52 protein-coding genes (1 of these 52 only partly in view) are annotated in these 56,103 nt (G+C 65.1%); 24 read left to right on the forward strand and 28 right to left on the reverse strand.

Translation table 11 applies throughout. The features are described 5' to 3' along the window. Positions 1-61: 61 nt before the first annotated feature. The 3 genes from DPM33_RS31890 to DPM33_RS31905 form a co-directional block, all read right to left on the reverse strand. Positions 62-487, reverse strand: coding sequence for a globin family protein (locus DPM33_RS31890; RefSeq protein ID WP_112101341.1), 426 nt, complete (start codon positions 485-487; stop codon positions 62-64). A gap of 293 nt (positions 488-780) precedes the next feature. After that, positions 781-1,644, reverse strand: a complete 864-nt coding sequence (locus DPM33_RS31900; RefSeq protein ID WP_245442576.1) for a BA14K family protein — start codon at positions 1,642-1,644, stop codon at positions 781-783. A 430-nt stretch (positions 1,645-2,074) separates the two neighbouring features. Then, positions 2,075-3,181: a KamA family radical SAM protein gene (locus tag DPM33_RS31905; RefSeq protein WP_112101343.1), complete on the reverse strand. Its 1,107-nt coding sequence runs from the start codon at positions 3,179-3,181 to the stop codon at positions 2,075-2,077. Between the two features lie 146 nt (positions 3,182-3,327). On the opposite strand from DPM33_RS31905, the gene DPM33_RS31910 reads away from it, so the two are divergent. Beyond that, a complete protein-coding gene (locus DPM33_RS31910; protein WP_112101344.1) occupies positions 3,328-4,263 on the forward strand; it encodes a hypothetical protein in 936 nt (311 codons plus the stop codon). A 13-nt stretch (positions 4,264-4,276) separates the two neighbouring features. On the opposite strand, the gene DPM33_RS31915 is transcribed toward DPM33_RS31910, so the two are convergent. Beyond that, positions 4,277-5,830 (reverse strand): serine hydrolase, encoded by a 1,554-nt coding sequence (locus DPM33_RS31915; RefSeq protein WP_112101345.1) that lies wholly within the window; start codon positions 5,828-5,830, stop codon positions 4,277-4,279. Positions 5,831-5,999: 169 nt separating this feature from the next. Between DPM33_RS31915 and DPM33_RS31920 the strand changes: the two genes are divergently transcribed. Next, positions 6,000-7,655 carry an acyl-CoA synthetase gene (locus tag DPM33_RS31920; RefSeq protein WP_112101346.1) on the forward strand — a complete coding sequence of 552 codons (1,656 nt, stop codon included), beginning with the start codon at positions 6,000-6,002 and terminating at the stop codon, positions 7,653-7,655. A 440-nt stretch (positions 7,656-8,095) separates the two neighbouring features. Next, entirely contained in the window at positions 8,096-8,974 is an 879-nt protein-coding gene (locus DPM33_RS31925; protein WP_245442578.1) for a hypothetical protein, read from the forward strand. Positions 8,975-9,013: 39 nt separating this feature from the next. Here DPM33_RS31925 and DPM33_RS31930 read toward each other — a convergent pair whose 3' ends face one another. After that, positions 9,014-10,435 (reverse strand): coiled-coil domain-containing protein, encoded by a 1,422-nt coding sequence (locus tag DPM33_RS31930; RefSeq protein WP_112101348.1) that lies wholly within the window; start codon positions 10,433-10,435, stop codon positions 9,014-9,016. Positions 10,436-10,972: 537 nt separating this feature from the next. Here DPM33_RS31930 and htpG point away from each other — a divergent pair. The 4 genes from htpG to DPM33_RS31950 all read left to right on the forward strand — a co-directional run bounded on the left by htpG (position 10,973) and on the right by DPM33_RS31950 (position 16,101). Continuing rightward, the gene (gene htpG / locus DPM33_RS31935) at positions 10,973-12,859 is read left to right on the forward strand and encodes a molecular chaperone HtpG (protein ID WP_112101349.1); all 1,887 of its coding nucleotides are present in this window, start codon (positions 10,973-10,975) and stop codon (positions 12,857-12,859) included. A gap of 119 nt (positions 12,860-12,978) precedes the next feature. Further along, entirely contained in the window at positions 12,979-13,659 is a 681-nt protein-coding gene (locus DPM33_RS31940) for a type 1 glutamine amidotransferase (RefSeq protein WP_112101350.1), read from the forward strand. Between the two features lie 24 nt (positions 13,660-13,683). Next, the gene (locus DPM33_RS31945; protein WP_112101351.1) at positions 13,684-14,811 is read left to right on the forward strand and encodes a serine hydrolase domain-containing protein; all 1,128 of its coding nucleotides are present in this window, start codon (positions 13,684-13,686) and stop codon (positions 14,809-14,811) included. A gap of 171 nt (positions 14,812-14,982) precedes the next feature. Continuing rightward, the gene (locus DPM33_RS31950) at positions 14,983-16,101 is read left to right on the forward strand and encodes a tetratricopeptide repeat protein (protein ID WP_112101352.1); all 1,119 of its coding nucleotides are present in this window, start codon (positions 14,983-14,985) and stop codon (positions 16,099-16,101) included. 16 nt (positions 16,102-16,117) lie between these two features. On the opposite strand, the gene DPM33_RS31955 is transcribed toward DPM33_RS31950, so the two are convergent. Next, the gene (locus DPM33_RS31955) at positions 16,118-17,740 is read right to left on the reverse strand and encodes an ABC-F family ATP-binding cassette domain-containing protein (RefSeq protein WP_112101353.1); all 1,623 of its coding nucleotides are present in this window, start codon (positions 17,738-17,740) and stop codon (positions 16,118-16,120) included. A 295-nt stretch (positions 17,741-18,035) separates the two neighbouring features. Between DPM33_RS31955 and DPM33_RS31965 the strand changes: the two genes are divergently transcribed. The 3 genes from DPM33_RS31965 (at position 18,036) to DPM33_RS31975 (ending at position 21,778) form a co-directional block, all read left to right on the forward strand. Next, complete coding sequence (locus DPM33_RS31965; RefSeq protein WP_112101355.1) at positions 18,036-18,521, forward strand: Csu type fimbrial protein; 486 nt, start codon at positions 18,036-18,038, stop codon at positions 18,519-18,521. Positions 18,522-18,671: 150 nt separating this feature from the next. Continuing rightward, a complete protein-coding gene (locus tag DPM33_RS31970; protein WP_245442582.1) occupies positions 18,672-19,403 on the forward strand; it encodes a fimbrial biogenesis chaperone in 732 nt (243 codons plus the stop codon). A gap of 71 nt (positions 19,404-19,474) precedes the next feature. After that, positions 19,475-21,778, forward strand: a complete 2,304-nt coding sequence (locus DPM33_RS31975) for a fimbria/pilus outer membrane usher protein (protein ID WP_112101356.1) — start codon at positions 19,475-19,477, stop codon at positions 21,776-21,778. Between the two features lie 12 nt (positions 21,779-21,790). On the opposite strand, the gene DPM33_RS31980 is transcribed toward DPM33_RS31975, so the two are convergent. The 4 genes from DPM33_RS31980 to DPM33_RS31995 all read right to left on the reverse strand — a co-directional run bounded on the left by DPM33_RS31980 (position 21,791) and on the right by DPM33_RS31995 (position 24,730). Further along, positions 21,791-22,732 (reverse strand): Csu type fimbrial protein, encoded by a 942-nt coding sequence (locus DPM33_RS31980; protein WP_167449285.1) that lies wholly within the window; start codon positions 22,730-22,732, stop codon positions 21,791-21,793. Positions 22,733-22,952: 220 nt separating this feature from the next. Then, on the reverse strand, positions 22,953-23,696 hold the full coding sequence (locus tag DPM33_RS31985) for a 2OG-Fe(II) oxygenase (protein WP_112101358.1): 744 nt from the start codon (positions 23,694-23,696) through the stop codon (positions 22,953-22,955). An 81-nt stretch (positions 23,697-23,777) separates the two neighbouring features. Beyond that, positions 23,778-24,302 carry a carboxymuconolactone decarboxylase family protein gene (locus tag DPM33_RS31990; protein WP_112101410.1) on the reverse strand — a complete coding sequence of 175 codons (525 nt, stop codon included), beginning with the start codon at positions 24,300-24,302 and terminating at the stop codon, positions 23,778-23,780. 5 nt (positions 24,303-24,307) lie between these two features. After that, positions 24,308-24,730, reverse strand: coding sequence for an OsmC family protein (locus DPM33_RS31995; protein ID WP_112101359.1), 423 nt, complete (start codon positions 24,728-24,730; stop codon positions 24,308-24,310). 237 nt (positions 24,731-24,967) lie between these two features. Between DPM33_RS31995 and DPM33_RS32000 the strand changes: the two genes are divergently transcribed. Then, the gene (locus DPM33_RS32000; RefSeq protein WP_112101360.1) at positions 24,968-27,403 is read left to right on the forward strand and encodes a putative bifunctional diguanylate cyclase/phosphodiesterase; all 2,436 of its coding nucleotides are present in this window, start codon (positions 24,968-24,970) and stop codon (positions 27,401-27,403) included. Between the two features lie 95 nt (positions 27,404-27,498). On the opposite strand, the gene DPM33_RS32005 is transcribed toward DPM33_RS32000, so the two are convergent. Together DPM33_RS32005 and DPM33_RS32010 are read right to left on the reverse strand one after the other, a co-directional pair. After that, the gene (locus tag DPM33_RS32005; protein WP_112101361.1) at positions 27,499-28,989 is read right to left on the reverse strand and encodes an AMP-binding protein; all 1,491 of its coding nucleotides are present in this window, start codon (positions 28,987-28,989) and stop codon (positions 27,499-27,501) included. 83 nt (positions 28,990-29,072) lie between these two features. Further along, a complete protein-coding gene (locus DPM33_RS32010; protein ID WP_112101362.1) occupies positions 29,073-29,897 on the reverse strand; it encodes a p-hydroxycinnamoyl CoA hydratase/lyase in 825 nt (274 codons plus the stop codon). Between the two features lie 100 nt (positions 29,898-29,997). Here DPM33_RS32010 and DPM33_RS32015 point away from each other — a divergent pair, with 100 nt between their 5' ends. Further along, positions 29,998-30,450: a MarR family winged helix-turn-helix transcriptional regulator gene (locus DPM33_RS32015; RefSeq protein ID WP_112101363.1), complete on the forward strand. Its 453-nt coding sequence runs from the start codon at positions 29,998-30,000 to the stop codon at positions 30,448-30,450. 217 nt (positions 30,451-30,667) lie between these two features. On the opposite strand, the gene DPM33_RS32020 is transcribed toward DPM33_RS32015, so the two are convergent. Next, positions 30,668-32,200, reverse strand: coding sequence for an acid phosphatase (locus DPM33_RS32020; RefSeq protein WP_208648477.1), 1,533 nt, complete (start codon positions 32,198-32,200; stop codon positions 30,668-30,670). Between the two features lie 198 nt (positions 32,201-32,398). Between DPM33_RS32020 and DPM33_RS32025 the strand changes: the two genes are divergently transcribed. The 3 genes from DPM33_RS32025 to DPM33_RS32035 all read left to right on the forward strand — a co-directional run bounded on the left by DPM33_RS32025 (position 32,399) and on the right by DPM33_RS32035 (position 38,201). Continuing rightward, entirely contained in the window at positions 32,399-33,649 is a 1,251-nt protein-coding gene (locus DPM33_RS32025) for a cytochrome-c peroxidase (RefSeq protein ID WP_112101365.1), read from the forward strand. A 131-nt stretch (positions 33,650-33,780) separates the two neighbouring features. After that, a complete protein-coding gene (locus tag DPM33_RS32030) occupies positions 33,781-36,375 on the forward strand; it encodes a tetratricopeptide repeat protein (protein WP_167449286.1) in 2,595 nt (864 codons plus the stop codon). Continuing rightward, positions 36,372-38,201, forward strand: a complete 1,830-nt coding sequence (locus DPM33_RS32035; protein WP_112101367.1) for a tetratricopeptide repeat protein — start codon at positions 36,372-36,374, stop codon at positions 38,199-38,201. Before DPM33_RS32030 ends, DPM33_RS32035 begins: the two co-directional genes overlap by 4 nt. 84 nt (positions 38,202-38,285) lie before the next feature. Here the strand turns inward: DPM33_RS32035 and DPM33_RS32040 are convergent, their stop codons facing one another. Continuing rightward, positions 38,286-38,498: a hypothetical protein gene (locus tag DPM33_RS32040; protein ID WP_112101368.1), complete on the reverse strand. Its 213-nt coding sequence runs from the start codon at positions 38,496-38,498 to the stop codon at positions 38,286-38,288. Positions 38,499-38,614: 116 nt separating this feature from the next. Further along, entirely contained in the window at positions 38,615-39,202 is a 588-nt protein-coding gene (locus DPM33_RS32045; RefSeq protein WP_112101369.1) for a dihydrofolate reductase family protein, read from the reverse strand. A 96-nt stretch (positions 39,203-39,298) separates the two neighbouring features. On the opposite strand from DPM33_RS32045, the gene DPM33_RS32050 reads away from it, so the two are divergent. Beyond that, positions 39,299-39,715, forward strand: coding sequence for a winged helix-turn-helix transcriptional regulator (locus DPM33_RS32050; protein ID WP_112101370.1), 417 nt, complete (start codon positions 39,299-39,301; stop codon positions 39,713-39,715). 47 nt (positions 39,716-39,762) lie between these two features. Here the strand turns inward: DPM33_RS32050 and DPM33_RS32055 are convergent, their stop codons facing one another. Further along, positions 39,763-39,942, reverse strand: coding sequence for a hypothetical protein (locus tag DPM33_RS32055; protein WP_112101371.1), 180 nt, complete (start codon positions 39,940-39,942; stop codon positions 39,763-39,765). Positions 39,943-40,079: 137 nt separating this feature from the next. On the opposite strand from DPM33_RS32055, the gene DPM33_RS32060 reads away from it, so the two are divergent. Next, positions 40,080-40,340, forward strand: coding sequence for a hypothetical protein (locus DPM33_RS32060; protein ID WP_146770359.1), 261 nt, complete (start codon positions 40,080-40,082; stop codon positions 40,338-40,340). A gap of 3 nt (positions 40,341-40,343) precedes the next feature. Next, positions 40,344-40,604 carry a hypothetical protein gene (locus DPM33_RS32065; RefSeq protein ID WP_146770360.1) on the forward strand — a complete coding sequence of 87 codons (261 nt, stop codon included), beginning with the start codon at positions 40,344-40,346 and terminating at the stop codon, positions 40,602-40,604. 47 nt (positions 40,605-40,651) lie between these two features. Here the strand turns inward: DPM33_RS32065 and DPM33_RS32070 are convergent, their stop codons facing one another. From DPM33_RS32070 to DPM33_RS32090, 6 genes are all read right to left on the reverse strand, one after another. Beyond that, complete coding sequence (locus DPM33_RS32070; protein ID WP_112101374.1) at positions 40,652-41,356, reverse strand: SOS response-associated peptidase; 705 nt, start codon at positions 41,354-41,356, stop codon at positions 40,652-40,654. 92 nt (positions 41,357-41,448) lie between these two features. After that, positions 41,449-41,667 carry a hypothetical protein gene (locus DPM33_RS32075; protein ID WP_112101375.1) on the reverse strand — a complete coding sequence of 73 codons (219 nt, stop codon included), beginning with the start codon at positions 41,665-41,667 and terminating at the stop codon, positions 41,449-41,451. 288 nt (positions 41,668-41,955) lie between these two features. Then, on the reverse strand, positions 41,956-43,206 hold the full coding sequence (locus DPM33_RS32080) for a GGDEF domain-containing protein (RefSeq protein ID WP_112101376.1): 1,251 nt from the start codon (positions 43,204-43,206) through the stop codon (positions 41,956-41,958). A gap of 346 nt (positions 43,207-43,552) precedes the next feature. Further along, the gene (locus tag DPM33_RS36465; RefSeq protein ID WP_167449287.1) at positions 43,553-43,699 is read right to left on the reverse strand and encodes a hypothetical protein; all 147 of its coding nucleotides are present in this window, start codon (positions 43,697-43,699) and stop codon (positions 43,553-43,555) included. Between the two features lie 99 nt (positions 43,700-43,798). Further along, positions 43,799-44,032: a hypothetical protein gene (locus DPM33_RS32085; RefSeq protein ID WP_112101377.1), complete on the reverse strand. Its 234-nt coding sequence runs from the start codon at positions 44,030-44,032 to the stop codon at positions 43,799-43,801. A gap of 107 nt (positions 44,033-44,139) precedes the next feature. Continuing rightward, positions 44,140-44,682, reverse strand: a complete 543-nt coding sequence (locus tag DPM33_RS32090) for a phosphatase PAP2 family protein (protein ID WP_112101378.1) — start codon at positions 44,680-44,682, stop codon at positions 44,140-44,142. A gap of 38 nt (positions 44,683-44,720) precedes the next feature. On the opposite strand from DPM33_RS32090, the gene DPM33_RS32095 reads away from it, so the two are divergent. Continuing rightward, on the forward strand, positions 44,721-45,203 hold the full coding sequence (locus DPM33_RS32095) for a DUF2127 domain-containing protein (RefSeq protein WP_112101379.1): 483 nt from the start codon (positions 44,721-44,723) through the stop codon (positions 45,201-45,203). Positions 45,204-45,312: 109 nt separating this feature from the next. On the opposite strand, the gene DPM33_RS32100 is transcribed toward DPM33_RS32095, so the two are convergent. The 3 genes from DPM33_RS32100 to DPM33_RS36470 all read right to left on the reverse strand — a co-directional run bounded on the left by DPM33_RS32100 (position 45,313) and on the right by DPM33_RS36470 (position 47,733). Then, positions 45,313-45,873 (reverse strand): cytochrome c, encoded by a 561-nt coding sequence (locus DPM33_RS32100; RefSeq protein WP_112101380.1) that lies wholly within the window; start codon positions 45,871-45,873, stop codon positions 45,313-45,315. Further along, positions 45,870-47,396 (reverse strand): multicopper oxidase family protein, encoded by a 1,527-nt coding sequence (locus DPM33_RS32105; RefSeq protein ID WP_112101381.1) that lies wholly within the window; start codon positions 47,394-47,396, stop codon positions 45,870-45,872. Before DPM33_RS32105 ends, DPM33_RS32100 begins: the two co-directional genes overlap by 4 nt. A 199-nt stretch (positions 47,397-47,595) precedes the next feature. Further along, positions 47,596-47,733, reverse strand: coding sequence for a hypothetical protein (locus tag DPM33_RS36470; RefSeq protein WP_167449288.1), 138 nt, complete (start codon positions 47,731-47,733; stop codon positions 47,596-47,598). Positions 47,734-47,974: 241 nt separating this feature from the next. On the opposite strand from DPM33_RS36470, the gene DPM33_RS32110 reads away from it, so the two are divergent. Next, positions 47,975-49,504, forward strand: coding sequence for a tlde1 domain-containing protein (locus DPM33_RS32110; protein WP_342634388.1), 1,530 nt, complete (start codon positions 47,975-47,977; stop codon positions 49,502-49,504). 241 nt (positions 49,505-49,745) lie between these two features. Further along, entirely contained in the window at positions 49,746-51,014 is a 1,269-nt protein-coding gene (locus DPM33_RS32115) for a glycosyltransferase (protein WP_112101383.1), read from the forward strand. On the opposite strand, the gene DPM33_RS32120 is transcribed toward DPM33_RS32115, so the two are convergent. Further along, entirely contained in the window at positions 51,015-51,770 is a 756-nt protein-coding gene (locus tag DPM33_RS32120; protein WP_112101384.1) for a bestrophin-like domain, read from the reverse strand. A 213-nt stretch (positions 51,771-51,983) separates the two neighbouring features. On the opposite strand from DPM33_RS32120, the gene DPM33_RS32125 reads away from it, so the two are divergent. From DPM33_RS32125 to DPM33_RS32135, 3 genes are all read left to right on the forward strand, one after another. Then, positions 51,984-52,769: a ThuA domain-containing protein gene (locus DPM33_RS32125; RefSeq protein ID WP_112101385.1), complete on the forward strand. Its 786-nt coding sequence runs from the start codon at positions 51,984-51,986 to the stop codon at positions 52,767-52,769. A gap of 101 nt (positions 52,770-52,870) precedes the next feature. After that, positions 52,871-53,929, forward strand: coding sequence for a Gfo/Idh/MocA family protein (locus DPM33_RS32130; RefSeq protein WP_112101386.1), 1,059 nt, complete (start codon positions 52,871-52,873; stop codon positions 53,927-53,929). A 23-nt stretch (positions 53,930-53,952) separates the two neighbouring features. Further along, positions 53,953-54,354, forward strand: a complete 402-nt coding sequence (locus tag DPM33_RS32135; RefSeq protein WP_112101387.1) for a GFA family protein — start codon at positions 53,953-53,955, stop codon at positions 54,352-54,354. Positions 54,355-54,442: 88 nt separating this feature from the next. Here the strand turns inward: DPM33_RS32135 and DPM33_RS32140 are convergent, their stop codons facing one another. Both DPM33_RS32140 and DPM33_RS32145 read right to left on the reverse strand, forming a co-directional pair. Further along, a complete protein-coding gene (locus DPM33_RS32140) occupies positions 54,443-55,165 on the reverse strand; it encodes a 3-keto-5-aminohexanoate cleavage protein (protein ID WP_112101388.1) in 723 nt (240 codons plus the stop codon). A 159-nt stretch (positions 55,166-55,324) separates the two neighbouring features. Further along, positions 55,325-56,103 carry the 3' portion of a dimethylarginine dimethylaminohydrolase family protein gene (locus DPM33_RS32145; protein WP_112101389.1) on the reverse strand. It continues 154 nt past the right edge of the window, so 779 of the gene's 933 nt are visible here — the last part of the coding sequence; its start codon lies off the right edge, out of view; it ends in the stop codon at positions 55,325-55,327.

A 56,103-nucleotide genomic window follows, 5' to 3' on the forward strand; every position in this document is an offset into this window, starting at 1 on the left:
GGCAGGACAGAGGGGGGCGTGACGGAACTCGGCGCTGCTCCAGCTTAGCTTCCCTAAGCGTTCAAGCCGCCAGCTGCACGTCCCGCGCCGCCGCGATCATCACACTTGCCAGCAGCCCGTACGCCGCTGCCCAGGCTTCGCGCACCTCTTGCGTGAAAGCCTCACCGAGGCCGGCGGCGAGCGTCTCGATCAGCGCCTGGCCGACGGTGGCGTAGTGATGCTCCTCGACGCCGTAGCCGACATGGCGCCGGGCGAGGTCCTGGACCGTGGGCAGGATGGTTTCGGCGCGCGACAGGCCGTGGACGACGAAGCCCAGCGCCGCCATCAGCTTGGCGCCCTGCTTCTTGATGTCGGTTTCGACGAACAGCGCCCTGAGGCTGCCGTCGATCGAAAACAGCTTCTCGTAGAACAAGGCCGCCGCCGCGTCCTTGATCGGGACGACCTCGCGAAAACTATCCTGCACGAGCTTGATCTGGTCGGATGTCATGGGTGCGCTCCTGGATTTCAGTCCGCGCGACCATCGGGCTTCAGCGTTTCGCCGGCATGCCGGTTGTAAGGAGGGTATGTTTCAGGATGGTCTCCGGAAGGTATCGGGCTGCTTCAGCCTGGTTCCTCGCCCCCACGATGTGGGGGAGAGGTGGCTCGGCGAAGCCGAGACGGAGCGGGGGAATGGCGCAAACCTCGATTGGGAAAGGTAACGCTTTACGAAGCCCCCTCTCCGTCCGCTTCGCGGCCACCTCTCCCCCGCCGCTGGCGGGGGCGAGGAAAAGCGTCGGCGCCCTACTCGCACTGACGGCGCGGGCCGCCGTCGAGGGGCTGGTAGCTGTTGTCGCGCGGATCGTAGGAGCGGTAGCGGTTGAAGCAGTAGTCGGCGTGATCGGCGGAGACCGGCCCGCCCCGTGCCTGGGCCTCGGCCTCGGGCGAAATCTCTTCCGGCGGGCCGCCATAGGTGGTGGCGTAGCCGCCGCGCGAGGTGGCGTAGCCTTGCATCTCGGCCTGGTCGTCGATCATCCGGTCTTCGGTCGTGGCATCCTGCTGGCCGTTCGCCCCCGGCTCGCCGTTCGCCTGGTCGTTCTGGCCCTGCGGATCGTTTTGGCCGGTCGAGGCGGTGCGATCGCCGCCGGGGTCGTAATAGGGCGAGATGCAGGGTCGCAGCTCGCCGCTGTAGGAGCGGTAGCTGTTTTCCTGCGGGCGGTAGCTGCGATAGCGGGTGGCGCACCATTGCAGATGCGCGACGGGCAGTTGCTGCTCAGCCTGCTCATCGGCTGGCGCCGGCTGCTGGGCCGCGTTGGCGTCCGACGCGGGCTGGCCCGGCCCGGAGACGTCCGGCAATGGCTGCAGCCGCGGCGGCGCGGACGGCGCCGGTTTCGCCAGCGCGGTGGCCTGCGCCGCGCCGTCCGGCTTGGCCGGCTCACCCGGCTTGGCAGGCACGGCCGCCGCCTGCTGGGCGGGAATGCGTTCGAGGCTCTGCTTTTGCGGATCGACCGGCTGGGCGTCCTTCGTCCAGAGCTCGGAAACGCCGATCGTGGGCGTGGCCTGACGCACCGGCTTGGCGGCCAGCATCCAGGTGGCGAAGGCGAGCCCGCTGGCGAACACGGCCAGGGTCAGCACGAAGCCGCCGACAATTCCCAACAAAGCCTTCACGCAACGCTCCTTCAGGTCCCGCTGATAGAATGCGGGGCGAAGGCTCCAGTTCCCACGAGAAGAGGGCGATGTTGAGACCCTGGCAGAAGCGGGGAGCCTCGCCTGCTCCGGGGAGAAGCAGGCGAGGCTCAAGGATAGCTAGGAGGGATCCTAGCATGGGGACTCTTGCAGTTGCAGTCTTTGATGATCCAGGAGGATCACCGATGATCCGGAAGGATCACCGTCAATGTCCGCCTTTTTCCGGGCGGCTGCATCCTCCAAACGAAGGAATAGGCAAGCGATCCTTCGTTCACATGGTGCGGTTCCGGCGGGTCGGACCCATGCTTGTCTCAGCCGGCGGCCTCCAACGCCCGCCGGTCAGGCCCGGCAGCCCGGCATCCTTTGCCCCCAACAGGGCTGTCGGGCCGCTTTCGACCGGCGCCCGGCCTCATCAGCCGGCCACCACCTCGCGATATTCCCGCAGCTTCCCGTCCTGGCCGCGAATGCGCCAGATCTCCCCTTCCCGCCCTTCGATATGGCTCGCCGCCAGCGGCACCTTGCCGCCGCCATCGGGCAGGTCGATGACATAGGTCGGGTTGCAGAGGCCGGAGAGGCGCCGGCGCAGCTCGGCGACGAGCGCCTGGCCCTCGGCAACCGTGGTGCGGCGGTGCGCCATGCCGCGCGCGAGGTCGCCATGGTGCAGGTAATAGGGTTTCACGCCGAGGCGATAGATCAGCTCGCGGCAGAGCTCCTCCAGCACCTCGACATCGTCGTTGACGCCCTTGAGCAAAACGCTCTGGTTGAGCAGCACAAAGCCTGCCAGCCGCATCGTGCGGCAGGCAGCTTCAGCCGCTTGCGTGAGCTCGCGCGGGTGATTGAAGTGGGTCACCACGCTCACCATCAGCCTGCCCTGCAGCGCCGCGACCATGCCGGCGGTGACACGCGACGGGAGCGCCACCGGCACGCGCGTGTGGATGCGCAAGAGCCTCAGATGCGGGATCGCCTCCAGCCGAGCGCGGATTTCGGCGAGCGCCTTGTCGGGCAGCGACAGCGGATCGCCGCCGGTCAGGATAACCTCGCGGATCTCCGGGTGGTCCGCGATATAGGCCAGCGCCGGCTCCAGCGCTTCGCGCGTGTAGCCGCGGCCAATCGAGGTCAGCGACTCCTTCCTGAAGCAGAAGCGGCAATAGACGGCGCATTGATAGGTCGGGAACAGAAGCACGCGGTCGGCATGGCGGTGCGTCAGCCGCGGCGCCGGGCTGAAGGCATGGTCACCGATCGGATCGTCGAGCTCGCCTTCAGCCGAGACGAGTTCATCGGGCCACGGAATCACCTGGGCGCGGATCGGGTCGTGGGGGTCGTTCCAGTCGATCAGGTCGAGATAGGATTTTGGCACGCGCACCTTGTGCGCGGCGGCCGCCTCCTGGGCAGCGGCGCGTTCGGCCGGCGACAGCGGCAGGGGCGCGAGGTCGCGGACATGGCGCACGCCTTCGCGGACATCGGCTTGCCAGGTGGCGTCGGGGGCGGCAGCTTCCTTAAGATTGGCGTCTGAGGTCATCAGGGTCTCGGGGCGGTTTCGCGGGGATATCGGCCCAATGGACGGCGGGGTCAATGGCAAGCGACGTCGCGGCGCCCGGCCTGCACCATAGGTATTTGAGCGAAATGCCAGTAGTCTGTCCTCTCCGGGGCTTCGGGACGACGCGAATGAATTTCAGCGCAGGCCATGGCTACCTTCTCATCGGCGGCCTCATCCTGGTCGGCGCGGGACTGCTGATCCTGTCGCTGATCGTCAACCTGCGCGTGGCCCGCAGCGTGCGCGACGACGTGCGACACCGCGAAAAGCTGCTGGAATACTACCGCAACATCTTCTCGCAGCTCGGGGTGATCCTGATCGGCATCGGGGTCTCGCTGTTCATCTTCTTCTTCCAGCAAAACTACCAGGACCAGCGCAAACGCGAGACCGAGCTGCAGCAGGTTCTGGCCAAGCTCGCCGCCCGCATCGCCCGCGGCGCGCCGGTCATGCAGTCGCTCGATGAATTCGACGAGCTGCTGGATGAGGGAGGCCCCTATCTCAGCCCCGATCTCGGCGGCAAGAACACCGCCGTCAGCCTGCAGGGGACAGAGCTCGGCAAGCAGGCGGCCAAGATCCTCCTGGTCGAGCACGACGTCGATATCGGGGAGTTCGAGGCGCTGAACCTTTCGCGCGATTTCGAAGCCTCCTTCGTCGTCAACGAGCTCGATCCCAGGCTGTGGTTCGACATCGTGCGCGACGAGAGCGAGATCAAATACGCCACCACCCAGCTTGCGCTCGACTACAAGGATCTGCAGCAGACGATCGGCGGCGAGCCGGTGGGGACGGTGGTCGCCGACCCTGAAAAGGAGCGCCGGATCAAGCAGGAAGTGCTCGACATCTTCTACGATGCCGACCTCTTACGCCAGCGCGCCAGAAGGCATCTGGCCCGGGCCTGCTGGCTGTTCGGCCAGGGGCGCGGCTTCGTCAAAGCTGCTCCGGTCGATGCGATCGAGGCCGACGCCAGATCGCACCAGGAATGGCTCGACCGGTCTAAGCCGGTGCTGACGCAGTCGAGCTCAGGCAGCGGCGACTGCTTCAAACTGCTCCAGTATGGGCGGGCTTCCTGACCGCTCAGTCGCCTTAATCGGGGGCACGCCGCAGCGTGCCCATATGATTGTCGTCGAGAAAATCGATGGTGATCGCCGACGCTTTGCCGTCGGGGCCGACGGCAAAGCTGACGCCGGCGGGCCTGTCCGGCGTCTCGGCGTCGGGGAACGTGACGAAACGGTCGCCGTCGAAATGCGCCAGCGAATAGGTTCGCGCCCCCGACGGCCCGAGCTTGAGCACGAGGCCGTCGCCGGCGCCCGACACCACGGCATCGCCGATGAAGTCGCTGGCGTAGCGGCCAACATAGGCGCCGGCCGGCCGGGACGGCGTCGGCGGAGACGGCGGGCGGGCATAGGCGGCCTTGGCCGTCTCGACCATCGGGCCGAACAAGCCGACATAGATGCCGTTCCACGCCTCGATCCAATCCTTCTCGACCGACCCCTCGAAGACGAGATCGGCGAAGCTGTCGGACAGCCCCTCCGGCACACCGGTCGGAAAGGCGTTGGCGAGGATGACGATACCGAGTTTCTCCCTCGGAAAGATCGTCACCAGGGTGCGGGCGCCGACGCTGAAGGCGCCGGCATGGCCCCAGCTCAGGCCGTGCCGGCCGAATTCGATGTTCCAGCCAAGGCCATAAAAGGATTCGCCGCCGGAGACCGGGTTCTTGCCGCGCGTCATCAGCGGAACGTGGGTCTGCTCCAGCGCGTCGGCGGCAATCAGCGTCTTGCCGGCGTAGACGCCGTCGCCGAGCAGCAGGCGAACCCATTGCGCAAGATCGCGCGCGGTGGAGCTGACGCCGCCGGCGGGCGACTGGGCGTCCGGATCGCGCTTGATCCTGGCGGCCCAGGCGCCGTCGACCCTGACGTGGAGCGCTGCGCGATCGGCGTGCTGGACAAAATCCGCGTGACGGGAACTGGTCGAGGCCATGCCGAGCGGCCGGTAGAGCTTCTCCTCGGCGATGTCTTCCCAGGGCTTGCCTGTCGGCCTGGCGGCGGCGACGGCGCCCTCGGTCAGGCCGAAATTGGAGTAGGAGTAGCCGGCGCGAAAGCTCGACGATGGCGGCACGAAGCGCAGGCGGTGAAGGATCGTGGCGCGATCGTAGCCTATGTCCTCGAGATCGTCGCCGGCGGTGCCTGGAAGTCCGCTGCGATGCGAAAACAGGTCGCGGATGGTGAGCTCGCTCGCCGGATACGGATCGGCGAGGCGGAAGGCCGGATCGAGGTCGGCGATCTTCGAATCCCAGGATACGACCCCGTCGCTGACCAGCGCCGCCACGACCGTGGCCGAGACCGGCTTGGACAGAGAAGCGATCTGAAACACGGTGTCGGCGTCGACGGCCTCCGGCTTGCCGGCCTCGCGATGACCGAACCCCTTGAGGAACACCACCTCGTCGTCATGCACGACGGCAATGGCAAGGCCGGGAACGCCGCCATCGTCGACGGCGCCTTGCGCCAGCGCTTCGAGCTTCGTTAGCGCCGCAGCGACGCGCTCAGCCGAGATTGGCTCGGCCGATGCCGCATGCGGCCAAAGCGCGACGGCCGCGGCGACGGCCCAAATCAAATGAAAGAGATTGCGATCAAGCCGCATGCTGGCGCCTCCCCTCTCCGCACTCACATGATCATAGTATAGTCAGGCGCGCGCGGGGCCAACTCGCCCGTCGAGCTTCGCCGCAATCGACCCGCGCTGCGTTTTAAGGCAATCTCCGACCCGGCGCCGCCCCGCGAGGAGGCGAGGCGCTCACCCAGGGAGGATGGCCATGACCGATACGTCAGCGCTGCCGCGCTATGAGGATGCCGTCGCGCAATTCCGCATCGAGGACGAGATCGCACGCCTGCACGGCGATCCCGCCACCGGCATCAACGCCTATGTCGAATGCTGCGGCCGCCATACCGGCGAGAACCGGCTGGCGCTGCGCGCGATCTCGGCCGGCGGGGAGCTGCGCGAATACTCTTTCGACGACCTTGCCGACATGTCCGGCCGCGTCGGCACCCTGCTCAAGGAGCTTGGCGTTCGCCCCGGCGATGTCGTGGCCGGCATGCTGCCGCGCACTCCTGAATTGGTGACGCTGATCCTCGGCACGTGGCGCGTCGGCGCGGTCTACCAGCCTTTGTTCACCGCCTTCGGGCCGAAGGCGGTCGAGCACCGCCTGAGCTACAGCAAGGCCAGGCTGGTGGTGACCAACCCGGCCAATCGCGGCAAGCTCGACGAGGTGGAAAACCGCCCGCGCATCGCCACCATCCTTGGCTCCGGCGATGTGCTGCCCGCCGGCGACATCGACTTCCGCGCCGCGCTTGCGGCCGCCTCGCCCGACTGCGCGCCGGTGATGCGCAAGGGGTCGGACCTGTTCATGATGATGTCGACCTCCGGCACGACGGGACATCCGAAAGGCGTGCCGGTGCCGCTCAGCGCGCTGCTGGCCTTCGGCGCCTATATGCGCGACGCGATCGGGCTCACGTCCGACGACATCTTCTGGAACATCGCCGATCCCGGCTGGGCCTACGGGCTCTATTACGCTATCACCGGGCCGCTGCAGCTCGGCATCGCCACCACCTTCTACGAAGGCGCCTTCAACGCCAGATCGACCTACGAGATCATCGACCGCCTGGGCGTCACCAGCCTTGCCGGCTCGCCCACCGCCTATCGCCTTCTGATGGCCGAAGGACCCGAGGCCGCGGCCCGCGTCAAAGGAAAACTGCGCGTGGTGAGCAGCGCCGGCGAACCGCTCAACCCGGAAGTGATCCGCTGGTTCGACGCCCATCTTGCCGCGCCGATCCACGACCATTACGGCCAGACCGAGAACGGGATGATGGTCAACAACCATCACGGCTTATCGCACACCGTCCGCGCGGGCTCGGCCGGCTTTGCCATGCCGGGATATCGCATGGTGGTGCTGGACGAGGCAGGCAACGAGCTCGGCCCGAACCAGCCCGGGGTTCTCGCCGTCGATCTCAAGAACTCGCCGCTGCGCTGGTTCGACGGCTACTTTCAGGCGCAAACGCCGGCGATCGCCGGCGGCTATTACCGCACCGGCGACACGGTGGAATATGAGCCGGACGGCTCGGTCTCCTTCATCGGCCGGGCCGACGACGTCATCACCTCGGCCGGCTACCGCATCGGGCCGTTCGACGTCGAAAGCGCGCTGATCGAGCATCCGGCGGTCAACGAGGCGGCGGTGGTCGGCGTGCCCGATCCGCAGCGCACCGAGATCGTCAAGGCCTTCGTGGTGCTTGCGCCTGCCTTCAAGGGTAGCGAGGCGCTGGCCGAGGAACTCGCCCAGCATGTGAAGAAGCGGCTCTCGGCGCATTCCTATCCGCGCGAGGTCGAGTTCGTCAGCGAGCTGCCGAAGACGCCGAGCGGGAAAATCCAGCGGTTTTTGCTGAGGAAAGCGGAAGTGGAGAAGCGGAAGGGGTGAGGCGCAAAGGCGGGAACAGCTGATCTCCCCCCTAGTGGGGGAGATGTCCGGCAGGACAGAGGGGGGCGCTGTCCCGCCGACGTATCTGTACTTGGATCGGCCTGTCCCAGCGCTTCGTCATCCTCGGGCTTGACCCGAGGATCCATGCCGTGACCTTGACCGAAGGGTGCAACGGAGCAGAATTCTCAACCGTTGCAACGCTTTAGCGTCACGGCATGGATCCTGGGGTCTGCGCTGCGTCGCTTCGCTCCTTGCTTCGCCCTAGGATGACGACCTCAATGGTTTACGTTCCTTCGCGCCCCCCTCTGCCCTGCCGGGCATCTCCCCCACTAGGGGGGAGATCAGCAGTTGCGGCGCCGCACTCGGCCTTCTTTTAGCCTGATCTTGTCAGCAAACATGCATACGGTTTGGGCGAAACGGGGCACATCATGCGGCTGGTCTTGACACTTCTTCTCACACTCTCGGCCAGCGCGGCCTTCGCCTCGCCGGAGGACGATTATATCGCGGCGCGCGACAAGGCGATTGCCGACATCACCGCGCAGGAAAGCGCCAACACGGCCATCGAAACCATCGATGCCCAGAACGAGAAGGCGCTGGCCGACCTGCAGCAGCGGCTCGCCACCATTCTCGGCCCGCTTTCGGTCAAGGATTTTCCGGCGACCGGCACCATGAACATCGAAAGCCTCAACGCTTCCGATATCGGCTACGGCATGCTCGACGGGTTGCGCTATGCCCAGAGCGACGACAGTCCGAGCATCGTGGCCTCGACGCGCGGGCTGACCGAGCGCTGGCTCAAGTCCAAATCGGCCGAGACCGAAGCGGATTTCAAGCTGCCCACGGACATCGGCGCGGCGCTGAAGCTCGACAATTTTTACACGCAAGCCATCGGCAGCGACGCGGCGTTCTCCGGCACGCTCGACTTTTCGCTGAAGAAGCCCGACGGCGCCGACATGGTCGTCGCCCGGCTCGGCGGCTGGACGCAGGATGTCGGGCCGATCTACGACCAGCGCGTCGTCGTGGCGGTCGTCAAAGGCGACCGCGTGCTGATTGCCGAGGCCTCCGCCTCGCCCGCCGTGCCGAAGATCGCGGCCTGCGACTCGATCTGGGCAGCCGCCGACGCCGCCGCGCAGAAGACGCAGCAGGAAAATCAAGGATCTGACCAGGAGGATTCGTCGGCTTCCGATCCCGCCAACGCCGCCTGGGAAAAGGGCGATGCCGATTACCGCGCCTGCATGGCCCAGCGACTGCCCGGCGATCCATCCTTCCCGGCGCTGCTGAAGCAGGCGCAGGGCCTCGCCGACAGCATGGCGGGCAAATAGCCGGCCAGAAGCAATTTCGGGAAAGTAACCGGCAGTTTCTCAGCCTGCGGTGCGCAGATTTCGCCGCGGAACACGCCGCGGAGCGGGACGCGCCGCTTCCGCGATGATGCCGTTGACCGGAGGCGCGGCATCCTTGCGCGATCTGGCGTCGGTCACCCTGTGCAGCCGCTCGTAAGGCAGCAACTCCTTGATGCGGGCATTGAGCGTTTCGATCTCGGCGCGCAGATCCTCGCATTCCTGCTTCTGGATATCGAGCTGGATCTGCTCGGATGCCTGCTGCAGGGAAAGCTGCGACAGGTTGGTGGTGACGGCTGACAGGTTCTTCTTGTCGATTTCGCTCTCTTCCTTGAGGACGGCGAGCCTTTCCTCCGCGATCTGGCGTTCGGTCACGGTGTCGTTCAACTGCGCCTTGAGGCTGACGATCTCGGCCGCGGCTTCGCCATTGTCGGTCGTGACCTTGTCCAGGCGCGACTGCAATTCCTGGATCTCGGCACGCAAACCACGCATCTCGGCCTGGCCGCGCGCCAATTCGGCCGCGCCGTCGCTTTCGGCGATACGCGCCGCTTCGGCTGTTTCGGCAAGCCTGGCCTGGGTCGCCTCCAACGTCTTCTGCAGCCGGCCCTCTTCTCTTTCGTGATTGCCGATCTGCGCCATCAGCTCCGCAATATGGGCGGTTTCACTGGTGTGGGTTGCCGCGAACTCGTCGAATTTGTGCCTCGCCTCCGCCTCGCGCTTCTGCGCCTGCTCCAGATCGACCGACAGGCCGACCTGCTTTTCGCGCAGCAGCTTGTTTTCGGCGCCGCGCCTGTCGACCTCGACGGTCTTGGCGGTCAGAGCCTTGACGATCTCGCCGAACTCCGTTTCGCGCCTCGAGCCCTCATTGCCCATCTCCACGAGTTCCAGGCGCACGGCCGCAAGTGCGGAGCGCAGCTGCTCCCGGTCCTGGACGAGGCTCGCCTCGCGCTGTTGCCAGGCCTCGGCCGCGCCGTCGCGCTCGCGCTGCTTGCGGGCGGCGTCGAGCAATTGTTCCGAGAGCGCCTTGTGTTCGTTGGTGAGGGCGAGGTTTGCCAGTTCCAGCTCGTTGGAGCGCAACACGTCGCGATGGAAGACGTTGAGGACCTCGCGCGTCATATGATGCGCGGTGGCGATCTCCGAGAGCTTCGCCTCGATCTCCTGCAGATGGCCCTGCCCGTCGCGGAAAAGCCCGGCGACGGCCTCCAGGGCGGCAAGCCGCGTCTGGGTATGCGGCGTCAGCCGCGATGGGGCTGGCTCAGGCTGCTCTTCGGGCGGCGGAGTCTCGTCGCTTGCCACAAGGTCCTGGCCGGCAACGGCACCGTCCTCCGACGGCGGCTGTTCATCATCTTTAAGAACGTCCTCGAATGCTTCCGCCAGATCCGATTGAAGTTCCTGAAATTCCTTATCGACGTCCTCGGCCCGCTTGATCAGAGACTTGAAATTCATCACAACACATCCCTTACGCTCGACGACACAACCTTACGCTCGCCCCCGGGCGTACTTAACGAATTGCTAATCTATCCCTTTACCTTCCGTTCGGGAAGCCTATGCAAAGGAAACCAAAATTAAGGTTATCGCCGGCGCCAATCGTGTGCGATCCGCTGCCAGGTGATCCCTCTTCCGCTCCTAACATATGTTAATTTTCTCTCCGGGTAGCCGCTGGAAGCCAGCGCCGCAAAAGGGAAAGACAGAGAGCTGCTTGTCATCATTCACATGACCGATGCGAGGACTTTCGAGGCCTCAAACGAGCACTAAAAGTGAAACCTCCCGCCCCCCGCCGACGCCTCTCGATCGAAAGGCGCTCGATGGGGGCGTTCTTCCCCTTGCTTCTCCCGCACCTCTTGTTGCCTTCGCCGGCCATCCCGATATTGTCCCTGCCGAAGCCGGTCCTATCCGGACCGCGGACACAATTGAAACAACCGCAGGATGAAGCCCTGAACGCGCTTGGCGCGACAGGCAGAACGGAGATTTGGGAAAGTCGAGATGACGGAACAGAAGACTGAAACCAGGACATTCGAGGCGGACGTCTCGCGGCTGCTGCACATGATGGTGCATTCGGTCTATTCGGACCGCGACGTCTTCCTGCGCGAGCTGATCTCCAACGCGGCGGACGCCTGCGAGAAGCTGCGCTTCGAGGCGGTCAGCCGGCCCGAGCTGCTGGGCGACGACGCAAAACCGCGCATCACCATCGCCGCCGATGCGGACAACAAAGAGCTCGTCGTCGAGGACAACGGTATCGGCATGAGCCGCGACGAGATGGCCGAGGCGCTGGGCACCATCGCGCGCTCCGGCACGCGCGCGTTCCTGGAACGCGTCGAGGCCGGCAAGGCGACGGAGGACACGCAGCTCATCGGCCAGTTCGGCGTCGGCTTCTACTCGGTTTTCATGGTCGCCGACCGGGTCGACGTCATCAGCCGCCAGGCCGGCAGCGACGAGGCCTTCCGCTGGTCGTCCGACGGCAAGGGCACTTACGAGATCGCGCCGGCGCCGCTCGAGACGGCGCCCGGGCGCGGCACGCGCGTCGTGCTGCATCTGATGGAGGACGCCTCTTCCTACGCCACGCCGTACCGGCTCGAAGGGCTGGCAAAGTCGCAGTCGGGCCATGTGCCGGTGCCGATCGCGCTCGTCGAAAAGCCCGGCGCCGAGCCGCGCGACATCGCCGATGGCACGGCACTGTGGGTGCGGCAGAAGAGCGAGATCAAGCCGGAGGAATACACCGACTTCTACCGCAGCATTGCCGGCCAGTATGACGAGCCCGCCTCGACCATCCATTTCCGCGCCGAGGGCCGGCAGGAATACAGCGTGCTGGCCTTCGTGCCGGGATCGCGGCCGTTCGACCTGTTCGACCAGGACCGCAAGGGCCGCATGAAGCTCTATGTGCGGCGCGTCTTCATCACCGACGATGCCGACGTGCTGCCGCGCTACCTGCGCTTCGTGCGCGGCCTGGTCGATTCCGCCGACCTGCCGCTCAACGTCTCGCGCGAGATGATCCAGGAAAGCCCGCTGCTGGCATCGATCCGCAAGGGCGTGACCAACCGCGTGCTTGGCGACCTCGCCAAGACGGCCGAAAACGACGCGGAAGCCTATGCGAAGATCTGGGAGAATTTCGGCGTCGTCCTCAAGGAAGGCCTCTATGAGGATTATGAGCGGCGAGAGCAGTTGCTGAAGCTTGCCCGCTTCCACTCGACCGCTTCGGGCGAAGGCTGGCGCGGCCTTGCCGACTATGTCGGAGCGATGAAGGAAGGCCAGAAGGCGATCTTCTTCATGGCCGGCGACGACCGCGCGCGGCTCGAGGCCTCGCCGCAGCTCGAAGGGTTTCGCGCGCGCGGCATCGAGGTGCTGTTGCTCACCGACCCGGTCGACAGTTTCTGGGTGACCATGGCGCCGGAATTCGACGGCAAGCCGTTCAAATCGGTGACGCAGGGCGCCGCCGAGCTTGCCGATGTCGCGCTGCCCGAGAACGCGGCGAAGCCGGATGCCGAAACGCCGTCGGACATCGCGACGTTTCTGGCATTCGTGAAGACGACGCTCGGCGACGAGGTGTCGGACGTGAAAGCCTCCGACCGGCTGACCGAAAGCGCCGTCTGCCTCGTCGCGCCCGAGCATGGCCCCGACCGCCAGTTCGAGCGGCTGCTCAACGCCGCCGGCCGGCTCGACAAGGCCGCCAAGCCGATCCTCGAGATCAACCCGCGGCATGGGCGCGTCGCGGCGCTGGCCAAACTCGGCGACGACGAACAGGCGTTCAAGGAAGACGCCGCACACCTGCTCTACGACGAAGCGCGCGTGCTCGACGGCGACAAGCCGGCGGACGCGAAAGCCTTCTCGGCGCGCCTGGCGCGGCTGATCGATCGCGGGTTGGCGAAGGGGTGATGCCCCGGCGCTGCGTTTGCGCCACCCACCAGCGTCCAGCCGAAACTGGACGCTGGCACATTTCCGGCGGCCCGCCAAGCTCTATCGTCGTCTCGCTGGAATGAGCGGCAGGAGCTCCGATGAAGCGCATTGTTCTGGTCAGGCACTCGGAAGAGCCGGGCGACGATCATGTCCAGACGACCCTGGAAGTGAACGGCCATGCGGTCACCACCGCGATGCCGTTCAAGGGTGAGGCGATCGATCTCGAAAATGTCGACGGCGCCGTGATCTATGGCGGTCCGTTCAACGTCTACGACACCGACAAGCATCCGTTCCTCGATCACGAAGCCGCGCTGATCGAGCATTGCCTGGACAACGACCTACCGCTGCTCGGCATCTGCCAGGGCGCGCAGCAGATCGCCTGGCATCTCGGCGCCGATGTCGGGCCGGTGGAAAGCGGCATCAGGGAGTTCGGCTATTTCGAGATCACGCCGACGGTCGAGGCCGGCGACTTCCTCGACCGGCCGCTTTTCCTGCCGCAGAACCATTTCCACACCTTCGCCCTGCCGGCCGGCGCGGTGCATCTGGCCTCGAGCGAGACGTTTCCCAACCAGGCGTTTCGGATCGGCAAGACAACTTACGGGCTGCAGTTCCATGCCGAGCAGGGTCCGGCCGGTTTCCGGCGCTGGCAGGAGCGGCGAGGCGCGCCCTACGGAACCCTCGGCGCGCAGGACCGCCCCCTTCAGGACAGGTTGATGGAAGCCCACCACGAGGCGCAGCTTGGCTGGTTCGGCGGCTTCGTGACCAGGCTGTTTGGCTGAGGCGCTGTTGGCTGGAATTCGCGCATGAACATAGACGGTCTCTGCGATCCGCGTTTTGCCGGGGTGCGCGATGCGTTCGCCTGGTGTTTTGCTGAAGGCCTCGAGCATGGCGGCGGCGTCTCGGTCGTGCTTCAAGGCAGGACCGTCGTCGATCTTTGGGGCGGCCACGCGGATGCCGCGCGCACGCGGCCGTGGCGGCGCGACACGCTGATCAATGTCTGGTCTTCCACCAAGGGCGTCGTGGCGCTGGCGATCGCGATGCTGGTGGAGCGCGGCAAGCTGGACTACGCGGCGCCGGTCGCGCGCTACTGGCCGGAATTCGCGGAAGGCGGCAAGGAGCGCATCACGCTCGACCAGGTGATGTCGCACCAGTCGGGGCTCAGCGGCCTCGCCGTGCCGATGGACGAGGCGGGCCTGCTCGCCTGGACGCCCTATGTCGATGCGCTTGCCGCCATGCCGCCGCTCTGGGAGCCGGGCAGCCGCTGCGTCTACCACGCGCTCACCTACGGCCATCTTGCCGGCGAAGCGGTGCGGCGCGTCGACGGGCGCAGCGTCGGACGTTTCATCGCCGAAGAGATCGCGGGCCCCCTCGGAGCCGACTTCCATGTCGGCCTGCCGCAGGCCGAGGATTTGCGGGCCGCCGAGATGATCGAGGGTCCGAAGACGTCGGACTGGGTCGAGTTCGTGCGCGCCTCGTCCTTCCCCCACGCGTGCGACAACCCGGCGCCGCGCGCCCTGGCGCCGAACGACCGCGCCTGGCGCGCCGCCGAGGTACCGGGCGGCAACGGCCAATCCACGGCGCACGCGCTGGCGCGTATCTACGGCATGATGGCGGCGGGCGGCACTTTGGGCGGCAAGACTTTGATCAGCCGCGCGGCGGTCGAGGAGGCTGCAAGGCCGCGCTTTCGCGGCATGGACGACAGCTTCGCGCTGCCGGCCGCCTTCGCCGCCGGCTATCAGATCGAGGATCCTGTCTATGGCGGCCGCGCCTCGCCGCAAACTTTCGGCCATACCGGCTGGGGCGGCGCCGTCGGTTTTGCCGATCCCGACGCCGGCGTCGGGTTCGGCTATGTCACCAACCGCATGCTGGGGTTCGACGATGTCGACCCGCGCCGCAGGGCCCTGATCGACGCCGTCTACGACGCGCTCTGACGGCTCACGCGTCGCCGCGGTTCCGCAAAGCACTCTGGCTGCCACGCGCATCGTGTCGCCAGGATGGATTTGGCTGATCCCGATGCCGTTGAACTGTGACGCAGTTCACGTGCCGGGCGCGCAGAATTCGATTACAACATTGCGCAACCAGACAGGTGGGAGGGGAATGCCATGCGGATGCGCCGGATGATTTTCGCTGCGGTGTTCAGTCTGTTGACGGCGAAGGCGGCATTTGCCGGGCAGCCGACCGAATGCGACCGTTTGGCTGGCTCGCCCACCGACCCCAACAGGCTCGGCGAGGGCATCGGCCTGTACGGGATCGAACCGGTTGAAGCCATCGCAGCCTGCGAGACGGCGCTGGCCGCCGATGCCGACAATCCGCGCCTCCTTTTCAATCTCAGCCGGGCGCACCTGGCCCGTTGGCTCATCGATCAACAATCGGACGAGGAACAGGCGCTGGCGGGCCGGAACCTCGAGGCTGCCGCGGACCGGAACTACCCCGCAGCCATGGTCGTGGAGGCGAAACGCTATTGGTTGGGAAACGCCGGCTTCCCGCAGGACGTCGGCGAGGCCATGCGCCTGCTCGACAAGGCCGCCCTGTCGGATGCCGCGGAAGTGAAGCAGGTGCGCAGGCTGCTTTTCCTGCAGCCTTCCGTCAGCGAAAAGCGCAGCGAGGCGCAAATCAGGTTCGTCAAGCAGGCTGCCGACACGAACGATCCCGACGCTCTGTTTGCGCTGGGCATGCAGGAGGATGACGACCGCCAGCAAGCGGAGGCCGTGCGCCTGTGGCAGCGGGCCGCGGCGCTCGGCAGCGCCGAGGCGGCGATGCTCCTGGCTACAGATTATCTGGCCGGCGACGGCGGCTTGCCGCAAGACCAGGTGGAAGCCCAACGCCTCATGCACCAGGCCGCGGTCGGCGACAATCCGGGCACGCGGACAATTCTGGCCGGCGTCTACGAACAAGGTCTCCAGGTGCCGAAAGACGAGAACCTAGCCGCCCGCCTTTACAGGCAGGCGAGCGACGAGGGCAATGATGACGCACAGTACCACCTCGGCAGGTTCTACGAAGCGGGCAGAGGCGGACTGCCTCAGGACGCGCATGAGGCGGCGCGCCTGTACAAGCTCGCAGCCGAGCAAGGCAACGAAGACGCGACCCTGGCGCTCGCCCGCTACATGGCGGAAGGCCAGGGAGGCTATGAAGCGGACAAGACCAAGGCTTTGGAATTCCTCAAGCGCGCCGCGCACTGGAGCACGAAAGCCAAGGAAGAACTAACGAAGATCGGCGGATAAGCGACCGCGCCCTTCCCTATCCTCGCAGTCCCGGAGCCTCCTGGCCGGTGCGCGCGACATATTCGGTGTAGCCGCCGCCATAAGTGTGGACGCCGTCGGGCGTCAGCTCCAGAACACGGTTCGACAGCGCCGCCAGGAAATGGCGATCGTGCGAGACGAATAGCATAGTGCCTTCATATTGCGATAGCGCCTCGATCAGCATCTGTTTGGTGGTGATGTCGAGGTGGTTGGTAGGCTCGTCGAGCACCAGCAGGTTGGGCGGATCGAACAGCATCAGCGCCATCACCAGCCGCGCCTTCTCGCCGCCCGACAGCACGCGGCACTTCTTCTCGATCTCGTCGCCGGAGAAGCCGAAGCAGCCGGCCAAGGCGCGCAGCGGCGCCTGGCCGGCCTGCGGGAAATTGTCCTCCAGCGTCTGGAACACGGTGCGCTCGCCGTCGAGCAGCTCCATGGCGTGCTGGGCGAAATAGCCCATCTTGACGCTGGGACCGCGCGCGACGGAGCCCTCGTCCGGCTTCGAGGCGCCTGCGACCAGCTTCAAAAGCGTCGACTTGCCGGCGCCGTTGACGCCCATGACGCACCAGCGCTCGCGGCGGCGGATCTGGAAGTCGAGGCCGGAATAGATATTGCGGCTGCCATAGGCCTTGTGAATGCCCTTCAGCGTCGCCACGTCCTCGCCGCAGCGCGGCGCCGGCTGGAACTCGAAGGCCACCGTCTGGCGGCGCTTCGGCGGCTCGACGCGGTCGATCTTGTCGAGCTTCTTCACCCGGCTCTGCACCTGCGCGGCGTGCGAGGCACGTGCCTTGAAGCGCTCGATGAAGGCGATCTCCTTGGCCAGCATCGCCTGCTGGCGCTCGAACTGCGCCTGCAACTGCTTGTCGGCCAGCGCGCGCTGCTCCTGGTAGAATTCGTAATTGCCGGAATAGGAAGTGAGCTGGCCGGCATCGATCTCGATGATCTTGGTGACGATGCGGTTCATGAACTCGCGGTCGTGCGAAGTCATCAGCAGCGCGCCGTCATAGTCCTTGAGGAATTTCTCCAGCCAGATCAGGCTTTCGAGGTCGAGATGGTTCGACGGCTCGTCGAGCAGCATGACGTCGGGGCGCATCAAAAGGATGCGGGCGAGCGCCACGCGCATCTTCCAGCCGCCGGAGAGCTTTGAAACGTCGCCGTCCATCATCTCCTGGCTGAAACCGAGACCGTCGAGCACCTCACGGGCGCGGCCGTCCAGCGCATAGCCGTCGAGCTCCTCGAAGCGGTGCTGCAACTCGCCGTAGCGCTCGATGATCTGATCCATCTCGTCGGCGCGCTCAAGATCGCCCATGGCGTGCTCGAGCTCGCGCATCTCGGCGGCAACCGCGCTGACCGGCCCGGCGCCTTCCATGACTTCGGCGACGGCGCTCATGCCTTCCATGTCGCCGACATCCTGGCTGAAATAGCCGATGGTGACGCCGCGATCGACCGAGACCTGGCCCTCGTCGGGCTGCTCCTGGCCAATGATCATGCGGAACAAAGTCGTCTTGCCGGCGCCGTTCGGGCCGACCAGCCCGACCTTCTCACCCTTCTGCAAGGCGGCCGAGGCTTCGATGAAGACGATCTGTCGGCCGTTCTGCTTGCCGATATTTTCAAGACGGATCATGGGTTCGTAGGGGAGTAGGAAGTAGGGAGTAGGGAGTAGGGAGTAGGGAGTAGGGAGTAGGGAGTAGGGCCAATAAGCGAACGCGCGGGATAAGGGAACCCCTTATGCATCGCCCCTTGCCCAAATCCTGCCAAGTCGACCGTGTCGAGGGCAGCGGCTGGCGCCTCCCCGCACTGTACATTAGTACTAGTTACATTAGTAATTCTTAATTAACCATGCGCAGGCATATCTTTTACCAAACGAACGCCGGCCTGCTCATCAACCGCCTTCAACCCTAGGTCAAGGACTCTCGCCCATGTGGAGGAAAACATCAGCATGCCTGGCTCTGCTGGCGCTCTTCTGCGGCGAAGCGCGCGCGACGACCACGACCAGCTCGATGTCCGTCCAGATGACCATTACGGCATCCTGCACCATCACCAGCGCGGCGACGCTCAACTTCGGATCGTCGGGTGTCATCGCGGCCAATGTCGACCAGACATCGACGCTGCAGGTCCAGTGCACCAACACGACGCCTTACAATATCGGCCTGAACGCAGGCACCGGCTCTGGCGCGACCGTTGCCACGCGCAAAATGACCAACGGTGCTTCCACCATCAATTATACGCTCTACAGCGACAGTGGCAGGACGACCGTCTGGGGCAACACCGTCGGCACAGACACGGTCTCGGCGACCGGCAATGGCTCGGCTCAAAGCTTCACCGTCTATGGTCGCGTGCCGTCGCAGACGACACCCGCTCCGGCGGTCTATACCGACACGGTGACGGTGACGGTCACCTACTAGGCGCAAGCCAGCGTAGCCCGGCAACAGGGCCTTGCGTTCGGGTATCGCGTGTAAATCAACAATCTCTTGAGCAGACCAGCAATCCCGATCGACTGCTGAGCCGCTCCAGCAACCGAGGCCGCCCCAAGGCCTGCGGAGGAGAAATTGACTGTGGTGAAGTTGACTTCGGCGCTGGCGCTGGCGGCGGCGCTGCTCTTGGGATCATTGCCGGCGCGCGCGGACTCCCTTCAGGTGCAACCTGCCCTGGTCGACGTCGTTGCCCCCCAGGCTGCCTCGACGATCACGCTGCATAATGCGGGATCTACCCCAAGCACCGTTCAGATCCGCGTCTTCCGCTGGTCGCAGTCGAACGGCGAGGAATCCCTCACCCCCACCGAGGATGTCGTCGCCTCGCCGCCCGCGATCACGCTCGCCCCGGGTGCCGACTACGTCGCGCGAATCGTGCGCGTGACGAAACGGCCGGTGCCGGCCGAAGAGTCCTATCGTCTGCTCATCGACGAGTTGCCTGACGCGAGCCGCGCGCGCGGCGGTGTAGTGCGGTTGCTCGTGCGCTACTCCATACCGGTCTTCTTCGGCTCGCCTCAGCGAACGCAGCCGGCCGTCAGCTGGACGGTGTCGAAGCGGGACGGACGACTGATCGTTTCCGCCCACAACAGCGGCAGCACGCGCCTGCGCATCTCCGCGCTCTCGTTGCGGGATGCCGGCGGGCACAAGATTTCCTTCGGAAATGGCTTGGTCGGATATGCTCTCGGTAAGTCCACCATGCAGTGGACCGTGCCGGTCAAGGGGCGAAAATTCGCTACAAATGGATCGATCTCGGTTTCCGCGGAAGGCAACGAAGGTGCAATCAACGCGGTTGCCGCGGTTGATGGCGGGCCGTGAGGGCGGCACGCCTCCTGGTATTTTCGATACTGGTCTGCACACTGGCACGGTTCGATCCCGCTGCCGCAGAAATGCAGCATTTTCAGCTTGAGGTCTTTGTCAACGGCGCCTCGACCAACCAGATCGCGGCGTTCACATCCACCGATGGACTGCATTTTGGAACCAGCCCGGATGAACTGCGCGCCCTGGGATTGGCCGTCGGCCAGGACAGGCCTGGCGATGCCATCGTCATGCTCGACACCGTTCAGGGCCTGGCCTATCGCTACGAGGAACGCGAGCAACGCATCTATCTGAGCATCAATGAAGGCCTGCGCGGGACGATCAACTACGACGCGCGGCCCGATGGCGAGGCTCCGCCTCACGTGGAGACAGGCACGGGCGGCGTCCTCAACTACAATCTCTTCGCTGCGTCTCGACAGGATGCGGACAAGACCGACTTCAGCTTCAGCGGCGTCTCCGCGACCCTCGACGCGCGGGCCTTCTCGCCGATCGGCACGCTCGGCCAGTCGGCGATCCTGCGGCTGGACCAGGACGGCCAAGCCGATGCGCTCAGGCTCGATACCACGTTCAGCTATTCGGACCCCGAAAGACTGCTCACCTATCAGGCCGGCGACGCCATCACAGGCGGCTTCGCCTGGACGAGGCCGATCCGCATCGGCGGGCTTCAGTTGCGCCGCAATTTCGGGCTTCGCACCGACCTGATCACCCAGCCGCTTGCCTCCGTCGGCGGCAGCGCGGCGGTTCCATCCACGGTGGACGTCTACGTCAACGATGCGAAAACCTATTCGCGCGAGGTCGGCCCCGGGCCATTTCAGATCACCGACATTCCGGTCACGACCGGCGGTGGAGAAGCGCGCGTCGTGCTGCGCGACGCGGCGGGTCACGAGACGCGCACGACCGTGCCCTTCTATGCTTCACCCAACCTGCTGAGGCCGGGACTATCGGACTTTTCGCTGGAGGGCGGTCTCCCGCGCTTCGGCTACGGATCGACTTCGGACGCCTATGCGCTCAACCAGCCGGTCGTGTCGGCAAGCCTGCGTAAGGGCATCTACGACTGGTTGACGCTGGAAGGCCATGCTGAGGCCTCCGGCCAAATGGTGAATGGCGGCGCCGGCCTGGTGACACGCACCGGCTCGCTTGGCGTCGCTTCGTTCGCCCTGTCCGGCAGCCATGGCGATACCGGCAACGGCGCACAGGCCTATGCTTCCTACGAAATGAGGCTAGGCGACATCAGCATCAATGCAAGCGCGCAGATGACGTTCGGGCACTATGACGATCTCGCTTCGGCGAGCAGCCGACTTCGGGAGAAGGCGGGGGCCGATCACGCATTCTTCAGCCTTCTGGATTTCGACCCCGACGGATCCGTTGGGGATGGCCGACCGCAGAAGACGCTCAACAGCATCTCGTTCGGCGTGCCTCTGCCGTCCGGCAACGGCAGCATAGGGGCAAGCTATATCGACCTGACACCCGCGACCGGCAACAGATCGCGGATCATAACCGCCTCCTATTCACGGACGCTGCCCTTCGGCTATTTCAACGCCACCGCTTTCGCCGAGCTTTGCGGGGACCGGCATGTCGGCCTGTTCGGCGCATTGTCCGTCCCGATCGGCGGCGACGTGATGGCATCATCGGGGGTTTCCGCGGGCCGCGACGGCGTCGAGGCGCTCGCCGAAGTGAGCAAGCCGCTGGCTCAGGAACCCGGCAGCATCGGCTGGCGGGCCAGCTTCAGCCAGAAATCCACCGAAGGCGCGGCAGCGGCATCCTACCGCTCATCCTACGGGCAGGCCGATGCCGCTGTCCTTCATTCCAGTTCCGGCACCACGGCGACCGCGCAGGTCGATGGCGCGATCGCGACGATGGGCTCAGGGGTGTTCCTGACCGATCGGATCGACGACAGCTTCGCCATCGTCGACACAGGCGTGCCCAATGTCGGCGTCTTATATGAAAATCGCCCCGTGGGGGTTACGGACGCGCATGGCCGGCTGCTGCTGCCGGGCCTGCGCTCCTATCAAAGGAACAAGATCGCCATCGGCACCGCCAACCTGCCAGTCGACGCCGAGGTCGCCACGACGCAGGACGTCGTGGCGCCGGCCGACCGCTCGGGGGTGCGCGTGGACTTCCGGGTCCGCACCAACATCAACGCCGCGGTGCTGGTCTTGTCGGGCTCGGACGGACAGCCGCTCGCGGTGGGATCGCAGATCAAGGTCAACGGCAATCGGGATTTCCTCGTCGGCTACGACGGACGTGCCTACGTGACAGGCCTTGCAGGCAGAAATACCCTCACGGCGGAGACTGCCCAAGGTTCATGCCAAGCGTCCTTCGCCTACCGATCAAGGACCAACGAACAGGTCGTCATTCCGGTCGTCTGCCGCTGAGGCGAGAAGCCGTCAGTAGGTGACCGTCACGACGACGGTGTCGCTGTAGGCGCCGGGCGCGGGCGTCGTTTGCGCGGGGGCGCGCGCGTAAACGCTGTATACCTGGTCCAGACCCGAGCCGGTGCCGGCACTGGTGTCGGTCCCTATCGTATTGCCCCAGACGGTGGTGCGGGCGCTGTCGCTGTACAACGAATAGGTCACGGTCCTGGCGCCGCTCGTCATCTTCCGGTTGGCCACCGTGGCGCCGGAACCCGAGCCAGCACCCAAGCCGATGGTATAGGGCGTCGAGTTGGTGCAGCGCACCGTGATCGAACCGGTCGTGTCGGCATTCGAGGCCAGGACGCCGACCGAACCGAAGTTGACACTGGAGGCGGAGACGGTGCAGTTGGCGTTGATCGTCGCGGTCCAGGCGGAGCCGGTTGACGTGGTTTGCCGTGTGCCCGTCGGACAAGCGGGAGTGGATCCGGTCTTATAGTCATAGCCGGCAGCCGGCGCGGTGGTCATGGTCCAGGAATACGATCCGGGTCCCGAGGTGGTCTGGTTGGCGAACACCCTGCCGTATACCGTCATGGTGACGCCGGCGCTTCCCGAGGAACCCAGGTTGAGATCGTAGGTAGTACCGGCGGGAAAGAGACTATAGGCCGTTGTCGCCAGGCCCCAGGATCCCCATACCGTCGTCCGCGACGAGTCGCTGTAGAGTTCGTGCACCAGTCGATCGGAACCGGACGCCAACCTTCGATTGCCAGCCGTGTTCGTCTGGCCGGGCGAGAGCTCGACGCATAGTCGCACGGTCTTGTTGTTCGTCCCGGTGCAGTTGACGGAGAAGGTCGCCGTCGTGTCGACCGAGCTGCCGCTCAGAATGTCGACCGTGCCGTACGATCCGCTGGCCGCCGAAATCGAACAGCTCTGGGAGCGGGCGTCTTGCATGCCGAAGGCGAACAGCAACACGAGCATGAGCGCCACCCGCTCGACCCCGCGTGCAAGCGGAACGGTCCAATCAAGCCGGCGGCTTTTCGACCTGCGCGTCTCGAATGTTTGCTCCCTGCCCATCGAGCTTGCCTATCACAGCATCCCGCAGGGCAGAATGGGATATCGCGCCAATTCAGGAGGAAGTTCGATTGGCCCGGATATCGCGAGAAGAGTTGGCCACTTTGGACAGGGGCGGCGCCGCGCCTTACTTCGCGTCGTGGAAGATGATGCCCACCGTATGCCGCTGTCCGGAGCGCAGCCGGCTGACGCCGTGCCGAAGGTTCACCCGGTAGTACCCCTTGGTGCCCTGCACCGGCCGGTTGTGCACGGCGAAGACCACCGCGTCGCCGCGTTTCAGCGGCACCACTTCCGCCCGGCTTTGCATGCGCGGGCGCTGTTCGGTGAGCACGAATTCGCCGCCGGTGAAATCCTCGCCGGGCTCGGACAACAGGATCGCCACCTGCAGCGGAAAGGCGAGCGCGCCGTATAGGTCCTGGTGCAGGCAGTTGAAGTCGCCGGGAGCGTATTGCAACAGAAGCGGCGTCGGCCTGGTCTGGCCCTCATCGTGGCAGCGCTTCAGGAAGGCGGCGTGGTCGGCCGGATAGCGAAGCGCCACGCCCATCTTCTCGTTCCAGTCGTTGGCGACCGTGGCGAGACGCGGATAGAGGGCTGAGCGCAGCCCCTCGATGAGGTCCGGCAGCGGGTACTTGAAATAGCGATATTCGCCTTTGCCGAAGCCGTGGCGGGCCATGATCACATGGCTGCGGAAATGTTCTTCGTTCGGATAGAGGCCGGCGATCTCGGCGCATTCTTCCGCCGACAACAGGCCGGGCATGACGGCGCAGCCGTGGGCATTTAGCTCGGAGACGATGCCGCGCCAATCCTGCGCCGCGACGCGGGATTCGGCCGAGCGGCCGGCGCGTTTGGTGTTCAGGGAATGGATGGTCATGGGTTCGCTCCTTGCTCGCCACCAAGGTGGGGCGGAAGCGATGCGGGAGCCACCCGATTTACGACAAGATGGCGAGGCGCCTCACCGCCTCCTATACCCCTCCAGCTCCGGATCGAGATCCACCTTCACCGCGTTGGCGAACACGCATGTCGCCACCATGATGCCGGCGAAGGCGGTGAGGTTGACCAGCAGCGTCTCGTCGTAGCGCGCCTTGAGCGCGGCCCAGATTTCGTCTGGAACGGCATTGGCATCGGCCGTGACCGCCTTGCCGAACTTCATCAGCAGCGCTTCGTCGGTCGTCGGCGCGATCGCTTCGGGATCGAGGCCGTTGTCGATCAGCGCGCGGCGGAAGAAGGTCACCGGGATCTCGGCGCGCATCGTCTCGGCGATCGCCTTCGAGAACAGCCAGATGGCGCGGTCGTCGAGCGCGGGCCTGAGCAGGTCGCGTAGCGTGAACCATTCGGCATAGATGCGGTGAGCGGCCGGCGAATGCAGCAGGATGCGCTTCATGTTGGTCATGCGGCCGCGCAGCTTAAGCTCGCGGTCGTGCTCGGCGCGGATGTCTTCGGAGGCGGTCGCGTAGTCGATCGCGGAGAGATGCGCCATCGCGATCACCCCAGCGTTGCGTGCAGCGCCGGCGCGCCGCGCAGCGTGTTGGAAACGGTGCAGATGTCCTCGGCGTTGGCGAGGATTTGCTGCTTCGTCGCGGCGTCGAGATCGCCGGTGATTTCCAGTTTGATGTTGAATGCCTCGACGCGCGAGGGCTCGTCCTTCGCCTTCTCGCCGCCGACATCCGCCCTCACCTCGCCCAGCCGGTCGGCGACGCCGAGGCGGTTGGCGGCGATGCGGGCGCTGAGCACCATGCAGGCGGCGAGCGACGCATAGAGCAGATCGAGTGGATTGAAGCCGGGCGCGCTGACCTGCGTGACCACATTGACGGTGCCGCCGGTTGGGGTGGTGATCACGGGCAGGCCGCCCGGCGGCAAGACGGCGAGCGCGCCTGTGGCCCGGGTCCTCACCTTAAGCTCGCTCATCAAATGTCCTTTCGGCCACACTGCAAGAATCGAGGTTGCGGGCACCGATGGGTGTCCTGTCGGCACGCTATCGATCTCTCCGCGCAAGATCGACCAGTTTCGTTTTCTGGCCCAGCAAGTCCCAGCCCGCGAGACGGCATCGATCCTCGTCACCTCGCGACGGAAGGCGAGGTCAAACATTTAGAAATTCCTAAACCTGGAAATGCTATGCGTTCCAGGTTCATATTGGGGCCTCGGATGAACGCGCTCAGGCGAGCCATCGGATTTGCGCTGATCCTGCTGACCGGAACGGCAACGTTTGCCGCGTTGCATATCGATGCCCAACGCAACTACGCGTTGGCCAGGCAGCGCTATCTCGAGAACTCCCAGGCCACTGCCCGCGCCGCGGCCAAGACCGTCGAAGACTCGCTGGGAGCGATTTACGAAAACGTCCGCACGCTGACCTACCTGCCGAGCGTTCGAAATCTCGACCGGCACGGCACCAATCTCGGCGAGGAAGGGCGCGCGACGATCCAGCAGATCTACAACAACCTCGCCAACAGCGTTTCCATCTCGGAGGTCTACTTCCTGCCCCTGGACTTCGACCCGGATCGCTTCGATCCGGTGACGGGCAAGCTCGAGGAGCCGATCCTTCAGTTCGACCAGTTGATCGTCAACGCCAGGGCAAGGGTCGACGCGGCCGATCAACAAAAGCCCGGCAAGCTGGACGATCAATCCCTCGTTCGGCCACCTGAAGAGATCGAGACATATGAATATCACGCGCTTGCCAAGCAACTTGCCTGGCTGAAGGTCAACTACCCGAATTCGAGCAGCATCGACGGGCTCAACGTCCCGGTCATCGGCACCAAGGAGCTGATCACCTGCGACAACACGGACTTCATCCACAGCGGCAACGACGCCGACCGATCCGGTTTCATCCTTTCGGTTCCCGTCTTCGCGGCCGACGGCAGCCTGCGCGGTTCCGTCTCGGCCATCATGCTCACCTCGGCGCTGCGCAAGCTGCTGCCCGGCAGCGAGTACGTCATCGTCAATTCAGGCTATGGGTTCGAATCCGACCAGCACAAGTTGCCGACGTCGCTCGCGGCCGATACCCACTCGTTCACGGCGCCCGACCCGAACCTGATCTACTCGCAGGTCATCCCGCTTTCCCTCAACGACCCGAGAAGCTCGTGGCACCTCTGGGTCGGGTTTCCCAACAGCAGGTTCGAATCCAATGTGGACGCAAGATCGGTGCGCCAGTTCGAGCTCTCGGGATACGCAGCGATCGTGGTCGTGACGCTGCTGGCCATGGCTTGCTGGCATGCGATCGCCCGCAGCATGTCGCTTCAGGCGAACGCGGCCGAGACGCTCGAGCGGCGGGTGGACGAGCGCACCGCCGAGATCCAGCACCTGGCCACCCATGACATCCTGACCGGGCTACCGAACCGCGGACTGCTGGCCGACACGATGGACGAGGCATTGAGGAGCCTGCGGGGCAGCGAGAAGCTGGCCGTGCATTGCATCGATCTAGACCGCTTCAAGCCGGTCAACGACACGCTTGGCCATCCGGTCGGTGACGAGCTTCTGCGCGCCGTGGCGGGCCGGCTGAGGCAACAGGCGGGAGAAACCGCCATGGTGGCCAGGGTGGGCGGCGACGAATTCATCGTCCTCCAGCTTCTGCTCGACGGCGACGACCAGGCCGGCGCGCTGGCAAGCCGCGTCATCCATGAGCTGTCCAGCGAATTCTCGATCCAGGGCCACACCATCAACATCGGCGGCAGCATCGGCATCGCGGTATTTCCCGACGACGGACAGAGTTCGGAAATCCTGATCAGGAACGCCGACCTCGCCTTGTACAAGGCCAAGATGGAAGGGCGCGGCACCTGCCGTTCGTTCGAGCCGGGGATGGACGCGCGGCTACAGGAGCGTCGGCAACTCGAGGCCGAGCTGGCAGAGGCCGTGGCCAACAATCAGTTCGTGCTGCACTACCAGCCGCTGCACGACGCAGCGACCTCCGAGCTGACCGGCTTCGAGGCGCTGGTGCGATGGAACCATCCGCGGCTTGGCCTGCTGGCGCCATCGGAGTTCATCCACCTTTCGGAAGAGACCGGGGTCATCGACGGGCTTGGCGAATGGATCATGCGGCAGGCCTGCGCCGATGCCGCCCAATGGCCCCTGCCCGTCAAGGTCGCCGTCAACCTTTCGCCGGCCCAGTTCAAGCAGCAGGGGTTGGCGCTCCAGGTCGCCGCGGCGCTCGCCGCCTCCAATCTCCTGCCGTCACGGCTCGAGCTCGAGATCACGGAATCGGTGCTGCTTGCGCACAACGAACACACGATCCGGACACTCTACAACCTGCGCGATCTCGGCGTCGGTATCGCCATGGACGATTTCGGAACCGGATACTCGTCGTTGAGCTATCTGCGGTCCTTCCCATTCAACCGCATCAAGATCGACCGCAGCTTCGTCAGCCTGATGTGCGAGAGCAGCGAGAGCCGGGCAATCGTCAAGGCCGTGGCCGATCTCGGCAGCACGCTCGGCATGACGACGACCGCCGAAGGCGTCGAGACCGAGGACCAGTACCGCCTGGTCAAGGAGAATGGCTGCACGGATGTCCAGGGCTGGTTGTTCGGCCGGCCGATGCCAGCATCCGACCTCCCTGCCTTTTTCGAGGCGCCGCGCGCCCTGACGGTCTGAACAATGCGATATCGTCGGATCACGTGCGGCGGGATCCCTCTTCCTTGAACAGCTTGGGTGTTCAAAGCAAGGTGTTCGACCGAATTCCAGCCAACCTATTTCAGCCCCCGCAGCACATGTTTCTGGATCTTGCCCGATGCCGTGCGCGGCAAGGTCTCCACGGCAAGGAATTCCTTGGGCACCTTGTAGCGGGCGATGCGCGCGGCGCAGTGCCCGGCAAGGGCTGCCGGGTCGAGCGCGCGGCCGGGATGCAGCACGACAAAGGCGCGGCCGACCTCGCCCCAGCGCTCGTCGGCGATGCCGATCACCGCCGCCTCGGCAATGTCGGGATGGGCGAGCAGCGCCATCTCGACCTCGGCCGGGAAGACGTTCTCGCCGCCCGAGATGAACATGTCCTTGCGGCGGTCGACCAAAGTGACGAAGCCGTCTTCGTCACGCCTCGCGACGTCTCCGGTGCGGAACCAGCCGTCGTCGCTGAAGGCGCGGGCCGTCTCTTCAGGCCGGTTCCAGTAGCCCGGCGTGATGTTGGGCCCCGCGAGCCAGATCTCGCCCGCCTCACCCGGCGCGACATCGTTGCCGCCGTCATCGACCACACGCAGGGAAACGGTCGGCGCCGGCAGGCCAGCCGAACCCGCCCTGCGGGCGATGCGCTCGCTTTCCAGCGGCATGCCGAGCACGGTGCCGGCCTCCGTCATGCCGAAACCGTCGACCATCGGCACGCCCTGGTCCAGCCACCACAGCACGTCGGCGGCAGGGTTGGGCGCGCCGCCGGTGAAGAGAGCCACAAGCGATGTCCAGCGGCGAGGTGCGAACTCGGCATGATCGCGCAGCATCCTCGCCATCTGCGGCACGCAGAAATAGTGGGTGATGCCGAGCGCCTGGTCGGCGAGCCGCCGGTTGGTGAGGCCTGGGTCGAACCCCGCCGAGATCAGCACCGTGCCGCCCTTGAGCAGCACCGGGCGCAAATTGGTGATCAGGCCGATGACATGGAACATCGGCGCATCGCAGAGGAAGATGCTGTCATGGCCGACGCGGCCGATGACGCCGAAGTTGATCGCGGTGGCGAAGGCATTGGCCTCGGTGACGATGACGCCTTTCGGCCGGCCCGACGTGCCGGAGGTGTAGAGGATGATCGACGGCCGGTCGGCTTCCGGCAAGGCCCGGCGCGGCGCCGGCGCCTGCTGTTCCACCATCGCCGCGAAGCTGGCGACCGCGAGCTGCGCGCAGCCGGCAGGCGGCGCCGTGTCGAATTCGGTGTCGCGAACCAGGAGCACGGGATCGCAGTCGCCGAGGATCGCCTGCCGCTCGGCCGCCGCGAGCCGCCAGTTGACCGGCACGAAGATGGCGCCGCGGCGCATCGCGGCCTGCTGCAGGATAACTACGTCGGCGCTGTTGCGGGCCAGCATGGCGATCCGCTGGCCCTGCCCTATGCCATGCTTTTCAAGCACCGCGACCGCGCGCTGGATGGCGTCGTCGAACGCCGAGTAGGTCCAGCGCCGTCCGGATGCAAGGTCGACGCAAGCGAGGCGGTCCGGCCCTGCCCGGGCATGCAAGGCAATCGGATCCGGTGTCGTCCAGGCCGGCATTGCGATCTCCTCCCGTGTCACGCGCCCTATCGGGTGCTGGGCGGCTTGGATCGCCGGCCCTGCGTCGGATCATTTCGGTGCGATCATCTCGCCTTTTCGTAGGCGCCGAGGCCGGGCTTGTAGCTCTTTTCATCGATGAACTGGCGGATGCCTTCCTTGCGGCCCTCATTGTCGAAGGAATTGGCGGCCTCTTGCGCGCGCACCAGATAGTCCTCGGCATTGTCGTAGGTCATCTCCGCTACGCGGCGGATGGCGTCCTTGGTGGCCTTTAGCGCGACCGGGTTCTTCTTCAGCAGGACCGCCGCCACCTCGGCGACACGCGCCTTCAAGCCGGCGAGCGGCACGCTTTCATTGACCAGCTTCCAGGCCGCCGCCTTCCTGCCGTCGATCAGCTCGCCGGTCAGCGCGTGGTACATGGCGTCGCGCATCGACAAGAGATCGACCACCACCTTGGTGGCGCCGCCGCCGGGCAGGATCCCCCAGTTGATCTCGGAGAGCGCGAACTGCGCCTCGTCGGCGGCGAAGGCGAGATCGCAGGCAAACAGCGGCCCATAGCCGCCGCCAAAACACCAGCCATTGACCATGGCGATGGTGGGCACCCGATACCAGCGCAGCCGCCGCCACCAGCCATAAGCCTCGGATTGGGCCTTGCGCACGGCGCCCAGCCCTTTCGCCTCGGTCTCGCGGAAATATTCCTTGAGGTCCATGCCGGCCGACCAGGCGGCGCCCTCGCCCGAGAGAACGAGAACGCCGACATCGTCGCGGAATTCGAGCTCGTCGAGCACCTGCATCATGCGCCGGTTGAGCGTCGGGCTCATCGAATTGCGCTTGGCCGGCCGGTTGAACCGCACCCAGGCGATGCCGTCCTCGACATCGAAGGCGACGGTGTCTTCGGTTTCTTCTCCCATGAACTCCTCCTATATCGCTATGTCGCATAGCAACCATATTCGCTATGTCGCATAGTATTTTTACCTTGACAAGAGGATAGATCGCGGCGATCCATCCGACATGGACGAACCAACGACCGACCTCGGCGAAGATGCGCTCGACGCGCAGATCGGCTACAACCTCAGGCGCGCCTCGGCGCTGGCGCTCAACGATTTCGCGGTCGAGATGACGGAGGCGTCGCTGCGCCCAGTCACCTACGCCATGCTGGCGGTGATCGACGAGCGGCCGGGCATCCGCGCCGCCGAGCTCTGCCGGCTGCTCGGCATGAAGAGCGCCAACATGGCGCCGCTGCTCGCCGAACTGGAAGAGCGAGGCCTGATCGAACGCGACGACCATGCCGAGGACAGGCGCGTGCAGGAGCTCAGCCTGACCGAGGTCGCCAGGGCGGCCATGCCCGCCTGGCGACGGCAGGTGCGCAGGCACGAGGACCGTTTCCTGCAACGGCTGACGAGCAAGGAGCGGGCAACGCTGCTGCGGCTGTTGAGGCTGATCTGGGTGGATGAGGCCGAGTGAGGGCTGGCGCCCTTCGCACCCCAGGCAAAACAATTCGATAGCGGCGCGTCCTGCGGGACTGACTCAGGTTGTTCCGCATAAGGAACATTGCACGGCAGGCGGGACGGCACCCCCTCTGCCCTGCCCGTCCTCCGCAGCAGCTGCGCTGCAGCTGCGGAGGGTGGACCGGACAGAGGGGGTGTGAAGGATCGCGGCGCAACGGGCTTCGTTCACGCCCTCAGCGCGTCAGGTCGAGCGCCGACGTCAAATCTCCCATCGGCGGCTGGTCGTGGTTGCGCAGCGCCTTGTCGCGGGCGACGATGCCCTGCAGTACCGGCAGGTCGTAGCGGTTGGTGATGAAGCGCAGGATCGAGGTGGTGTCGTACTGCGTGTGGTCGACCATGCCCATCCTGGCATAGGGCGAGATGATGAAGGCCGGGACGCGATTGCCCGGGCCCCAGCGGTCGGCCTTGGGCGGCGCGACGTGGTCCCAGATGCCGCCATTCTCGTCATAGGTGACGACGACCAGCATATGAGCCCATTGCGGGCTCTTCTCCAGATGCGAAACGATGTCGGCCAGATGCTGGTCGCCCGAGGTCACGTCGGCATAGCCGCTGTGCTCGTTGAGGTTGCCCTGCGGCTTGTAGAAGGAAACCTGCGGCAGCTTGCCGTCGTCGATCGCCTTGATGAATTCGCTGCCGTCGAGGCCGCCATCCTTGATGTGTTCGGTCCGCGCGGCCGTGCCCGGCGCATAGGCCGCGAAATAGTTGAAGGGCTGGTGGTGGAACTGGAAATTCGGCACGGGCGTGGCGTTCTTGCCGTCGAGCGCCGCCTGCCAGGCGCCCGAGTACCAGGCCCAGGAAATGCCCTTCAGCGACAAGAGGTCACCGATGGTGATCTCGTGCTGCGGCGGCAGCGTGGTCGGCTGCGTCGGGTCGGCCAGCGCCTTGTCGCCACCCTCGACCGGCTTGTTGGCGCTCGGCTGGTAAGGCGGCTGCATGGTGTTGACGGCGTAGAAGTCCGGCGTGATGGCGCCGTCGTTGACGAATTTCGGCACGCCGCCCAGCGCCGAGGCCGGCGAATTGTCGGCCGACTTCAGCGTCACGCCATCCGGCTCGACGACGGCGATCTGGCCCTTCACCGGGCTGGTGTCGGCATTCGGATAGTATGGCACGCAGGCGCAGGCCAGCATGAAGTGGTTGAGGAAGGAGCCGCCAAAAGCGCCCTGGAAGAAATTGTCGGCAAGCACGTATTTCTGGCCGATCGCCCACATCGGCAGCTTCGAGCCGTCATAGTGGCCCATCACCAGAGAACCCGAATCGGCCCAAGCGACGAACTTGTCGTTCCGGCCGCCGTCGATCTGCATCTGCTCCTGGTAGAAGCGGTGCCAGAGATCGTGCGTGACGACGTTGGTACCCTCGTTGAAACCCTTGGGGTCGTCGATGGCGAATGTGGCGTTGGCGAGATGCGCGGTCTGCTCTTCCGTCACTGCCGGGGTCACGCCCTTGCCCGTCAAGCCGCCCCACACCGGCGGCAGTTCGGAAAGCGGCTTGCCGTCGCGATCGAGCTGGCGCGCCTGGTCGGGCGACACATTGGCCAGGCCATTGGCGCCCGGGAAGCCGCCATAGAGGTTATCGAAGCTGCGGTTCTCGGCATAGATGACGACGACGGTGTCGATCTTGTCGTAGCCGGGAGGAGCGGCGTGAGCGGCAGCGGTGAGCGATGCCAGCGCCGTGGAGGCAAGGCAAAGGGAAAGAAAGGGCCGGATCATTTGGAAATGCCTCGTGGCTAGGAATGGCTGGAGGACGGCAATGCAGGCATGCGACTGCATCGATGCCCAGCTACTTCGGCGCCTTGTCACCTTTGTGACAGTTCCGCTGCGTTCGAACACGGTTTCGTGAGCGAGACGGCCGGTCATCAATCCGTTGCACTGCCTCCCTACTTCCCCGCTGAATTCAGGATGGCACCGATGACGATGGGAAGATGGAAAAGCCGGGCGATCGTCGCTGCAGCGGCCTCGTTGGTCGGCATCGCCGCGCCTGCCAACACGTCCGGCGTCCATCCCGGCCCGATGACGCGTGAGCAAGCCTATGCGCGCGCCGACGCGCTGACCGCGCTGGGGCGACAGATGTTCTTCGATCCTGCCCTCTCGGCCTCCGGCAAGCAGGCCTGCTCGTCCTGCCACGATCCCAACCACGCCTTCGGCCCGGCCTCGGCCTCGCCGGTCGAGATGGGCGGGGCGAAGCTCGACCAGCCCGGCGTTCGAGCGGCGCCGTCGCTGCGCTACCTGCAGGCGGCGCCGGCCTTCACCGAGCTTTTTTACGATTCCGAGGACGAAGGCGACGAGAGCGTCGACAACGGCCCGACCGGGGGGCTCACCTGGGACGGTCGCGCCGACCACGGCAAAGACCAGGCGAGGATCCCGCTGCTGTCGTCCTTGGAGATGGGCAACAAGGACGAGGCCGAGGTGGTCGCCAGCCTGCGCAAGGCGCCCTATGCCGATGCCTTCAAGGCCACCTTCGGCGCCGATGTCTTCGACCATCCGCAAGACGCTTTCGACGCCGCGGTGGAGGCGCTCGGCACCTTCGAGCAGAGCAGCGCCGACTTCTATCCCTATTCCAGCCGCTACGACGCCTTCCTCGCCGGCAAGGCGCAGCTCTCCGCGCGGGAATTGCACGGACGCGCGCTGTTCGAGGACGAGAGCAAGGGCAATTGCGCGAGCTGCCATCTCAGCGAACCGGCCAATGACGGCGAGCCGCCGCAATTCACCGACTACGGCCTGATCGCGATCGCCGTGCCGCGCAACCCGGCGATCCCCGCCAACGCCGATCCCAGTTATTTCGATCTCGGCCTGTGCGGCCCGCTGCGCACCGACTTCAACGGCCACAACGAATATTGCGGCCTGTTCAAGACGCCAACGCTGCGCAACGTGGCCCTGCGAAAAAGCTTCTTCCACAATGGCTATTTCCACACGCTGCGCGAGGCGGTGGCCTTCTATGCCAGCCGCGACACGGATCCTGGCCACTGGTATCCGAAGAAGGTCGACGGCACGGTCGACAAATTCGACGACCTGCCAAAGGTTTATTGGGCAAACCTCAACACTGACCCTCCCTTCAACGGCAGGAAACCCGGCGACAAGCCGGCGCTGACCGACGCCGAGATCGACGACATCGTCGCCTTCCTCGGCACGCTGACCGACGCCGATCAGGCGGGGCAGTGAGAGCGGCTGCGCCAGCGCCGCAAGATAATCGATCCAAGGACGCAACCAGCGATTGCTCGCAGGAACCACTTGGCTAGAATGCGCCCACGCCGCTTACAGTGGCGCCGCGGGGTTCGATCGGCTGGGTGGGGTTGGAATTGGTTCGAGCATGGCTGAAGCCGTCCTGGTGGGCGCCCGCCTGCTTCCTGCTGCCGCTCCTCCTTGCCGTGCCGGCGGCGGCCGCCATTCAGGAATATGACGACCACCCGGCCTGTGACGGAAAAACGATCGACCAGGCCCGGCGCATCGTCGCCTGCACGCAGATCATCGAGGACAGGTCGGAGACCAAGCACAACCGCTCCATCGCCTATATCATTCGCGGCAATGCCTTCAATGATCGGGAGAACTATTTCCTTGCCATCGACGATTACGGTCGGGCGATCGAACTCGACCCGACAAACGCGGATGCCTACTACGACCGGGGTATTGTCCGGGCAAAGGCAGGCCAGATCGATCTTGCGATCGCCGACTACGGCGAGGCGATCAAACGCGAGCCGAAGCGACCTGACGCCTATTACAACCGCGGCCTCAGATGGATGGACAAGGGCGACAACGACCGCGCCATCTCCGATTTCGACGTCGTGCTCGGCCTCGAACCAGCCGATGCCGGTGCATATTACAGCAGGGGCAATGCCTGGCTGGACAAGAAGGAATTCGATCGCGCTATCGCCGATTTCGACCAGGTGCTGAAGCTCGCTCCCGGTGATGCCAACTCATATTATTTTCGCGGCCTCGCCCGACTGAACAAAGGCGAGAACGACCAGGCCATCGCCGACTTCGACAAGGTGGCCGCCCTCGCGCCGGACTATGCGCCGGCCTACTCCAATCGGGGCCAAGCCTGGCTGGGCAAGGGTGAATTCCAGCGGGCGGTCGACGACTGCGACCATGCGATCAAGCTCGACCCGAAGGATGCCGACGCATATTATTTTCGCGGCCTCGCCTTCGCCGGCAAAGGCGACAATGACCGCGCCATCGCTGATTTCGACGAAGTGGCCGCCCTGGCGCCGAAGTTTGCCGGCACCTACTACCATCGCGGCCGAGCCCGGGCCGGCAAGGGCGATGCCGACCGGGCGATCGCGGATTACGACAAGGCGATCAGCCTCGATCCGAAGGATCCCGACGGATATTACTATCGCGGTCTGGCCTTCGCCAAAAAGGATGACGACGACCGTGCCATCGCGGATTTCGACAAGGCAGTCGAGGCTGGTTTCAAGGAGGCGGTGATCTACGTCGACAGAGGTTCGGCCTGGAGACGGAAAGGACAGTACGAGCGCTCCGCGGCCGATTACGATCGCGCTGCCGCCATCAGTCCGAACAATCCGCTCATTTACGTTCTGCGCGCCATAACCTGGGTACAGGCAGGCAACTATGAGCGCGCCGCGGCCGATTGCGATCAAGCGATCAGCATCGATCCAAAAAGTTCGGATGCCTATGGCGTCCGCGCCTCGATCTGGTCGCGAAAGAAGGACTATGAGCGCGCGATTGCCGATTACAACCAGGCGGTCAGTCTCGACCCCGCGAATGCGAGCAACTACTACGACAGGGGCCTGGCCTGGAAAAAGAAGGGCGATTACGACCGGGCGATCGCCGACTACGACAAGGCGATCAGCCTCAATCCGAAAGATGCCAAATATTACGACGACCGCGGTCTGGCCTGGCGGCACAAGGGCGATCTCGACCGCGCGATGGCCGATGCCAATATGGCGATCGAGCTCGACCCGAAGGATGGCGGCGCCTACAACGATCGCGGCCTGGTCTGGGCCGCAAAGGGCGACGACGATAGCGCGATGGCCGATTACGGCAAAGCCATTGCACTCGATCCGAAGCAAGCCAGCGCATTCTACAACCGAGGCAATGCTTGGGTGCGCAGGGAAAATTACGATCAGGCCATTACCGACTACAGCCGGACGATTTCCATCGACCGCAAAGACACCAGCGCTCTGGTCAATCGCGGCGACTCCTGGTCGCACAAGGGCGAAAACGAGCGCGCGCTGGCCGACTTCGATCAGGCTCTCGGGCTCGATCCGACCAATCCCAGATACTACCATGGCCGCGGCAATGTCTGGCTCGCGATGGGCGAATACGACCGCGCGATCGCGGACTACGCTCGCGCGTTCGAACTCGATCCTCGAAACGCCCGAAGCTATGACGGCCGCGGCTTCGTCTGGTTGACCAAGGGCGACTATGCCCGCGCCGTCGCCGATTACGACAAGGCAATCACACTGGACCCGAAGATTGCCTACGCCTATCTCGGCCGCGGCATCGTCAGCTTCCATTCCGGCGCGGCGGGCAAGGCTGCCGCCGATTTCCGGCGGGCCGCCGCGCTCAAGCCCAACGACGCCTATCTTGCGATCTGGCTCTATCTTGCCGAGCGGCTGGGCGACGGCGCCGGTCACCTGCGCGAGGCGACGGCCAAGCTCGACATGAAGAAGTGGCCGGCACCGGCGGTGCGCATGCTGCTCGGCGAAACAAGCCTGGCGGAGGCGCTCGCGGCAGCCGAAGATTCGAATCCGTTCAAGCAAAGCGGCAATCGCTGCGAGGCGACCCTCTTCGCAGCCGAGCTCGCGCATGTTGAAGGACAAGGCGACGAAGCGCTGCGGCTTTATCGCGGCGCAGCCAGGGACTGCCCCAATGCCTATTACGAGAGCGCCGCGGCCAAAGCCGCGTTGCACGAGTTGGCGCCATGAACGCGAAGATGAACACGCCCTCCCCGCTGCGGCTGGGCTTGGGATCGAGCGGGCTCCCCTTCGGCCGGCGCTTTCTGGCCGCCTGCGCTTTCCTGCTCGCCTCCATGCTCCCCGCCCTCGCCGCCAGCAGCGACTGCGTCGGCGACGACGAGGTCGATCAGACGGTGCGCATCCAGGCCTGCACGCGCATGATCGACGACGCGACGGAGCCGCGCCGAAACAAGATCGTCGCCTATTTCAAGCGCGGCAATGTGTGGGCGGCACGGCAGGACTACGACCGCGCCATCGCCGACTTCAGCGCCATGATCGGCCTCGATCCGACCGAGGCCAACGGCTACTACAACCGTGGAATCAGCTGGATCTTCAAGGGCGATCAGGACGGAGCAATCGCCGATCTCAGCCAGGCGATCAGCCTCGATCCCAAGAATGGCGAATATTACTACAATCGCGGTGTTGCATATTCCTACAAGGGCGAGGATGAGCCTGCGAGAGCGGACTACGACAAGGCGATCGGGCTTGATCCTGGAAACGCGAGAGCCTTTCACAATCGCGGCGTGATCTGGACGCATCGAGGCGACAACTACCGCGCCATTGCCGACTTCGACGAGGCCGTCAGGCTCAACCCAAGCGACGTCGCTTCCCTGAGCAGCCGGGCGGACGCCTGGGCCGGCCTTGGCGACGAGGCACGGGCGCTGGCCGACTACGAGAAGGTGATCAACCTCGATCCGGCCAATGCCCATGCACATTACCGGCGCGGCAACGCCCGATCGAAAAAAGGGAATTATGACGGTGCCATAGCAGACTACACCGTGGTCGCCACGGTCGATCCGAAAGATTCCACTGTCTACTATAACCGCGGTCTCGCCTGGTCGGGAAAGCGCGATCTTGACCGGGCTCTTGCTGATTTCGACACCGAGATCAGCCTCGATCCAAAAAACGCCCAAGCCTATCTGATGCGAGGCGCACTTTTCACAGATAAGGGCGACAGCGACCGAGCTATCGCCGACTATGACGAAGCGATCGTCCTCGATCCGAAACTTACGGATGCCTATCTTAGTCGGGCATTTGCCTGGTCGCGAAAGGGCGACGACGATCACGCGATCGCCGATTTTACCAAGGCAATTGGCGGCTCTGAAGCAATGGCCCTCCGCGTCGGCGCGCGCGGCTCTGCCCTCATCTTCGGCGCCAGAGGCTCCGCTTGGGCGAGAAAGGGCGATTACGACAGCGCCATCGCCGATTACAGTCGTGCCATCGAACTCGATGGCAAGAACGCGGCCTTTTACAGCAATCGTGCCGGAAACCTGGCTGCAAAGGGCGACTACGCCAGAGGCATCGCCGACTACGATCAGGCGATCGGCCTCGATCCGAAACTTGCCAGCGCCTATAGAGGTCGAGGCATCGTTCATTTCTACGCCGGCAGTCTGACCGAAGCGCTGCGCGATTTTCGACAACTGGCCGCTGTAAGCCCCGATTCCTATTCGGCCATCTGGAGCGAACTGGCGGAACGGCGCAGCGGCGGAACAGGCCATCTAAGGCAAGCGATGGGCAGCATCGACATGACGAAATGGCCGGCGCCGGTGGTGCGCATGCTGCTCGGCGACGAGACACCGGCCGAAACGCTGGCGGCGGCCGAGGACCCGAACCCGCAGACCAGGCGGGGGCAGGTCTGCGAGGCCAACCTGTACGCCGCCGAGCTTGACCGGTTGCAGGGGCATGATGACGAAGCCTTGCGGCTCTACCGGCAGGCGGCGAGCGATTGCCCCAAGACTTTCCTGGAATCCCGCGCCGCTATCATGGCTTTGCACGCACTCGGCGCTTCGCCGTGACGATCGGAACTCTATAGCCTGAACGTCGATGGCGAGCGTCTTATGTGAGCCAGGTCATAGGAACGCCGAACAGCGTCTGCTATATTAGCGGCTCTTCACGGGACGGGGGTCTCGCATGAGGTTCATCGCGGTGCAGGAGCCGCCCGGCAGCAGCTGGGCGGTGTTCGATGCGGGCAATGGCGTGCCGGCCGAATATGCCGGCCGGATGCTGATCGGCTTGACGTGGCGCGAAGCCCGCTGGTTCGTCGCGATGGGCAACGACCAGTCCGGCTGGCCGCAATACAGCAGGCCGGCCACGCAGTTGCGGCTGGTTGAAGGCTGGCGGGTCTATTCCGATCCGGGAAAGGCACGGCCAAACAAGCGGTTAAGGAGTCGCGCTGCCGGATTGATTCAGGCTGTGCGGCCGCGGCCCCTCACGGCGCCGGCGCGTAGCGGCTCACCACCATGCCGCTGGCATAGGCCTTGGAGCCGAGGAGTTTCAGCCTCGCAAATCCGCCCTGGTCGAAGATGCGGCGGCCTGCGCCCAGCACCGCCGGATTGACGAAGAGCTGGAACTCGTCGACCAGGCCGGCGGCGACCAGCGCCGAGGCAAAGCCGGCGCCGCCGAAGACGGCGATGTCGCCGCCCTCGCCTTGCTTCAGCGCGTCGACTTCACGCGGCAGGTCGCCGCTGACGACCCGCGTGCGTTCCCAGCGCGATGTTTCGAGCCTGCCGCTCGCCACCACCTTCTGCGCATCGACGATGCGCTGGGCGAAGGCATGGAAACGATCCTTCGGATATTTCCTCGCCGCGTTGCTCCAATGGGTCAGATATCCCTCCTCAGCCATCTTGCGGCTCAACAGGATGGTGTCGATGGTTTCAAAGACGGCGTTGAAGTCCTGCTTGAGCTCATCGTCCCAGGCGCTGTCATCGCCCCACTCCCAGAGCTGCCAGCTGTGGTCGCCATCGGCACCGACAAAGCCGTCGACCGACACCTGCATCTGTAGGATGAGCTTTTTCATCTCCGGTCTCCTCGCAATCGATTTATTTTTGGAACTGTTTGACGCACGGCAAGAATGATGTCAATAGTAAAGTGATTTAAAAATGGAAGCGTACCGATGTCGATCAAGGGACGGTCCGGCTGCCCGATCAGCCTCTCGCTCGAACTCCTGGGCGACCGCTGGACGCTGCTCATCATGCGCGACCTAGTCTTCGCGGGGAAAAGGCATTTTCGCGAGTTCCTGCAATCCGACGAAGGCATCTCGTCGCGCACGCTGGCCGAGCGGCTGCAGACGCTGCAGGACGAAGGCATCCTTACCCGCAGCGGTGACCCTACCCACGGGCTGAAGGCGATCTACCGGCTGACCGAAGCCGGTATCGACCTGTTGCCAGTGCTGGCGACGCTAGGCGCCTGGGGCAGCAAACACCGCAAGGCCGACGACACGCTCGCCCGGATCGCCGACGATCTGGCGGCAGGCGGCGCGCCGGCGCTCATGCGGATGCAAGAGAAGCTCAGGGCCGAGCATCTGGGGTAGCCGACGCGCAGACCTCCCCGCCCCACGATAGTCAGGCACGCGGCTCGTCAGCGCGCCGCTTTGCGTGGTACGCTGAGTGTATCGAGACGTTCCTGCAGATGGCCGTTCAGCACGATCATCTCCTTCAGCGCCTTCACCGGGTCGCCCTTATGCTGGGCGATGAAGCTCTCGGCGACCGCCTGAAGCGCGGTTTCCTGGCGACCGTCCAACCTCACGATGTGATCCATAGTGCCTGCTCCTGTCGCTTACATTAGTAAGTGAACAAAAAGGGAACAAAAATGTCAAGAACGAATTGACTTGCCGAGGAATGCGTTCTTATTTTGTCAGGAGATGGGGCGGTTGCTCGGTATCAGGGAGAGCCGCGTTGGGCAGACGGAAAAGCCGCTATGACAGATTGTTCCCTTCGGACGCGGAGGCGATCATTCGCGACGCGCTGAAGCTGCGCGAGACGGTGCTGGCGGCGCAGCGCAACCTCAAGGCCAATGGCGAGATGTACTGGCGGCTCAATGGCCTGGTCGAGCGGCTGCACGAGGTGATGGGCGCGGTGGCGGGTCGGGAACCGGATTTCCGGACTGCCCAGCTCGGCCTGTTGCCGTTGCCCGAGGACTATTGCGACCGGACATGACGGATGGCTGGATCCATGGACAGCGTCGGCCGCGCCGCCAAGGCCAACATGCTGCTCGTCGTGGAATGCCGCCACTGCTACCACGCCGGTCGCTTCAGGGCGAACGACGTGGCCAAGGTGGTGGGCTGGAACAAGCCGCTCGAAGCCATCCGCTTCCGCTGCAAACGCTGCGGCCGCAAGGACACGGAGGTCAAGACCCAGTTCATCGACCAGGACCATCCGCCCAAGGGCTATATCTGGGTGCTGCAAAAGGCGCGGGGGTGAGGGTTGCCCAAGCCAATACCCTCCCCTTTCGTCCCCTTTCGTGGAAGCTAAAACAATGATCCCTGCGCCGGTGGTTCGGCCGGGAACTTGATCTGCGTCGCCGGCTTTTCCACGATCACCAGTGCATCGTCCGGCGCCGGCTGCTGCAGCTTCTTCGCCTCCGGCCACGGCGCGGTCAGCCACAACTCGGTCTGTTCCTGCGTCGTCAGGATCACCGGCATTGCCTTCTCGTGGATCGGCGCGATGAGCGCGTTGGGCCTCGTGGTCAGGAAGCCGTAGAGCTCGTGATCGCCCGGACCTTCCTTCACCTTGCGCACGCCATGCCAGGGGGTCCACAGGCCGGCGAAGAAGAACAGCGGCCGCTCCTCGCTAAGCGCGAACCAGAAGTTCTTCTGGACGCCGGTTTCCGGATCCTTGTCGCCCGGCCTCGGCGATGGCTCTGCGAAGCTCGTCACCGGCACCACGCAGCGGTTCTCGACGCCGAGATAGGGCAGCCAATGGGCATATTGCGGATTGCGGATGTTGGTTGTGCCGGAATCGGCGTTGCCGCGCACCCGCTCGGCCGGCGTCGGCATGCCCCAGCGCAGCCTGGCGAGTTCGCGGCTGCCGTCGGCGGCGTTGCGCACGACAGGCGCGGGCTGGTTGGGATAGATGTCTACCGACGGCTCCAGGTTGCCGGTGATGTCACGCAGCGCGCGCGTCCACTGGCGGATCGCCTCCTGGCTGGTGGTGATGTTGTAAAGATTGCACATCGGCAGCGTTCCCCGTCCGCCGATCTGTTTCCCGCATTTTCACACGAAGCGCAAACCGCAGCGCTTTCTGACCGCGATAAGCGTCGATCATCTCAGCGCGTCCGCCTGCCGCGCCGCGTCGGCCCGGCCGGCCCCTCGGCCGGCGGCTCCCCCGGCAGTCCCAATCGCAGCCGCTCCTCCTCGGCGAAGGTCTCGGCCTGCGCGTTAATGTCGAACACCTGTTGCGTCAGCCTGCCGCCGTCGACGATGCGCACGATCCATTGGCCATTGATGGCCTTTACGCGGACACTGTCTGGTTCTCCCGTTACCATGTACAGCTCCTGCTCGTTAGAGCGTTTCACCGTTCTACGGAAACGGCGAACCGCTCTATCTTTTGTTTCGACGTAATTCCGAACGGAAAACCGCTCACACTTTTCCTGGAATTGCTCTAGCCGAAGAACTGCTGCCTCCCACCCCCTATGATCTAGCGCGTTCGAGGCCGCCGAAAGAGCCGTATTTATTGGCCTTTAGTGCAAAGCAGCTCGCCGATATTCAATATATTTCCGAGGTATATTAAATAAAAACGATTTGAGGCAGTGCGGTCCCTACGTCCCGCCGGCTCAGCAGAATTCGACTTCGAGGTGGCGTTCGGCCTGGGCGACGATGCGGCAGCGGGTTTCGAAGGCGTCCGAGCGGATCTGCAGGCTGAAGGTCTCCGGCACGCCGACCGCGCTGGTGACGTCGAGGCCGGCGCCGTCCTCGCCCAGCGTGCGCACCGTGCAGTCGATCGACGACATGCGGTTGTTGAAAAGGATGCGCCCCGCTTTCAACACGCGGCGGCGCGGTCCGGCCGGAGCGTCGTTCGGCGGGCGCCAGGCGACGCAGCGGTTGCGGCCGCCGGCCTTGGCTTCGTAAAGCGCCGCATCGGCATTGGCGAGCAGCGCGTCGATGTCGCCCGTGCGGGCATCGAGCGCCGCCATGCCGAAGCTCGAGGTGACGGGAACCGCCGTGCCGCCGTTCCTGATCGCAATCCGCTCGATCGCCTCGCGGACCTTTTCGGCGACGCCGCCCATATGCGCGCGATCGGTATGCGGCAGGATCAGCGCGAACTCCTCGCCGCCCAGGCGGCCGAAGATGTCGGTGCCGCGCAGCAGGCCGCGGCAGGCCGCGGCAACGGCGGCCAGCACCTTGTCGCCGGTGGCGTGGCCGTGATTGTCGTTGATCGACTTGAAATGATCGAGGTCGAAGGCGATGCAGGCGAGGCCATGCTTGTGACGCTGGGCGAGCGCCAAGGCGCTGGCGGCCCGCTCCTTGAAGGCGCGCCGCGACAGCGCGCCGGTCAAGGCATCGACGGAAGCCAGCTGCCGCAGTTCCAACTCGTCCATGGCGAGCGCGGCGAGATCCGACAGGATGGCGCTCTCGCGCTGGCTGAAGGCGCGCGGCTCGAAGCCGATGGCGCAGATGGTGCCAATATTGTGGCCGTCAGTGGTGCGCAGCGGCACGCCGGCATAGAAGCGGACCTGAGGGGCCGCCGTCACCATGGGGTTCCGCGCGAAGCGCGCATCGTCTCGCGCGTCGGGCACCACCAGCGGCATCAGGTCCTGCATGGTGTATTTGCAGAAGGTCTGGTCGCGGCTGACCTCGCGATTCTCCAGCCCTTCATAGGCCTTGTACCATTGCCTGTGGCCGTCGATCATCGAGACGATGGCGACCGGCAGGTCGAAGATGTTCCTGATGAGCCTGGTGATGCGGTCGAAGGCCTCTTCGCGCGGCGTATCGATCACATCGAAGCGGTTGAGCGCATCAAGGCGTTCGGCCTCGGCGAGGTCTTCCGTCGCCAGCGGCGGCGTTTCCATGAGCACCCGATGCATCGCGTCAGCCTCAATCCTACCCGCCCGGCGGCGGAGGATGCGTGGCAGGACTGAACAATCGGTAAAGGCGTGGCCGTATGCCGATAGCGTGGAGTGCCGAGAAATTTGCGGGGCGGCAGCGGCCCGGCAGCCTTGGGGGGGTGATACTGGGTTCGGCGGCCGGGCCTGACCGGAGTTTGCGAGGCCGCCGGCTATCAAAAGGATGCGCTTGCGCCCAAGCAAGGGCAAGAACGACCTAGGCCCTAGGACCAAAGCAGCAAAGGCTGCAGGGCCGAGAGGGACCAATTGTCATGGGCCAATGGCGATCGGATCGCCCGGAAATAACATGCAGCAACAGCCGCCCGCGTCAAAAGCCGAGGAAATGCCTGCCCACGAGATAGCCAACTGCGGCGACGACCAGCGGGAACAGCGCCGGCGCGGCCCTGCTGAACAGCGAGGGGTTTATCTCCTTGGCGGGAGCGCTGGGTTTGGCATTGCCGAGGTTTTTGGTCATGAAGCTCATTACCGGTTGGGGCTGGCTGCCGGCTGAGTCAATAAATTAGAAACCGCTCATTAAATTTCCGGCAAGGCCAACGCTACAATTCGCGGCAATTTATCCCGATCGCTGGGTGCGCTCGGCAAGCGCGAACGCCTGAAGGTTGCGCGACTTGCCGGGATCCTCGTCGGCATTGGCGATGATGGCGTGGAAGGCCGCGCGGGCGATGTCCTTCTTCCTGGCATCGGGGTGCTGCTTGCGCACCGCCTTGACCAGCTCTTTCGGCGTCATGTCGGGGGTGACGAGGCGCATCAGCGTATCGCCTATGGCCTGCAATTGGCTGGCATCCATAACGATGAACCCTGTTCTGGCGGCGTCAGCCTAGCATATAGCCGGGCGAGCGCGTCACTTTTGTGATGCGCCGATCACTCGCCAGCAGCCGGCGCACTGACGGGCGCTCAGAGTATCCTTGTGGCGAAGGCGTCGAGCCGTGAATTTTCGCGATAGGCCAATCGCACCGCCAGCGCACCAATAGTTGCGGTAACGGCGCCGCCGATCACATCGCTCACGTAATGCGTTCCGATGAAGACCCTGGACCAGCAGATGATGAACGCCGCCACGAACAGCGCCAGCGCGCGGCGCGGCAGCGTCTGCATGGCGAAGGCGGCGACGATCGCCATGCTGGCGGTCGCGTGATCGGAGGGGAACGACCAGTCGGCGCTGGGCGCGATCAAGAGATGCGTGACGCCGGCGTCGTAAGGCCTGATACGGTGGACGAAGAGCAGGATCGCCTGGTTGATCGCCAGCCCGAGCAGAAAGGAAAGGCCGGCGGACAGGCAGGCATGGCGCACATGGACGCGATCGTTCCTGGACCACCATTGCAGGGCAACGGAAATCACCATCAGCGGCACGCCGAATTGTGAGATGGCGATCATTGTCCTATCAAGGAGCGGGCTGATGCCGGCGGCTGCGTTGATCCAGTGCGTGAGAGAAACGTCCATTCTTATCTGATTTCCCTGGCCAATAGTGAGGTCGATCGTTGAAGCCCGCCGGCGAGCACCGCATTCACCAGCTCTTTGAGGTCAGTGTATGGCTAAAAGGTGCCCATGCCTTGATCGAGTGTGTCGGCGGCATCCTGCTTTACCTCGTCACCACCGAAACCATCGCTTCCTGGGTCAACATGTTCACCCAGGAAGAACTGATCGAGGATCCCAACGACTTCATCGCCGGCCATTTGTCGCGGATGGCCGCGGGGTTCTCCGTCGCCAGCAAGGAATTCTATGCCTTCTACCTGCTCAGCCACGGCCTCATTAAGCTCCTGCTGGTCATCGGGCTGCTGCGCGGCAAGCTGTGGTCCTACCCTGCCTCGCTGATGGCGCTCGGCGCCTTCATGGCCTACCAGCTCTATCGCTATTCCTACACGCATTCGCCCGGCCTGCTCGTGCTGACCGTCTTCGACGCGATCGTCATGTGGCTGATCTGGCAGGAGTGGAAGACGGTGCGCCGCCATATCGCGCCCTAGACCGTGAAGGCGTTTGAATCGCCATCACGGCCTAACTCTTTTGCTGGAGCATGATCTTTCTCCGAAAACCGGTTCCCACTTTTCGGGACCATGCTAGCCGCGCCCGGCCTCATTCGGTTTTGCGTCGGAACTTCGAATGGCAGCTGGTGCAATCCTGCAGGATAAGGTGCAGCAGGTGCTCCGCCGGCATTTTGGCCGGATCGGCCTCGGCGGCGCCAGGGCGCTTGCCGAGAAGGCTGCCGCCGTCCATGGGCGGGCCGGTCATCCGCATGTCGGCGGTGATGGCGGCCGGCGCGTTCCCGGCCTTGGCCGCGAGCGCGTCGGCGAGCCGGCCGATATGGCGCGCGAGCGCCTCGAATTCCGGCCGGGCGTCGTCGATTTCAGGCATGGCGGCGGACGGCGCCCCAAGCGTGCCATGCGGGAATTCGCCAATCAGGGCGCCGGCGCGGGCGTTCAGCGTGTCCGCCGCCTGCTTGAAGGCCGCCGGCTCATAGGCGCGCTTGCGGTCGAACATTTCGGCGATCGCCCTGGCGGCGGCGGCCATCTCTTTCATCGAGGCCTGGCGCGCCGCCACGACGGGATCGCCCGGACCCGCCGCCGACGACGGAGCAAGGATCAACGGGCCGGCCAGCGCAAGCATCGCCGCCGCGACAACGACGCGGACCCTCATGCCTGGACGTCGAGGATGCCCATCATGCCGAGCTGCTCATGCTCGAGGATGTGGCAGTGATACATGCGCGCGCCCGGCCGCTCCTGACGCGTGAGGAGCCGCACCGTCTCGCCACGCGCCACGTTGACCGTGTCCTTCCACGCCAGATAAGGCGGCTTGGCGAGCTTGCCGTCGCGCTCCCGCTCGACGACCTGGAACTGCGTGCCGTGGAGATGGAACGGATGGTCCATGTCGGCCTGGTTGACGATTTCCCAAAGCTCGGTGTCACCTGCCCTGGCGACGATGTCGACGCGCGCCATGTCGAACGCCTTGCCGTTGATCAGGAAACCCATCTCCATGCCGGCGGGATTCATCGCCATCGTCTCGGTGAAGACGAGACGGCGGCTGACAGTAGGGGTCCCAAGCGGCGCGATCGGCCGCAGCCGCTCGGGCAGCGGCGGCATCGCCTCGGCCGGTGCGTCGGAGACATCGACCGTCAGCAGTGTCAGCCCGGCATCCGCCGGCCGGCCCGGCCCCATCCAGCCGCGGTCGTAGGCGAGCGTGGTGAGGCTGGCGGCGCCCGGCCGGTCGAAGGCGACGACCAGCTCGACGCGCTCGGCCGGGCTGAGCAGGATCTCGTCGGCCGCCACCGGTGCCTCCAGGAGACCGCCGTCGCTGCCGATCACCGTCATCGCGGCGTTGGCGAAGGCGAGCCTGAGGAAGCGCGCATTGGTGGCGTTGTAGAGCCGCAAGCGCTGCTTCGCGCCCATCGCCACCGCCAGCTTCGGGTTCTTCTGGCCGTTGACCAGCACATGGTCGCCGACGCGGCCGTTCATTGTGTCAATCATGGTGTTTTCAGGCATCGAGCCGTCGGCGGAGAGGCGAAGGTCGGTGAAGACGAGCGCGGTGTCGCCATAGGCGGCCGGGACCGGATCGGCTTTTGCCTTGACGATGAAGGCGCCGGCAAGGCCGCGATAGACCTGCTCGGCCGTCCGGCCATGCGGATGCGGGTGATACCAGTAGGAGCCGGCCGAGCCTTCGGGCAGATCGAAGGCGTAGACGCGGTCGGCGCCCGCCGCCACCGGATCCATCGGGTTGCCGTCCTGGCCGGCGGGCACCGGCATGCCGTGCCAGTGGATGGTGCTCTGCTCGCCCGCGATCCGGTTGGCGAAGGTGATCTCGACGCGTTCGCCTTCATGGGCCTCGATCAGCGGCCCCGGGCTCGTGCCGTTGTAAGCGAGGATCGGGGTGTCCTTGCCCTCGACGAAGCGCGCCGTGGCGGGCCCGGCCGTCAACCTCGCCCTGAACAGGCCGGGCCGACCGGCCTCGTTGGCAAGCAGCGGCAATTCACGCAGCGCCTCGCCCTCGGGCAGCGCCGCTGGCGCATGCGCCATGGCGCCCATGTCATGGCCGGCATGACCGCTCATATCCATGCCGGGCATGGAGTCCATGTTCGACATGCCGTCCATCTTCATCTGCGCGAGTGCGCGAGAACCCGACAGAACCGTCGCCAGGCCTGCCGTCAGAAAACCGCGTCGGTGCATCTTTTTCTCCTCGAGCGTGATTGGGAAGGACGCCGCCGGGACGATCCTTTCAACACGCTACGGGTTCCAGCAACTGGAAGGTCAAGCGGAAATCGAGAGGCCGGCGCGCGGCCATGCCGGGTTTCGCCTGGCCCAAAAAGAAATGCCAGGACAGCCGCGCGACCTTCATTCATTGCCGTTTTTTAACCTCAATCGGCCTCTAGCCGGCTGACGACGCTGCGGTTCCGGTCTTCACGGTTTCTTGACACAGGCTGGAAAAACGGGCAGCAAAGCGGGTGAGGAAGAGCATTTCTACCGTGGCGCAGACCATGGAGAGCTCTTTTTTCGTATGGACCATCGCCAAAATGGCGATTGGTGGAGGGATTGGTTAACCAACTTTGTCCATCTTTTGAATCAATCGGCAACAGACGCGTGAAGGTGCAGGGGGCACCAGCGAACTGTGATCGTGACGGGTGCCAGGTCCGCAAACCGGCATGCCGATTGAGAGTGGTCGTATGGCGTTTTTGCGTTTGAAAAACCGGGGTGACGCTCCTCATGGGGGGGTAACTTCGAAAAAGTCTGGTCATCGTTGGGTCCTGGTGCCTGCTGTCGGCGCCGCCCTCGCCCTATGGTCCGCCGCCACTTTGGCGGGGCTCTATTCGGTGAGCACCTCGCTGACCGCCGCTTCCAACGGATTGCCGCAAGGCCTGCTTTCGCCGCGCACCATCGCGCTTGGCGACCAGCGCCGGCAGATCGCCAATGCCTGGGCGCCGCGCCTTGCCGCCAATGGCGGCTATAAGGCAGGCTCGCTCACCGGCGGCTGCGACACAGGTTGCTTCAGCCTCGCGACAAGCTTTAGCCATGGCGACCAAGCCCCTGAAAAACTGAAGAATAATGGCCATGACGGCAAGATGGCGCGCCTCAAACTGCCGGCGCCGGACAGCGTCGCGCAGGAAAAGGTCGTCTTGGTGGCTTCGGCCGCCGGGGCCGCCGATCGTTTCGACGGCGTGGTGAAGAAAGCCGCGCTGTCGCCGCAGAAGCTTGCCGATGCCTTTGCCCGCGCCGAGAAGGCGCCGTTCCTGCTTGCCAGCCTGCCATCGGCCAGCCGCTTCGGCGGCGCAGAGCCGGACGCCCCGGCGGAAGCCCGCTTCGGTTCGCAGCCGGCCGAGACCGCCGGCGCTTCCGACCTGGCGCTGGCGCTTGCCAACATCGCGCCGGAAGATACGGCGGATGTTGCGACCGCCGTCGCGCTGCAAAACAGCGACGCGCCCGATGTCGCCGACAATGCGGAAAAGAGCCAGGACGGCGAGTATCAGGTCGCCTCGCTGCCGCCGCAGGACGATTTGCCCGACAGCATTGCCGTGCCCGGCCTTCGGCCGCGCACCACCCTTCAGCGCGCCACCGAGGCGCCCGAACAGAACGCGACCAAGCCGCAGAAGCCCGAGACCGCGAAGCCGCAGGCCGCCAAGGCCAAGCCGCAGCCGGCCCCAACCGACACCGCGCAAAGCGCGTCGACGGCCGTCTCGCCGAGGAGCGGCGACCAGGCCCTGCCGGGCGTAGCGAATTCGAAGCCGATGGTGGCCGACTCCAAGCCCGCCAAGCGCAAGGCGCAGGCATCAGAGATGCTCGCCTATGCCAAGCCGGACACCCCGGAGCGCGGTGGGATGGGCAACGCCTTCCGCAACCTGTTCAACGGACCTTCGACGGGCAATGGCGTGGCCGTGTACGATATCTCGGCCAAGACGGTTTACATGCCGGACGGCTCCAGGCTCGAGGCGCATTCGGGACTGGGTTCGATGGTCGACCAGCCGCGCTTCGTCAACCGCAAGAATGTCGGCCCGACGCCGCCGGACACCTACAATCTGTCGATGCGTGAATCGCGCTTTCACGGCGTCGAGGCAATCCGGCTGACGCCGGCCAGCGGCGGCAACAAATATGGCCGCAACGGCCTGCTCGCGCACACCTATATGCTGCGCGGCGGGCGCGCCGAGTCGAATGGCTGCGTCGTCTTCAAAGACTATCACCGCTTCCTTGCCGCCTACAAAAGCGGCAAGATCAAGCGCCTTGTCGTCGTCCCGCGCCTGACACGGTCCCCCACCCAGGTCGCCCAGGAAGGCCGCCAGGGCTAAACGCCACCGGAGCCGGCGCGCTGGTCGCCGGCACATGTTGATTCCCACTTGCTGATCCGAAGGGCCTGGCGCCAAACGCGCCGGGCTGTTGCCGTCGCAACTGATCGCGACAGTCGCTACCTCAACCGTGGCAGCGATAACGACCCTTCCCAGGATATAGATATGGCGCGGCCCGGGCTTGCGGCAAGACCCCGCCCATGGCGTATCAACGCTGCTCCGAAAAAAGACAACGGAGCATGGAATGCGGATTTTGTTATCGACTTACGGCTCGCGCGGCGACGTCGAGCCGCTGGCGGCGCTGGGCGCGGCATTGCGGGCGCATGGCGCCGAAGCCAGGGTGAGCGCGCCGGGCGACGATGAGTTTGCCGCCCTCGCCGCCCGTGCCGGCGTGGCTTTCGTGCCAGCCTTCGCGCCGGTGCGCGAATGGGCGAAGGAAATGATCCATCGGTCGCGATCGGCCTCGCCCGAGGACCGGGCCAGGCTCATTTCCGGCCAGGCGGCCGAGATCGTTGCAAGGCAATATGCGGCGCTGAGCGCGGCCGCCGAAGGCTGCGACGCCGTGGTGGCGTTCGGCCTGTTTCCGTCCTGCGCCGCCGCGCGGATGGTCGCGGAGCGACGCGGCATGCGCTACATGCTCGGCACGTTTTGCCCCATCTGGCTGCCGTCGCCGCACAACCGACCGCATGAGTATCCAAGCCATCCGCTGCCGATCGGGGTGACCGACAACCGGCTGTTGTGGGAAACAGATATCCGGACCAAGAACGCGCTGTTCGGCGAGGCGATCAACGGCCACCGTGCCTCGCTCGGACAGCCGCCGGTGCAAAATATCCGGGACTATGTCTATGGCGATACCGTCCTGCTCGCCTGCGACCCGGTGCTCGGGCCATGGCTGCCGTCGGACCTGATCGACGCGGTGCAGACCGGCGCCTTCATCCTGCCGGACGAACGCCCCCTCCCCGACGGGCTCGAAGCTTTCCTCGATGCCGGCTCGCCGCCCGTCTATGTCGGCTTCGGCTCGATATCGGTCGCGAGCGAAGCCGGCCGCGCCGCCATCGAGGCGATACGCGCCAAGGGCCTTCGCATTGTGATCGCGCAGGGCTGGGCTGGGCTCGGCCGCATCGACGATGGCGACGACTGTTTCGTGACCGGCGAGGTCAACCAGCAGGCGCTGTTCGGCCGCGTCGCCACCGTCATTCATCACGGCGGCGCAGGCACCACGGTCGCCGCCGCGCGGGCGGGAGCGCCGCAGGTGATCGTGCCGCAGATCGGCGACCAGCCTTACTGGGCAAAGCGCGCCGCCGAGCTCGGCATCGGCGCCGCGCATGACGGCCCGGTGCCGACGAGGGCATCGTTGTCGGCGGCGCTGGACAAGGCGCTCGCGCCCGAAACCCGCGCTCGGGCGAATGCGGTCGCTCGCCTGATCCGCGCCGACGGCGCCGAGATGGCCGCAAAGCTGTTGTTGGAGACGATGGATCGGCGTGGACGTTTGAGACGATCGGCTGGTGACTGACTATTGCGTGAGTTCCGCCAGCGCCCTTTGCAGGGGCGCCGGCGAGACCTGGATCGGGCCGGAGAAGGGGCTGTCCATGTCGACGATCAAGTAGATCGCCGCGGCCGCCAGCGCCCCGGAAACGAGGCACGTGAAGACGATCGTTCCATTGCGCGGTGCCCGGAAGCCGAAGCTGGCGAAGATCAGCGTCAGCCAGGCGACGAGCAGGACGATCAGCGGCGCGGGGATGGCGCCTTCGGACTGCTCGGCAAGTATCCAGCGTTGCTCGATCACTTTCTGCAGCTGCTGTGTTGCGGCCTGCTGCGCAGCGATCTGCTTGGCATCGGTAGGCGTCAATCCAGCGACGATGTCGCCAACCTGATTGAGCAGCAGTTCCGACAGCCTGCTCGGGACCACTGTCGTGTCGCTGTTCGCGGTCGAGGTGTCTACGACGCGCTGCACGTAGGCGGTGAGCGACTGCCGGGCGCTGTCCGTCTCCGGTCCGTAATGTCGGAGCGTTCGGTCGAGCAGGATAAGATCGGTGGCGAAGGTGTGGACGTTGCCGTTGATGGACTCGAACGTGTTCTTGGCCGAGTTGATCATGAGGCCGAGCATCAATGAGGACATCACCACGAAAAGGTTCGCGGCAAGCCGCACCACCGCGCTGGTGTCGTCCCCAAGGTGGTGAGCGGGGAAGCGCTCATGCACCATCAGGCCGACCAACGAGGCCCCGGCCAGACAAGCAAAGATCGCTGCTCCTACAAGCACTTCGCCCATGAGTGACATTTTAGCCAAGGCGCGGCCCTTGCCAATTGCCCGTGGAGCGGTTGAATCGACATCATAGCATAACGGCGTATGTTGTTGGCCGGCAGGGAGCATTTGCGCCGGGCTCCGCGCGCCGTGGAACGAAGGTCGAAAACCGCTTCCAATACTGGTGCAAGACGCTATCTATGACGCCGGGGCGGCTCCCAATCATTCACGAGGCTATCCATGACAATTCGCGCTGTCGTCTGGGGCGAGAACATCCATGAGCGGACCAATGAGGTGGTCGCCGGCATCTATCCGGAAGGCATGCACGCGACGATCGCCAAGGCGCTCTCCGCCGACAAGGCGATCTCCGCCTCGACCGCGACGCTGGAGCAGCCGGAGCACGGCCTGCCGGAAGCCCGCCTCGCCGAGACCGACGTGCTGGTCTGGTGGGGCCACAAGGACCATGGCGCGGTCGCCGACGAGGTGGTCGAGCGGGTCGCGAAGCGCGTCTGGGAAGGCATGGGGCTGATCGTCCTCCATTCCGGCCATTTCTCGAAGATCTTCAAGCGGCTGATGGGCACCTCCTGCACGCTGAAATGGCGCGAGGCCGGCGAGCGCGAGCGGCTTTGGGTGACGAGCCCGAACCATCCGATCGCCGAAGGCGTCGGCGAGTTCTTCGAGCTCGAGAACGAGGAGATGTATGGCGAGCAGTTCGCCGTGCCCGAGCCGCTGGAAACCGTGTTCATTTCCTGGTTCCAGGGCGGCGAGGTTTTCCGCTCCGGCCTGACTTACCGGCGCGGCGCCGGCAATGTCTTCTACTTCCGCCCCGGACACGAAACCTATCCGACCTATCATGATGCGATGGTCCAGAAGGTGCTGCGCAACGCGGTGAAATGGGCGCACAACCCGCAAGGGTCGAACCCCGCGATCCTCAAGGCGCCGAACGTGCCGGTCGAGAAGGCGCTGGAGCCGATCGAGGAGCGCGGCGGCAAGCTGCATGCGCATGGCGAGGCCGGCTTCCGCTAAAAAGGAGCAACCGTTCTTCGTCCGGGATTGCGTAGAAATCCCGCCTGGCTCACATTCCCTCAAATCTTTGAATCGAACCAAATCGCTCGGAGGAGCAAAAGATGCGGCTTTTGATACTGGGGACCGGCTGGATGGCGCAGGAACATGCCCGTCGCTTCGGCGCCATCGAGGGTGTCGAGCTGGCGGCGGCCGTCGACGTCGATGAAAAGCGCGTCGGCGAGTTCGCGGACGGCTTCAAGATCCCGAAGCGTTTCACCTCGCTGGAGGCTGCGCTCGACTGGGGCGATTTCGACGCAGTCGCCAATGTCACGCCAGACCGCATCCACCACCCGACCACCATGGCGCTGGTCGCCGCCGGCAGGCCGGTGCTGTGCGAGAAGCCGCTGGCGGAGAATTTCGGCAAGGCCAGCGAGATGGCCGATGCCGCGGAAGCCGCCGGCATCGTCAATATGGTCAACCTCACCTATCGCAACGTCGCCGCGCTGCAGAAGGCGCGCCAGATGGTGCAGGCCGGCGAGGTCGGCACGGTGCGGCATGTCGAGGCGTCCTATCTGCAGAGCTGGCTGGTGTCGAAATTCTGGGGCGACTGGCGCACCGATCCGAAATGGCTGTGGCGGCTGTCGCGCGGCCACGGCTCCAACGGCGTGCTCGGCGATGTCGGCATCCACATCCTCGACTTCGCCAGCTATGGCGCGGCGCTCGACATCGACCATGTGTTCTGCCGGCTGCGCGCCTTCGACAAGGCGCCGGGCAACCGCATCGGCGAGTACCAGCTCGACGCCAATGACAGTTTCGCCATGACGCTCGACTTCGCCAACGGCGCCTTCGGCGTGGTGCATGCCAGCCGCTGGGCCACCGGTCACATGAACGAATTGCGCCTGCGCATCTATGGCGACAAGGGCGGCGTCGAGGTGGTGCACAATCTCGAAGGCTCGGCTCTGAAGGCCTGTATCGGCAACAACATCGAGAGCGCCAAATGGGAGGAGCTCGACGCCGGCACCGTGCCGACCAACTACCAGCGCTTCGTCGAGGCTGTGAGGAGCGGCGTGCAGGCCGAACCGACCTTCCGCCACGCGGCGGGCCTGCAGAAGGTGCTGGACCTCGCCGTGGTGTCGGATGAGAAACGCGCGGAGTTGAGGGCCAAGGCGGATACGCAGTAATGTCCCTGCAGGGAGGAGCCTCTATGGTCACGCGTCGCGCCGAATGTTCCTGCGGTCAGTTGTCAGCCACGTGCTCGGGCGAGCCGGTCCGCATCTCGGTGTGCCATTGCCTGGATTGCAAGCGGCGCACCGGCAGCGCCTTCAGCTACAACGTCCGGTTTGCCGAGGCTGACGTGTCGATAGAGGGGCGCGCCCTCGAGTTCACGCGCGTCGGCGAGCTGGGCGGCCGCGTCATCTACAGCTTCTGCCCGGACTGCGGCACCACCGTCCACTATCGCATCGACACGCAGCCCGGCCTTACCGCCATTCCGGTCGGCGCGTTCGCGGACCCGTCGTTTCCGCCGCCCTTCCAGTCCTTCTACCACGACAGCCGCCGGTGCGAATGGGTCGAGATCAAGGCCGAACCGCTGGCGACGTTCGGTTGAAGACGCCGGGTAGAAGTAGTGGCAAACGCGGATACGCGGCGGGGCCGAAACTGCTGATCTCCCCCCTCGCGGGGGAGATTGGCTGTCATCACGCCCCGCGATAAATCCCGACCGCTGCGGCGACCAGCGCGGCGTTGCCGTCCGCCACTGCGCCGTCCGGCAACTCCTTGCCGTCCTCCAGCCCGACCCGCGTCGAAAACTTCCGCGCCGCCGCCCTTTCCACGAAAGGCCACACGGTCGCGTTCTCGCCATGCAGCAGGATGGAGCGGCGGATGCTGGCGCGCTCCAGCACCGTCTCGATGCCGTCGGCGACGGCGAAGGCCTCGTCCAGCGCCTGCTCGGAAATCTCGATCAGCACGCGCAGCACCCGGCCGCCATGGTCGAGGCCGACCAGCCGCTCGGCGTCGGCGATGGACGCCAATCCAGCCTCGATGCCGATGCCGCGTTGGCGCAGGCTTTCCATGACGACGGGCGCCGCCGTCTCGCTGAGATTGACCGAGGCATAATCGGGCAGCTCGCGCCAGCCGGAGATGGCAACCAGCGTGCGCAGATCATCCTTCTCGATCCAGGCGCCGGTGGAGACGCCGATCAGCGTTCCAGGACAGGCACGGCGGAGCACCGCGACCGTTCCGTCCATCGCCTCGGGCGCCAGGCTCTCCCGGCCATCGGCGCCGCGCGCATGCACATGCAGCTCGGCCGCGCCCGCCGCCATCGAGGCCGCGGCGTCGCGCGCCATCGCCCCGGGGTCGAGCGGCAAAGCGGGATGAAAGTCGGCGGGTCGGGCGCCGTTGATGCAGGCCTGGACGATCATCTATGCGGCAATCCTGTTTCGGGCGGCGAGAGCCTAGCGCAGGATCGGATTGGCCGGAACCGGAGCGATCAAATCTCCTGACAGGCCGCACAGCAATGTCCCTCTGGTCGGTGGGCCAGAGGGTAAGCTTTCATGGGCGATGGCGAACTTCGAAATCCGTTACGCCGGCACGCGCTTCAGCGCCTGCGCCATGCAGTGGATGCCGCCGCCGGTCTTGGAGATCTCGCTCATGTCGACGGCCGCGACCTCGAAGCCGCGCGCCTTCAGCTTTTCGATCAGCGTCTTGCTGGAGGTCGGCGCGATCACCCTGTCCTTGCCGAGAGACATGAAGTTGCAGCCGAGCGCCATCGTGTCCTGAAAGGGCACGTCGATGATCTCGTGGCCCTTGCCTTTCAGCCAGTCGACGATGCCGGGCTCGGTGCAGGCAAGGCAGACGGCGGTGAGCTTCTCGGCGATCGGCACCACCATCAGATCGATATGGACGTAATATTCGTCGATGAAGGCAAGGCGCGTCTCCCAACCCTCCTTGTCGAACCAGGCCTGCACTTGGCGCGCGCCCTCTTCCTGCGTGCGGGCGCCGCCGCAGCCGATCAGCACCACGCCGTCCTCGATGACGTTGAAGTCGCCACCCTCGAAGGTGCCTGCCGTCACCATGTCGTAGATCGGGATGCCGAGCTTTTCATAGGTGCGGATGGCGGCATAGTTCTCGCCGCGCCGCCACCAGTTGGCCATGGCGGTGATGAATGCGCCGTATGGCGTCATGACGCTGGAGTCGCGCGAATAGACCTGCATCGGCAGTTCGGGCGTCGGCTCGTGCCAGTGGATGTTGACGCCGAAATGCTCGTAGGCGGCAACGAGGTCCTTGTGCTGCGCCTGCGCGATCTGGACGTTGCAGGGCGCCTCGCGCAGGTGCTTCCGCGACAGCGAGCTGGTCGACA

The sequence above is a fragment of the Mesorhizobium hawassense genome (assembly GCF_003289945.1).
Lineage (GTDB): Bacteria > Pseudomonadota > Alphaproteobacteria > Rhizobiales > Rhizobiaceae > Mesorhizobium > Mesorhizobium hawassense.

Excerpts from the sequence above, each read along its gene's own strand:
- DPM33_RS31980 (WP_167449285.1), bottom strand. The coding sequence starts at position 22,732 with ATGCTCGTGTTGCTGTTCGCCTTCGGCATGCAAGACGCCCGCTCCCAG.
- DPM33_RS32135 (WP_112101387.1), top strand. The coding sequence starts at position 53,953 with ATGGTCACGCGTCGCGCCGAATGTTCCTGCGGTCAGTTGTCAGCCACG.
- DPM33_RS32025 (WP_112101365.1), top strand. The coding sequence starts at position 32,399 with ATGACGATGGGAAGATGGAAAAGCCGGGCGATCGTCGCTGCAGCGGCC.
- DPM33_RS31990 (WP_112101410.1), bottom strand. The coding sequence starts at position 24,302 with ATGGCGCATCTCTCCGCGATCGACTACGCGACCGCCTCCGAAGACATC.
- DPM33_RS31915 (WP_112101345.1), bottom strand. The coding sequence starts at position 5,830 with ATGCGGCTTGATCGCAATCTCTTTCATTTGATTTGGGCCGTCGCCGCG.
- DPM33_RS32100 (WP_112101380.1), bottom strand. The coding sequence starts at position 45,873 with ATGAGGGTCCGCGTCGTTGTCGCGGCGGCGATGCTTGCGCTGGCCGGC.
- DPM33_RS32075 (WP_112101375.1), bottom strand. The coding sequence starts at position 41,667 with ATGGTAACGGGAGAACCAGACAGTGTCCGCGTAAAGGCCATCAATGGC.
- DPM33_RS32050 (WP_112101370.1), top strand. The coding sequence starts at position 39,299 with ATGTCGATCAAGGGACGGTCCGGCTGCCCGATCAGCCTCTCGCTCGAA.
- DPM33_RS32115 (WP_112101383.1), top strand. The coding sequence starts at position 49,746 with ATGCGGATTTTGTTATCGACTTACGGCTCGCGCGGCGACGTCGAGCCG.
- DPM33_RS32140 (WP_112101388.1), bottom strand. The coding sequence starts at position 55,165 with ATGATCGTCCAGGCCTGCATCAACGGCGCCCGACCCGCCGACTTTCAT.
- DPM33_RS31945 (WP_112101351.1), top strand. The coding sequence starts at position 13,684 with ATGAACATAGACGGTCTCTGCGATCCGCGTTTTGCCGGGGTGCGCGAT.
- DPM33_RS32130 (WP_112101386.1), top strand. The coding sequence starts at position 52,871 with ATGCGGCTTTTGATACTGGGGACCGGCTGGATGGCGCAGGAACATGCC.
- DPM33_RS31975 (WP_112101356.1), top strand. The coding sequence starts at position 19,475 with ATGCAGCATTTTCAGCTTGAGGTCTTTGTCAACGGCGCCTCGACCAAC.
- DPM33_RS32045 (WP_112101369.1), bottom strand. The coding sequence starts at position 39,202 with ATGAAAAAGCTCATCCTACAGATGCAGGTGTCGGTCGACGGCTTTGTC.
- DPM33_RS31905 (WP_112101343.1), bottom strand. The coding sequence starts at position 3,181 with ATGACCTCAGACGCCAATCTTAAGGAAGCTGCCGCCCCCGACGCCACC.
- DPM33_RS31940 (WP_112101350.1), top strand. The coding sequence starts at position 12,979 with ATGAAGCGCATTGTTCTGGTCAGGCACTCGGAAGAGCCGGGCGACGAT.
- DPM33_RS32070 (WP_112101374.1), bottom strand. The coding sequence starts at position 41,356 with ATGTGCAATCTTTACAACATCACCACCAGCCAGGAGGCGATCCGCCAG.
- DPM33_RS32085 (WP_112101377.1), bottom strand. The coding sequence starts at position 44,032 with ATGGATGCCAGCCAATTGCAGGCCATAGGCGATACGCTGATGCGCCTC.
- DPM33_RS31890 (WP_112101341.1), bottom strand. The coding sequence starts at position 487 with ATGACATCCGACCAGATCAAGCTCGTGCAGGATAGTTTTCGCGAGGTC.
- DPM33_RS32105 (WP_112101381.1), bottom strand. The coding sequence starts at position 47,396 with ATGCACCGACGCGGTTTTCTGACGGCAGGCCTGGCGACGGTTCTGTCG.
- DPM33_RS31995 (WP_112101359.1), bottom strand. The coding sequence starts at position 24,730 with ATGAGCGAGCTTAAGGTGAGGACCCGGGCCACAGGCGCGCTCGCCGTC.
- DPM33_RS32035 (WP_112101367.1), top strand. The coding sequence starts at position 36,372 with ATGAACGCGAAGATGAACACGCCCTCCCCGCTGCGGCTGGGCTTGGGA.
- DPM33_RS31950 (WP_112101352.1), top strand. The coding sequence starts at position 14,983 with ATGCGGATGCGCCGGATGATTTTCGCTGCGGTGTTCAGTCTGTTGACG.
- DPM33_RS31910 (WP_112101344.1), top strand. The coding sequence starts at position 3,328 with ATGAATTTCAGCGCAGGCCATGGCTACCTTCTCATCGGCGGCCTCATC.
- htpG (WP_112101349.1), top strand. The coding sequence starts at position 10,973 with ATGACGGAACAGAAGACTGAAACCAGGACATTCGAGGCGGACGTCTCG.
- DPM33_RS32090 (WP_112101378.1), bottom strand. The coding sequence starts at position 44,682 with ATGGACGTTTCTCTCACGCACTGGATCAACGCAGCCGCCGGCATCAGC.
- DPM33_RS36465 (WP_167449287.1), bottom strand. The coding sequence starts at position 43,699 with ATGACCAAAAACCTCGGCAATGCCAAACCCAGCGCTCCCGCCAAGGAG.
- DPM33_RS31920 (WP_112101346.1), top strand. The coding sequence starts at position 6,000 with ATGACCGATACGTCAGCGCTGCCGCGCTATGAGGATGCCGTCGCGCAA.
- DPM33_RS32055 (WP_112101371.1), bottom strand. The coding sequence starts at position 39,942 with ATGGATCACATCGTGAGGTTGGACGGTCGCCAGGAAACCGCGCTTCAG.
- DPM33_RS31930 (WP_112101348.1), bottom strand. The coding sequence starts at position 10,435 with ATGAATTTCAAGTCTCTGATCAAGCGGGCCGAGGACGTCGATAAGGAA.
- DPM33_RS32000 (WP_112101360.1), top strand. The coding sequence starts at position 24,968 with ATGAACGCGCTCAGGCGAGCCATCGGATTTGCGCTGATCCTGCTGACC.
- DPM33_RS32010 (WP_112101362.1), bottom strand. The coding sequence starts at position 29,897 with ATGGGAGAAGAAACCGAAGACACCGTCGCCTTCGATGTCGAGGACGGC.
- DPM33_RS31985 (WP_112101358.1), bottom strand. The coding sequence starts at position 23,696 with ATGACCATCCATTCCCTGAACACCAAACGCGCCGGCCGCTCGGCCGAA.
- DPM33_RS32080 (WP_112101376.1), bottom strand. The coding sequence starts at position 43,206 with ATGCATCGGGTGCTCATGGAAACGCCGCCGCTGGCGACGGAAGACCTC.
- DPM33_RS32125 (WP_112101385.1), top strand. The coding sequence starts at position 51,984 with ATGACAATTCGCGCTGTCGTCTGGGGCGAGAACATCCATGAGCGGACC.
- DPM33_RS31955 (WP_112101353.1), bottom strand. The coding sequence starts at position 17,740 with ATGATCCGTCTTGAAAATATCGGCAAGCAGAACGGCCGACAGATCGTC.
- DPM33_RS32015 (WP_112101363.1), top strand. The coding sequence starts at position 29,998 with ATGGACGAACCAACGACCGACCTCGGCGAAGATGCGCTCGACGCGCAG.
- DPM33_RS32005 (WP_112101361.1), bottom strand. The coding sequence starts at position 28,989 with ATGCCGGCCTGGACGACACCGGATCCGATTGCCTTGCATGCCCGGGCA.
- DPM33_RS32120 (WP_112101384.1), bottom strand. The coding sequence starts at position 51,770 with ATGGGCGAAGTGCTTGTAGGAGCAGCGATCTTTGCTTGTCTGGCCGGG.
- DPM33_RS32020 (WP_208648477.1), bottom strand. The coding sequence starts at position 32,200 with ATGATCCGGCCCTTTCTTTCCCTTTGCCTTGCCTCCACGGCGCTGGCA.
- DPM33_RS36470 (WP_167449288.1), bottom strand. The coding sequence starts at position 47,733 with ATGGTCCATACGAAAAAAGAGCTCTCCATGGTCTGCGCCACGGTAGAA.
- DPM33_RS32065 (WP_146770360.1), top strand. The coding sequence starts at position 40,344 with ATGGCTGGATCCATGGACAGCGTCGGCCGCGCCGCCAAGGCCAACATG.
- DPM33_RS31965 (WP_112101355.1), top strand. The coding sequence starts at position 18,036 with ATGTGGAGGAAAACATCAGCATGCCTGGCTCTGCTGGCGCTCTTCTGC.